The 57,671-nt window shown below is 53.5% G+C and carries 49 protein-coding genes and 1 tRNA gene (1 of these 50 running past the window's edge); 24 read left to right on the top strand and 26 right to left on the bottom strand.

Annotated features, from left to right (window positions below; all coding sequences use genetic code 11):
* Positions 1-221: 221 nt before the first annotated feature.
* From ACAW75_RS12545 to rpmG, 9 genes are all read right to left on the bottom strand, one after another.
* Entirely contained in the window at positions 222-419 is a 198-nt protein-coding gene (locus ACAW75_RS12545; RefSeq protein WP_370729071.1) for a type II toxin-antitoxin system HicA family toxin, read from the bottom strand.
* Positions 412-636, bottom strand: a complete 225-nt coding sequence (locus ACAW75_RS12540) for a type II toxin-antitoxin system HicB family antitoxin (protein ID WP_370729070.1) — start codon at positions 634-636, stop codon at positions 412-414. The genes ACAW75_RS12545 and ACAW75_RS12540 overlap by 8 nt, the downstream gene beginning before the upstream one ends.
* A 117-nt stretch (positions 637-753) precedes the next feature.
* Positions 754-2,094 carry a 30S ribosomal protein S12 methylthiotransferase RimO gene (rimO, locus tag ACAW75_RS12535; protein ID WP_370729069.1) on the bottom strand — a complete coding sequence of 447 codons (1,341 nt, stop codon included), beginning with the start codon at positions 2,092-2,094 and terminating at the stop codon, positions 754-756.
* A gap of 107 nt (positions 2,095-2,201) precedes the next feature.
* Positions 2,202-2,537 carry a hypothetical protein gene (locus ACAW75_RS12530; RefSeq protein ID WP_370729068.1) on the bottom strand — a complete coding sequence of 112 codons (336 nt, stop codon included), beginning with the start codon at positions 2,535-2,537 and terminating at the stop codon, positions 2,202-2,204.
* On the bottom strand, positions 2,513-2,830 hold the full coding sequence (locus ACAW75_RS12525; RefSeq protein ID WP_370729067.1) for a hypothetical protein: 318 nt from the start codon (positions 2,828-2,830) through the stop codon (positions 2,513-2,515). Before ACAW75_RS12525 ends, ACAW75_RS12530 begins: the two co-directional genes overlap by 25 nt.
* 2 nt (positions 2,831-2,832) lie before the next feature.
* Positions 2,833-3,303, bottom strand: a complete 471-nt coding sequence (locus ACAW75_RS12520) for a carboxypeptidase regulatory-like domain-containing protein (RefSeq protein ID WP_370729066.1) — start codon at positions 3,301-3,303, stop codon at positions 2,833-2,835.
* A 329-nt stretch (positions 3,304-3,632) separates the two neighbouring features.
* Positions 3,633-4,598 carry a signal recognition particle-docking protein FtsY gene (gene ftsY, locus ACAW75_RS12515; RefSeq protein WP_370729065.1) on the bottom strand — a complete coding sequence of 322 codons (966 nt, stop codon included), beginning with the start codon at positions 4,596-4,598 and terminating at the stop codon, positions 3,633-3,635.
* 194 nt (positions 4,599-4,792) lie between these two features.
* Positions 4,793-4,948 carry a DUF4295 domain-containing protein gene (locus ACAW75_RS12510; RefSeq protein ID WP_207330446.1) on the bottom strand — a complete coding sequence of 52 codons (156 nt, stop codon included), beginning with the start codon at positions 4,946-4,948 and terminating at the stop codon, positions 4,793-4,795.
* Between the two features lie 67 nt (positions 4,949-5,015).
* On the bottom strand, positions 5,016-5,198 hold the full coding sequence (rpmG, locus tag ACAW75_RS12505) for a 50S ribosomal protein L33 (protein WP_085411320.1): 183 nt from the start codon (positions 5,196-5,198) through the stop codon (positions 5,016-5,018).
* Between the two features lie 232 nt (positions 5,199-5,430).
* Here rpmG and ACAW75_RS12500 point away from each other — a divergent pair, with 232 nt between their 5' ends.
* The 3 genes from ACAW75_RS12500 to ACAW75_RS12490 all read left to right on the top strand — a co-directional run bounded on the left by ACAW75_RS12500 (position 5,431) and on the right by ACAW75_RS12490 (position 7,862).
* A complete protein-coding gene (locus tag ACAW75_RS12500) occupies positions 5,431-6,393 on the top strand; it encodes a polysaccharide deacetylase family protein (RefSeq protein ID WP_370729064.1) in 963 nt (320 codons plus the stop codon).
* Between the two features lie 127 nt (positions 6,394-6,520).
* The gene (locus tag ACAW75_RS12495) at positions 6,521-7,549 is read left to right on the top strand and encodes an LLM class flavin-dependent oxidoreductase (protein ID WP_370729063.1); all 1,029 of its coding nucleotides are present in this window, start codon (positions 6,521-6,523) and stop codon (positions 7,547-7,549) included.
* Between the two features lie 79 nt (positions 7,550-7,628).
* A complete protein-coding gene (locus ACAW75_RS12490; RefSeq protein ID WP_370729062.1) occupies positions 7,629-7,862 on the top strand; it encodes a hypothetical protein in 234 nt (77 codons plus the stop codon).
* 144 nt (positions 7,863-8,006) lie between these two features.
* Here ACAW75_RS12490 and ACAW75_RS12485 read toward each other — a convergent pair whose 3' ends face one another.
* Positions 8,007-9,167: an energy transducer TonB gene (locus tag ACAW75_RS12485; RefSeq protein WP_370729061.1), complete on the bottom strand. Its 1,161-nt coding sequence runs from the start codon at positions 9,165-9,167 to the stop codon at positions 8,007-8,009.
* Between the two features lie 157 nt (positions 9,168-9,324).
* A tRNA-Met gene (locus tag ACAW75_RS12480) sits at positions 9,325-9,397 on the bottom strand.
* 132 nt (positions 9,398-9,529) lie between these two features.
* Here ACAW75_RS12480 and ACAW75_RS12475 point away from each other — a divergent pair.
* The 4 genes from ACAW75_RS12475 (at position 9,530) to ACAW75_RS12460 (ending at position 13,571) form a co-directional block, all read left to right on the top strand.
* Complete coding sequence (locus ACAW75_RS12475) at positions 9,530-10,612, top strand: GTPase Era (RefSeq protein ID WP_370729060.1); 1,083 nt, start codon at positions 9,530-9,532, stop codon at positions 10,610-10,612.
* 118 nt (positions 10,613-10,730) lie between these two features.
* A complete protein-coding gene (gene der / locus ACAW75_RS12470) occupies positions 10,731-12,038 on the top strand; it encodes a ribosome biogenesis GTPase Der (protein ID WP_370729059.1) in 1,308 nt (435 codons plus the stop codon).
* A 103-nt stretch (positions 12,039-12,141) separates the two neighbouring features.
* The gene (locus ACAW75_RS12465; RefSeq protein ID WP_370729058.1) at positions 12,142-13,095 is read left to right on the top strand and encodes a DMT family transporter; all 954 of its coding nucleotides are present in this window, start codon (positions 12,142-12,144) and stop codon (positions 13,093-13,095) included.
* Positions 13,096-13,280: 185 nt separating this feature from the next.
* On the top strand, positions 13,281-13,571 hold the full coding sequence (locus ACAW75_RS12460) for an ArsR/SmtB family transcription factor (protein WP_370729057.1): 291 nt from the start codon (positions 13,281-13,283) through the stop codon (positions 13,569-13,571).
* A gap of 39 nt (positions 13,572-13,610) precedes the next feature.
* Here ACAW75_RS12460 and ruvB read toward each other — a convergent pair whose 3' ends face one another.
* Both ruvB and ACAW75_RS12450 read right to left on the bottom strand, forming a co-directional pair.
* The gene (gene ruvB / locus ACAW75_RS12455) at positions 13,611-14,639 is read right to left on the bottom strand and encodes a Holliday junction branch migration DNA helicase RuvB (protein WP_370729056.1); all 1,029 of its coding nucleotides are present in this window, start codon (positions 14,637-14,639) and stop codon (positions 13,611-13,613) included.
* A gap of 200 nt (positions 14,640-14,839) precedes the next feature.
* Positions 14,840-15,739, bottom strand: coding sequence for a nucleotidyltransferase family protein (locus ACAW75_RS12450; protein WP_370729055.1), 900 nt, complete (start codon positions 15,737-15,739; stop codon positions 14,840-14,842).
* Between the two features lie 376 nt (positions 15,740-16,115).
* Between ACAW75_RS12450 and hppD the strand changes: the two genes are divergently transcribed.
* From hppD to ACAW75_RS12435, 3 genes are all read left to right on the top strand, one after another.
* Entirely contained in the window at positions 16,116-17,255 is a 1,140-nt protein-coding gene (gene hppD, locus ACAW75_RS12445) for a 4-hydroxyphenylpyruvate dioxygenase (protein ID WP_370729293.1), read from the top strand.
* A gap of 59 nt (positions 17,256-17,314) precedes the next feature.
* On the top strand, positions 17,315-18,085 hold the full coding sequence (gene phhA / locus ACAW75_RS12440; RefSeq protein ID WP_370729292.1) for a phenylalanine 4-monooxygenase: 771 nt from the start codon (positions 17,315-17,317) through the stop codon (positions 18,083-18,085).
* A gap of 135 nt (positions 18,086-18,220) precedes the next feature.
* Positions 18,221-18,658, top strand: a complete 438-nt coding sequence (locus ACAW75_RS12435) for a MarR family winged helix-turn-helix transcriptional regulator (protein ID WP_370729054.1) — start codon at positions 18,221-18,223, stop codon at positions 18,656-18,658.
* Positions 18,659-18,743: 85 nt separating this feature from the next.
* Here ACAW75_RS12435 and ACAW75_RS12430 read toward each other — a convergent pair whose 3' ends face one another.
* Positions 18,744-19,907: a hypothetical protein gene (locus ACAW75_RS12430; RefSeq protein ID WP_370729053.1), complete on the bottom strand. Its 1,164-nt coding sequence runs from the start codon at positions 19,905-19,907 to the stop codon at positions 18,744-18,746.
* A gap of 62 nt (positions 19,908-19,969) precedes the next feature.
* Complete coding sequence (locus tag ACAW75_RS12425) at positions 19,970-20,857, bottom strand: carboxylesterase family protein (protein WP_370729052.1); 888 nt, start codon at positions 20,855-20,857, stop codon at positions 19,970-19,972.
* A gap of 104 nt (positions 20,858-20,961) precedes the next feature.
* Between ACAW75_RS12425 and ACAW75_RS12420 the strand changes: the two genes are divergently transcribed.
* Complete coding sequence (locus ACAW75_RS12420; protein WP_370729051.1) at positions 20,962-21,639, top strand: TVP38/TMEM64 family protein; 678 nt, start codon at positions 20,962-20,964, stop codon at positions 21,637-21,639.
* Positions 21,640-21,736: 97 nt separating this feature from the next.
* Here the strand turns inward: ACAW75_RS12420 and ACAW75_RS12415 are convergent, their stop codons facing one another.
* Positions 21,737-22,708: a zinc-dependent alcohol dehydrogenase family protein gene (locus ACAW75_RS12415; RefSeq protein WP_370729050.1), complete on the bottom strand. Its 972-nt coding sequence runs from the start codon at positions 22,706-22,708 to the stop codon at positions 21,737-21,739.
* A 170-nt stretch (positions 22,709-22,878) separates the two neighbouring features.
* Between ACAW75_RS12415 and ACAW75_RS12410 the strand changes: the two genes are divergently transcribed.
* The 7 genes from ACAW75_RS12410 to ACAW75_RS12380 all read left to right on the top strand — a co-directional run bounded on the left by ACAW75_RS12410 (position 22,879) and on the right by ACAW75_RS12380 (position 31,725).
* Positions 22,879-23,604 (top strand): MIP/aquaporin family protein, encoded by a 726-nt coding sequence (locus ACAW75_RS12410; RefSeq protein ID WP_370729049.1) that lies wholly within the window; start codon positions 22,879-22,881, stop codon positions 23,602-23,604.
* Between the two features lie 40 nt (positions 23,605-23,644).
* Positions 23,645-24,388 (top strand): acyl-[acyl-carrier-protein] thioesterase, encoded by a 744-nt coding sequence (locus tag ACAW75_RS12405; RefSeq protein WP_370729048.1) that lies wholly within the window; start codon positions 23,645-23,647, stop codon positions 24,386-24,388.
* A 266-nt stretch (positions 24,389-24,654) separates the two neighbouring features.
* The gene (locus tag ACAW75_RS12400; protein WP_370729047.1) at positions 24,655-24,831 is read left to right on the top strand and encodes a hypothetical protein; all 177 of its coding nucleotides are present in this window, start codon (positions 24,655-24,657) and stop codon (positions 24,829-24,831) included.
* 106 nt (positions 24,832-24,937) lie between these two features.
* The gene (locus ACAW75_RS12395) at positions 24,938-27,187 is read left to right on the top strand and encodes a DUF7133 domain-containing protein (protein ID WP_370729046.1); all 2,250 of its coding nucleotides are present in this window, start codon (positions 24,938-24,940) and stop codon (positions 27,185-27,187) included.
* A gap of 57 nt (positions 27,188-27,244) precedes the next feature.
* A complete protein-coding gene (locus ACAW75_RS12390) occupies positions 27,245-28,066 on the top strand; it encodes a ceramidase domain-containing protein (RefSeq protein ID WP_370729045.1) in 822 nt (273 codons plus the stop codon).
* Positions 28,067-28,082: 16 nt separating this feature from the next.
* On the top strand, positions 28,083-30,374 hold the full coding sequence (locus tag ACAW75_RS12385; RefSeq protein ID WP_370729044.1) for a DUF7133 domain-containing protein: 2,292 nt from the start codon (positions 28,083-28,085) through the stop codon (positions 30,372-30,374).
* Positions 30,375-30,405: 31 nt separating this feature from the next.
* Positions 30,406-31,725: a Gfo/Idh/MocA family protein gene (locus tag ACAW75_RS12380; protein ID WP_370729043.1), complete on the top strand. Its 1,320-nt coding sequence runs from the start codon at positions 30,406-30,408 to the stop codon at positions 31,723-31,725.
* A gap of 119 nt (positions 31,726-31,844) precedes the next feature.
* On the opposite strand, the gene ACAW75_RS12375 is transcribed toward ACAW75_RS12380, so the two are convergent.
* Positions 31,845-33,989, bottom strand: a complete 2,145-nt coding sequence (locus ACAW75_RS12375; RefSeq protein WP_370729042.1) for a ComEA family DNA-binding protein — start codon at positions 33,987-33,989, stop codon at positions 31,845-31,847.
* Positions 33,990-34,060: 71 nt separating this feature from the next.
* Positions 34,061-34,534 (bottom strand): kinetochore Spc7 family protein, encoded by a 474-nt coding sequence (locus ACAW75_RS12370; protein WP_370729041.1) that lies wholly within the window; start codon positions 34,532-34,534, stop codon positions 34,061-34,063.
* A 174-nt stretch (positions 34,535-34,708) separates the two neighbouring features.
* Between ACAW75_RS12370 and ACAW75_RS12365 the strand changes: the two genes are divergently transcribed.
* Together ACAW75_RS12365 and ACAW75_RS12360 are read left to right on the top strand one after the other, a co-directional pair.
* Positions 34,709-35,917, top strand: coding sequence for an acetyl-CoA C-acetyltransferase (locus ACAW75_RS12365; RefSeq protein ID WP_370729040.1), 1,209 nt, complete (start codon positions 34,709-34,711; stop codon positions 35,915-35,917).
* A gap of 72 nt (positions 35,918-35,989) precedes the next feature.
* Positions 35,990-38,137, top strand: a complete 2,148-nt coding sequence (locus tag ACAW75_RS12360; protein WP_370729039.1) for a 3-hydroxyacyl-CoA dehydrogenase NAD-binding domain-containing protein — start codon at positions 35,990-35,992, stop codon at positions 38,135-38,137.
* 81 nt (positions 38,138-38,218) lie between these two features.
* Here ACAW75_RS12360 and ACAW75_RS12355 read toward each other — a convergent pair whose 3' ends face one another.
* The 3 genes from ACAW75_RS12355 to ACAW75_RS12345 form a co-directional block, all read right to left on the bottom strand.
* Entirely contained in the window at positions 38,219-40,687 is a 2,469-nt protein-coding gene (locus ACAW75_RS12355; protein WP_370729038.1) for a M12 family metallo-peptidase, read from the bottom strand.
* A gap of 207 nt (positions 40,688-40,894) precedes the next feature.
* Entirely contained in the window at positions 40,895-42,307 is a 1,413-nt protein-coding gene (locus ACAW75_RS12350) for a tetratricopeptide repeat protein (RefSeq protein ID WP_370729037.1), read from the bottom strand.
* 60 nt (positions 42,308-42,367) lie between these two features.
* A complete protein-coding gene (locus ACAW75_RS12345; RefSeq protein ID WP_370729036.1) occupies positions 42,368-43,909 on the bottom strand; it encodes a S41 family peptidase in 1,542 nt (513 codons plus the stop codon).
* 316 nt (positions 43,910-44,225) lie between these two features.
* On the opposite strand from ACAW75_RS12345, the gene msrC reads away from it, so the two are divergent.
* Complete coding sequence (msrC, locus tag ACAW75_RS12340) at positions 44,226-44,711, top strand: free L-methionine (R)-S-oxide reductase MsrC (protein WP_370729035.1); 486 nt, start codon at positions 44,226-44,228, stop codon at positions 44,709-44,711.
* 138 nt (positions 44,712-44,849) lie between these two features.
* Here msrC and mnmC2 read toward each other — a convergent pair whose 3' ends face one another.
* On the bottom strand, positions 44,850-45,509 hold the full coding sequence (gene mnmC2 / locus ACAW75_RS12335) for a tRNA (5-methylaminomethyl-2-thiouridine)(34)-methyltransferase MnmC2 (RefSeq protein ID WP_370729034.1): 660 nt from the start codon (positions 45,507-45,509) through the stop codon (positions 44,850-44,852).
* A gap of 136 nt (positions 45,510-45,645) precedes the next feature.
* Between mnmC2 and ACAW75_RS12330 the strand changes: the two genes are divergently transcribed.
* Positions 45,646-46,119 (top strand): DUF4293 domain-containing protein, encoded by a 474-nt coding sequence (locus ACAW75_RS12330; RefSeq protein WP_370729033.1) that lies wholly within the window; start codon positions 45,646-45,648, stop codon positions 46,117-46,119.
* A gap of 174 nt (positions 46,120-46,293) precedes the next feature.
* Here the strand turns inward: ACAW75_RS12330 and ACAW75_RS12325 are convergent, their stop codons facing one another.
* Together ACAW75_RS12325 and ACAW75_RS12320 are read right to left on the bottom strand one after the other, a co-directional pair.
* Complete coding sequence (locus tag ACAW75_RS12325; RefSeq protein WP_370729032.1) at positions 46,294-46,488, bottom strand: hypothetical protein; 195 nt, start codon at positions 46,486-46,488, stop codon at positions 46,294-46,296.
* A gap of 190 nt (positions 46,489-46,678) precedes the next feature.
* Positions 46,679-46,957, bottom strand: coding sequence for a hypothetical protein (locus ACAW75_RS12320; protein WP_370729031.1), 279 nt, complete (start codon positions 46,955-46,957; stop codon positions 46,679-46,681).
* A 256-nt stretch (positions 46,958-47,213) separates the two neighbouring features.
* Here ACAW75_RS12320 and ACAW75_RS12315 point away from each other — a divergent pair, with 256 nt between their 5' ends.
* The gene (locus tag ACAW75_RS12315) at positions 47,214-53,792 is read left to right on the top strand and encodes an alpha-2-macroglobulin family protein (RefSeq protein ID WP_370729030.1); all 6,579 of its coding nucleotides are present in this window, start codon (positions 47,214-47,216) and stop codon (positions 53,790-53,792) included.
* A 117-nt stretch (positions 53,793-53,909) separates the two neighbouring features.
* Entirely contained in the window at positions 53,910-55,121 is a 1,212-nt protein-coding gene (locus ACAW75_RS12310) for an alpha/beta hydrolase family protein (RefSeq protein WP_370729029.1), read from the top strand.
* 234 nt (positions 55,122-55,355) lie between these two features.
* On the opposite strand, the gene ACAW75_RS12305 is transcribed toward ACAW75_RS12310, so the two are convergent.
* Positions 55,356-56,186, bottom strand: a complete 831-nt coding sequence (locus tag ACAW75_RS12305) for a DUF6671 family protein (RefSeq protein ID WP_370729028.1) — start codon at positions 56,184-56,186, stop codon at positions 55,356-55,358.
* A 29-nt stretch (positions 56,187-56,215) separates the two neighbouring features.
* Positions 56,216-57,671 carry the 3' portion of a DUF2309 domain-containing protein gene (locus tag ACAW75_RS12300; protein WP_370729027.1) on the bottom strand. The gene runs 809 nt beyond the window's last position, so 1,456 of the gene's 2,265 nt are visible here — the last part of the coding sequence; the start codon falls outside the window, past its right edge; it ends in the stop codon at positions 56,216-56,218.

The raw sequence follows: 57,671 nt of genomic DNA, 5'->3' as shown, positions 1-57,671 counted from the left end.
TGGGCTATGCGTCAGCAACAGACCAGCGCGAGAATCAAATTAGCGCAGCCGATTCCAGCACAGAATTCATCTACCTGTAGCAAACCACCGCTGATTTGAAGCCGGGAACGTCCTGGAACCTGTACGTACAACGGCTTGCCATTGCTATCCGTAATAGATTGAACGTTTGGCGTACATTTTGCTATTTGTGTGAAGCTAACAAAAATTGTTCTTTGGAAAGATCACAAATGCCCAACTGCTTCCAGTACTTCTTTGACAATTTTAGGGTGTAGGCTTTTACCGGCGTGAAAAGGAATGACCACCCGCGTCTTTTCCTGCTGGTAAATACGGTGGCTTCCTTTTGTGCGAAGAAGCTCAAAGCCATGCTGGAGCAGAAGCCGCTCGGCTTCTTTGGCATCCATAACGGGCAGCTTAGGCAAGGGCTATTTCAATAGTTGAAGTAATTACCTCGTGATTCAGTAGCTGGCTGGCTTCCTCTGGCGACACGGTCTCCAAATAAAGCTCAATAGCTTCCTGAATATTGTCACGCGCCGCCTCGAAGGTCTCTCCTTGGGATTGACAACCTTTTAATTGCGGGCAATACACGTAATAACCGTCTTCGTCCTTTTCATAAATGACATTAACATTATATTTCATACGGCTGATTCGTTATGCTTTTTACTGTTCACACGAAACTAACGAAAAGAAACTTGAAAATGCAGGCAACCCCGCCCCGGTGAGGCAAGCTGTATTTGGCCAATCCCCTATGCTGCCCTACGCCAGTGCGCTAACGGGAACCGTACTCACAACCTCACCATAGAGATCAAACGGTTGGGCGTCGGTGATACGTACCTGGGCAAAGTCGCCGAGGCGGACGTAGGTGTTTCTGGTGGCCGGCACCAGCACTTCGTTGTCTACTTCCGGCGAGTCGAATTCGGTGCGGCCGATGAAATAACCGCCCTCTTTCCGATCAAACAGCACCTTGTAGGTCTGTCCCACTTTCGCCAGGTTGTTCTCGTGCGAAATGCCTTCCTGAATCTCCATGATTGCGTCGGCGCGTTGCTGCTTTACGTCGTCAGGTACGTTGTCGGGCATCGAATAGGAGTGCGTCTGATCTTCGTGCGAGTAGGTGAACGTACCCAGCCGGTCGAAGCGCATCCGGTCAACGAAGTCGAGGGTTTCTTCGAACAAGGCGTCGGTTTCGCCGGGGTGACCCACAATCAGCGTGGTGCGGAGGTGAATGCCCGGCACTTTCTCGCGAATGGTGTGCACCAACTCCTCGGTTTTCTCGCGGGTAATGCCCCGGCGCATTAGCTTCAGCAGTTCCGTTGAACCGGTTTGCAGGGGCATATCGAGGTAATTACACACGTTTGGCCGTTCGCGCATCACATCGAGCACATCCAGCGGGAAACCAGAGGGATAGGCATATTGCAACCGAATCCAGTCGATGCCTTCCACATCGGCGAGGCGATCAACAAGTTCGGCGAGGTTGCGTTTTTTGGCCAGATCGAGGCCGTAATAGGTCAGGTCCTGCGCAATCAGGATCAGCTCTTTTGTACCGCGCCGGGCCAGTGATCTGGCCTCCGTCACCAGTTCGTCCATCGGGCGTGACACGTGATGACCGCGCATGATCGGAATGGCGCAGAAGGAGCAGGGACGGTCGCAGCCTTCGGCGATTTTCAGGTAAGCGTAATGCGCGGGCGTTGTCAGCAGCCGTTCGCCAACGAGTTCGTGCTTGTAATCGGCACGCAATGTTTTCAGCAGCCGGGGCAGTTCATTGGTACCAAACCATGCATCGACGGTGGGCATTTCCACTTCCAGCTCGTCTTTGTAGCGATGTGACAAACAGCCTGTTACGTACACTTTGTCTACAACGCCTGCCTCTTTAGCGTCGACGTAGCGAAGAATGGTGTTGATGCTCTCTTCCTTGGCATTGTCGATGAAGCCGCAGGTGTTGATCACCACAATATTGGCATCATCTTTTTTCGACTCGTGCGTCACGGCCATGCCGTTGCCCCGCAGTTGGGTGTACAGCGTCTCTGAATCGACCAGGTTTTTCGAGCAACCCAGCGTGACGATGTTGATTTTATTGGTAAGTAAGCCTTTGGTTTTCAAAACAAAATTGGATTGACCCTATCGTGGTAGACTAACGCCTGAATAGAGTTTCAAGTTTCAGGGTCCAGGTCCCAAGTTCCAGACGCCTTGGGCGTGCTTGCTTCTGATCAGACAACCTGTACGGAATCAAACGGAAATTTGTGCTCAACCCACTGTATCGGAACACCTTTGAAATAGGTTTCGATGGCAAACCCCAGCCCTTTACCATAGTCGAAGAAGAACGTAGAGTAGCCATCATGGTCGACAAAGCGAAAATGATGGTACGTGAATTTCCCCTGCGCCGTACTGTGTGATTCGATCAGCGCAACATTGTTAATGGTTAATAAGGTAGACGTACCTGTCCGAGTCACCTTGATCGACTTCATAGCAGGATCGAGCGTCAGTTCTGTATCGGCAATAAGCGTCCAGAACTTCCTTTCTAGTTGGAGTAGCGTATAGAGCAAATAGAAGGAACCTGCGCATACAGCGAGAACGAAGAGAGGGCATACGGCCAGGAGCTGGTTGCTGTGTTTAAGGCTGTAATGAGTATCCAGCAGGGCCAGACAAGAACCAGCGCGATGAACAGGATGAATGGCGTTTGCCGCCACTTCAGGCAATCCCGCTCGCTATACCGGTAAACAACAAGCTTAATCAGCGGCGATCTCGCCCCAACGGAGTCATTCGTGTAGCGAATCATTCGGTACGTCAGCCAGCCAAAGACCAGAAAGACGCCAGCAAAGCTTAGAAAGGCAGTCACGCTCAGAAAGCAGCTTGATAGGTGATTTGAATCGTGTGTTGCGTCACGGTATTCGTCTTCACCGTCACGGTGTTCAGTCGGCCTTCCATGTCGAACAGGCTGGCGTACAGGCCTTTTGGTTCGCGAACGAGTACCGAATACGTACCTGCGGGAATACCGTAGAGGCAGAATGTACCGTCTTTCCCCGACATCACCGTCTTAATTGGCTTCACGCCTTTGGTCGACGTAATAAACCCATCCTCCATGCCCTCAACGCCGTCCATCGTCAGAGCGGGGTAGATCAACACTTCCCGGCTAACAGGCGTGCCTTTGGCGGGTACTTTACCTGGGCCAGGCATCTGATTACCCGTCAGTTCATACACTGTTCCGCAAAGACCGGTCTTAGTTGTGGCTTTCTTACGGGACGGTTTGCGTTGGGCCATAACCGTGGTGGTTAAGGTGAACAGGCACAGCAGAAGCAGAGCGTAGCGCATGGCAGGAGGTCGTTTTGTCTATGACAGCCACACGCCCAAAAAGGTTTAGCATCCCGTGGGTACATCACTGGCTACCCACGAAAAGGGCATTTTAGAAGCTGTTTGCGTTTCCGTCGCCTAGCGAAGGGGCGAACCCGGACCTAATGGCTGTAGAAAATTGATTCGCTATAGACATTAGGTCGCGACGCGACGGAAATACGTAGCGCGAAGCCGTTTACCTACAGCCATTAAGTCCGGTTCGCGGGTGCAGCGACGCGACGGAACAAACGCAAACCAAGCCGAACAGCTTCTTAAACTTTTCAGCGCTCTATCAGAAAAGGCGACTCCCGCTACACTTTCCGGAAGAACGAGTCGACGAACTCCATCTTATCGAACGTCTGCAGGTCGTCGATCTTTTCGCCCACGCCGATGTACTTCACCGGAATCTGGAACTGGTCAGAAATGCCGATCACAACACCACCTTTGGCCGTTCCATCCAGTTTGGTGATTGCCAGGGCCGTTACCTCGGTGACCCGGGTGAATTCGGTAGCCTGAATGAACGCGTTCTGCCCCGTCGAGCCGTCGAGAACGAGCAGTACTTCATGGGGCGCATCGGGAATAAACTTCTGCATCACCCGCTTGATCTTGGAGAGCTCATTCATCAGGTTCACCTTCGTGTGTAACCGGCCGGCGGTATCGATAATGACTACATCGGCGCCCATATCCTGGCCCTTCTTCACCGCGTCGTAGGCTACGGCCGAGGGGTCGGTGTTCATGCCGTGCGAAATAACGGGTACGCCCACGCGGTCACCCCAAAGTTTAAGCTGGTCAACGGCGGCGGCCCGAAACGTGTCACCAGCCCCCAGCACTACTACTTTGCCTCGTTTGTGAAACTGCGACGCCAGCTTGCCGATGGTCGTGGTCTTACCCACCCCATTCACGCCCACGACCATAATCACATAAGGTTTCTTACCGGCAGGCAGGTCAAAGTCGTCGCTACCGGTAGCACTGGCACTTTTGTTGTCAGAGAGCAGGGCGGCAATTTCTTCGCGTAGAATGGTGTCCAGCTCGCCCGTACCCATGTATTTGTCGCGGGCTACCCGGGCTTCGATCCGGTCGATGATTTTGACGGTTGTTTCAACACCGACGTCAGAAGAGATCAGCACGTTTTCCAGCTCATCAAGCACCTCTTCGTCGACGGTTGCTTTACCAACAACAGCCCGGCCTAGTTTAGAGAAAAAGCTGTCTTTACTTTTCTCCAAACCTTTGTCGAGCGATTCTTTTTTCTCTTTTCCGAATAAACCGAAGAAAGCCATAGGTATATAGTAGTCTTGAAGGTCGATAGTGGGCAGTGGATGGTCAATAGTCGCGTTGCCAAGTCAGCCGCGTGTTAAGCCGTAACGCGGCTATTGACCATCCACTACGCTCTATCGGCTCCTCTCTTACAAATCTAACAACAAAAAAAGTCCCTCATCGGGACTTCCTTGTACGCGGTTCATGATGACAGCAATTACGCTTTCAGTGCGTTCTGCACGTCGTCGATCAGGACCATTTCTTCTTTGAAGGTATAAGCCCCCGTTTTGGGTGACTTCACGGCGCGGATCACTTTCGCGTAGGCCTTACCGTTATCCTTCGTTTTCAGGGTTGCAACTACCTTCTTTGCCATTGTTCTGAGCTTGTTTTGACGTGTGCCTCAATAGCTGTTACGCATCGGGTTCCGCCGGGATGATTAGTTACTTAATCTCTTTATGAAGCGTTACCCGCTTCAAATTCGGATTATACTTCTTACGCTCGATACGAGCTGGCGTGTTCTTACGGTTCTTAGTCGTAATGTACCGCGATGTGCCTGGAACGTTGGTTTCCTTCTGTTCCGTGCACTCCAAAATTACCTGAACTCTATTACCTTTCTTAGCCATGGCTATGTGATTTTTCTCAACGGGAGCGCAAAGATAGGAAATGGAATTGTTATGCGCAACGGTCTTTTCGGTATGGCTGTCAGTTTCTTACAGCAACAGGAGCCAGCTTTACTCAACTGGATGGGATCTGGTTATTTTGCCTGTCACGGATTGGATTACTGACGAATATACGTTGTCTTTTCATAAGTAGCTGTGCCAACTGACTGCGGTGCGCTAACTAACCCTGATTGACATGAGCACTACACATCGTATGAACCTACCTGCCCGATTGTTACTGCTGGCCACTATGATGGCTTTTTGGGACTCAGCCCAGGCCCAGAAAAAATTGTGTATCACCATTGATGATCTGCCCACCGTTTCCCGGGTGGCCCGCACAACAGCCGGGCAAGACACGCTGACCAGGCGATTGCTGACTCACCTGAAACACTATAACGTACCTGCGATCGGTTTCGTCGTTGGGGAAAAGTTGTTGAACCAGGCCAGACTCGATAAACGGCAGATGCGGCTTTTGACCTACTGGCTGGAAGCGGGAATGGAGTTGGGCAATCACACCTTTGCGCACCTGGGCTACAACACGATCTCGGCAGCCGCTTACCAGCAAGACATTATGGGCGTTGATACACTGTTACGGCCGTTACTCCAGACGGCCCATCAACGCCTCCGCTATTTTCGCCATCCGTACCTGCAACGAGGCAACACCGTCAGCAAACGGGATTCGCTGGTGCGTTATCTGGCCAGCCAGCAGTATAAAGAAGCGCCGGTTTCTATCGATAATGCCGATTACCTGTTCTCGGCGGCCTACGACGCAGCGCTGCTTCGTAAAGATAGCACCCTGGCATCGACTGTGGGCAGGCAATACGTCGACTACATGATGGACTGTGTGCATTATTACGAAGCCCAGGCCGATTCGTTATTTAAGCGTCCTATAGCCCATATTCTGTTAACCCACGCCAATACGATCAATTCGTTTTATATCGGAAGCCTGCTGGCCCGCCTACAGGCAGAGGGGTATACCTTTGTCTCGCTGGATCAGGCAGTGCGGGACCCGGCTTACCAGTCGAAAGACGATTACGTAAATAAAGGCGGCATTTCCTGGCTACACCGCTGGGCGTTGACGCAAGGTAAGCGTGGGGCGTTTTTCAAGGGCGAGCCTGAGGTGCCAGCCGAAATAACTCAGCTGGCGGACGGAAAATGACCGCATCGATGCTGGTTATGGACCCGTTTAGCAACCCGGTGCTTCGTAATTATTTCGGAATTGCCTGTGTTATGCTGAAAGACCTCCGGCACTAAAAGGCCTGGGGAATTAATCGGTTGTCAACGCAATGAATAGCATTCCATTTTCAATACTTGATCTGGTTCCTGTTACCGCTGGAAGTACAGTCAATCAGGCGCTGCAACATGCGCGGGATCTGGCTCAACATGCCGAAAAATGGGGGTACAACCGCTACTGGTTGGCCGAACATCATAACATGACCGGTGTAGCCAGCGCCGCCACATCGGTTGTGATTGGCTATATAGCCGGTGGTACACAAACGATCCGCGTTGGGTCGGGTGGTATCATGCTGCCCAACCACTCGCCACTGGTCATTGCGGAGCAGTTTGGTACGCTGGCAGCGCTCTACCCGGGGCGGATCGATCTGGGACTGGGGCGTGCGCCAGGCTCCGATCAGGTGACTGCCCGTGCCTTACGCCGGCAGTTGACCGGTCCCGATACGTTTCCACAGGATGTGGTTGAACTACGCCGGTACTTCCAGCCAGCCGAGCCAGGACAGGCCGTTCAGGCCGTGCCGGGGGCGGGTTTGAACGTACCTGTCTGGATATTAGGGTCCAGCCTTTTCGGGGCTCAGCTGGCCGCTATGCTAGGATTGCCGTTTGCCTTCGCCTCGCATTTTGCGCCCGATGCCCTCATGCAGGCATTACAGGTATACCGTACGCAGTTTAAGCCGTCTGACACGCTGGATAAACCCTATGTGATGCTGGGCGTAAACATGGTGGTGGCTGATACCGACGAAGAGGCCCGTCGTTTGTTTACCTCGGTACAACAGCAGTTTATCAACCTGCGCCGGGGCACCCCAGGTATGTTACCCCCACCCGTTGATCGCCCTGACTTGTTGAACTTCGCCGCTGAACAGGCTGGTGCCAATCACGCCCTGCGCTACGCCATGGTGGGAACGCCCGAAACCGTTCGACGCGGACTGATGAGCTTCGTTGAGCAAACGCAGGCTGATGAATTGATGGTAACCGCCCAGATTTTTGACCATGCCGCCCGACTTCGCTCGTTTGAACTGGCTGCTCAGGTACGTGACGCGTTGCCTGCAAAACCGGCTGATATATTGGTTTCCGCAAACTAACTTTTTTGGGGTGAGCGAGTTAGGTATGTTAACAGGCTGATCCGTTCATCGGAAATTGCCGATCACATACCCTTTGCACATGGAAATAGTCGTTCTTGTTCTGCTGGTGTTGGCGGCCCTTGCCGGGTTGTTGTATGCTGGGAATCTGTGGGCTAGTCAGCGCACGGCAGTACGTTCGGACTTAGTTGAACTTGACCGCCAGGAAGATCTGTACCGGTTCGGGATGCTGGGCCGGGTAGGGCGCCGGGTGAAAGCGATAAAAGCAAAATGGCTCAATCGGGGAAGGTCGCAGCACAAGCCAAGCAATAGCTAGCTGGACTTTACGGTAGATAGCGCAGCGAAGCCCCTGAAAAACAGGGGCTTCGCTGTGAACAGACTAGTTGGGTACGCGTTTGCTCATGGCGCTATTTCTGGAAGAGCCACCGAGCGTATCCCCTGAACAGAAACCTTCCGCCGCTTATTTGTAGTAGCCCCATACCTCTCTGATTTGGGGGCCAGGCTTCGCTACCCGGATAGGAACGACATGTTCGGTAAGCAACACCCGGTCGACATATCGATCCGGCGACAGGACATTTACTGGTATATAAGCACCACGATCATCCTGGGTGTGATCAAAAGTGAAGCTCACCGGTAAGACATACGTACCCTGATAAGCGGGTTTCAATAGAACCGACTGACGCAAGGCCTGCTTGACAGCCCCATCTAAACCGTACCCGACATTGGCCGGGCTAAGCGTAACCAGGTCGCTCAACTGCCCCTGCGCATCGACGGTAAATCCCACGTAGACCCGCCCATACACACCCGCTAACCATGCCTGGTTTGGATAACTCAATTCCTTCCGCAGTAGCTGATTGAAAACAGCATCTGTGCTGAGGGGTGGTTTATCCCGATTAGACAGGGCCATTACCGAATCGTAGGCCATCAGCAGCCTGATAGCTGCCTGGGCGGCTAACTGTTTAGTAGGTGAGTTGACAGCAATTGGTGATGCCGGTCTAGGAAGTAAACTCAACAACGAGGCCTGGTCTAACTGTGTCACTTCGGGCAGCGCTTCCCCCTGTTGAAGATAGTAGGTCTCCTGGCTTTGGTAATACCCGTAGAAGTAACTGCTTTTGTCGTACCCGTTGGTCGTTAGGGTGGGTACTAGTCGGCGGGAAATGCTTTTAGTTAGTCGGGTAGGCCCTTCGTAGAGGACTGTCGTGTAGCGTTTGGAGAATAGCCCCGGTAGCTTGCTCAACTGCCGGGTATACTCCAGCCCATCGAGGGTGAAACTGTAAGGAGCCAGCCGAACAATAGCTGGTTTATCGTCGAAACGGCACAGAACCTCGTTGGCCACCACATCGTAGGCTAGCTCACAGGCAATTTCTTTGCCACCTGCTTCAATCCGGACTTTTCCTTTTTGCCAGGCTGGATACGTTAAATAAGGGCTACCCAGGTAAGCTTCCTGCTTGTGACTCGGCTCCGTGTTGGAGGCGGATTTGTATACCTCGCAGGTAGTGACAACCTGGCCATACTGGTCTTTACTAACGACACATTGGCAATTGGCCTCCAGTGAAAAGCTGAGCAGCAGCACCAGTAAGGGTAAGTAGCTCGTCATATTGAAGAAATAATAACCGGTCATATGACAAAAGATTATTTCTTCGGATAATACTGACCGGCAACGTAGAGCAGCTCACTATTTATCGTGTCCAAGAAAGCAACTTTGCTCTGTTTCGCACGCGGCATAAACGAAGAAACCCCTACGAATCTGTTTGACAGACTAGTAGGGGTTTTCTTAGTAGCGGGAGCTGGACTCGAACCAGCGACCTTTGGGTTATGAGCCCAACGAGCTACCAACTGCTCCATCCCGCGATGTTGGGAGTGCAAAGGTAAGAGGCTTTCCAATAAAATCAACTACCTTTGTAAAAATATTTTTCTGGCCACCTTCTGTTGGGAAACAAAAGGCACGGCTTTCACCTCAAAGCCATTGGTTACCAAACCAACATGGGATCACCTGACATACAACCACCCGGAGATCAACTCCCGGTGCCTGAAGCCGTAGAGGGCTTCAAATCGGGCTTTGTGAGCATTGTCGGTAAGCCGAACGTCGGCAAATCGACACTCATGAACCAGCTGATTGGCGAACGCCTCTCAATTATTACGTCGAAAGCCCAGACCACTCGCCACCGGATCATGGGTATCCTGAACGGCAATCACAACGGACAGCCGTTCCAGCTCGTTTACTCCGACACGCCGGGCATCATTCAGCCGAAATACAAACTGCACGAATCGATGATGAGCTTCGTCCGGGGATCGCTCGAAGACGCAGACGTTATTCTATTTGTGACCGATATCTTTGAACGACACGATGAAGACGACGTCATTAAACGGCTAAAATACGCCAACGTACCGATCATCCTGCTGATCAACAAGATCGACCAGGCAACGCCTGAAGAGGTGGAGGCGAAGATCAACTATTGGGAAGAACACTTTGAAGTGGGTGGCTACGCTGTCATCGACGATAAAGTGGCTGATCCCGATCTGGCCGAATTAGCCGAAGAGCATGAACTCGATGAAGAGCCGGACGCCGCTAACGTACCTGACGAAGCCGCTCCAGGCGGCCCGCGCAAGGCTACGGAGATCATTCCAATTTCGGCGCTGAATGGCTTCAACCTGGATCGCCTCTTCGATGATATCGTGCGGCATTTGCCCGTTCACCCGCCTTATTTCCCGGAAGATGAACTGACCGACAAGCCCGAACGGTTTTTTGCGTCGGAAATCGTGCGGGAGAAAATCTTCCTGAACTATAAGAAAGAGGTTCCCTACAGCTCGGAAGTGATCATTACGGGTTTCAAAGACCGGGAAGACATGATTGTGATCTCGGCCGAAATTCTGGTTGAACGACCGACCCAGCGGGCGATTCTGCTGGGCGAAAAAGGAAGCATGATCAAGAAAACAGGCATTATGGCCCGTGAAGAATTGGAACGCTTCTTCGGTAAAAAAGTCTTTTTAGAAACACACGTCAAAGTAGAACCCGACTGGCGCCAGAAAGAGCGTATGCTCCGGCGGTTGGGGTATGATGAATAAAAAAACAGTTACTGTTTACTGTCTGCTGTTTTCTGTTGCGCTGCTTGTTCACCAAGGTGACTGTATGGCGGAGCAACTGAAAACAGTGAACGGTAAACTGCAAACTGCCTTCAAGCAAATGGCAAATATTATAGCAATTGTAGGCCGCCCCAACGTGGGTAAATCAACCCTGTTCAATCGACTGATTGAACAACGGGTGGCCATTATGGATAACCAGTCGGGCGTAACGCGCGACCGGCATTATGGGCGGGCCGAGTGGACCGACCATTTCTTTACCGTAATCGATACGGGTGGGTACGTTGTGGGGTCGGAAGACGTGTTTGAAGAGGCAATCCGCGAACAGGTTCAAATTGCCCTCGACGAGGCCACAGTGGTCCTGTTCGTGGTAGACACGATGAGCGGCATGAGTCCGCTCGACGAGGAGTTTGCCAATGTGCTGCGCCGCTCGAAGAAGCCCGTCTTTCTGGTGGCTAACAAGGCCGAAACGACCGAACGCAACCAGGCCGCGTCTGAATTCTACGCTCTGGGTATGGGCGATCCGTATCCCGTTTCTGCGCAGACCGGCACAGGTACCGGCGATTTGCTCGATGAGGTGGTGAAACACTTCCCGCAGGGTGAAGCGGAAAACCCCGACGCCGGTATTCCCCGTATCGCCATTATTGGGAGGCCCAACGTGGGAAAATCGTCGTTTGTCAATACACTGCTGGGCAAAGAGCGGAATATCGTTACGGATATCGCCGGTACTACCCGTGATGCGATCAATAGCCGATATAAGGCTTTTGGCAAAGATTTCATCCTGACTGATACGGCCGGTCTGCGCCGGAAAGCCCGCGTCAGTGACAACATCGAATTCTATTCAACGCTGCGGACAATCAAGGCGATGGAAGAATCAGATGTATGTATCGTAATGCTCGATGCGACGCGCGGCCTCGAAAGTCAGGATATGACCATTATCGGGCAGGCTGTTAAAGCCAAGAAAGGCGTGGTCATTATGGTGAATAAATGGGATGCCATCGAGAAAGACCATAAAACGGCGGATGTCTGGAAAAAGGAGATCAACCAGCGTATGGCCCCGATCGATTACCTGCCCATTATTTTCACGTCGGTGCATGAAAAACAGCGCATTTTTCAGGTGATGGAAAAGGCGATGGCCGTGTATGAAAATAAGACCAAGCGGATTCCTACGTCGAAGATCAATGAGCTGATGCAGCCTGAGATCGAAGCTTATCCGCCACCTGCGCTGAAAGGTAAGTATGTGAAGATCAAGTATATGCTTCAGGTGCCCACCCCCTCACCTACATTTATTTTCTTCTGTAATCTGCCGCAATACATTAAAGAATCGTACGAGCGTTTTCTGGAAAACAAGCTCCGCCAACACTTCGACTTCGAAGGCGTGCCGCTAACCTTATTTTTCCGGCAGAAGTAGCGCCGGGAATGAATATAGCGTGATGCGCGTCACCAAGATGGCTCTGCGAAGGCACCGAATGGTGAGTTAGCAGAGCCATCTTGATTTTATACGGTCTATTATCGTGCCTACCTCAGAAACTAACGCCGCAAAAGCCCCACCAGCTTCGCAACGGATGCGCTACTGGATTGGCGCTGTTTGTGTATTTCTGGCGGCCTTTTGTTTTGCGATGAAAGGCATAATGATCAAACTGGCTTACCAGGATGGTGTCGATGCGCTGTCGTTACTGACCTTACGGATGCTGTTTTCGCTGCCCTTCTACGTAGGTACGTTACTGTGGCTGGCGCGTCGGGTGCCACATGTCCAGATGGCGCCGAAGCAGTGGGGCCTGGTGGCTCTCTTTGGTATAATGGGCTATTACGTAGCGAGTTATCTGAATTTTGTGGGGCTGGCTTACATCGACGCCAGCCTGGAGCGCGTCTTACTCTTCACGTACCCAACTTTTGTGCTGCTCTTAAACGCCTTTTTGGTGAAACGGCCTGTGGCGAGCTTGCAGTGGGTGGCATTGGCCCTTACTTATTCGGGGATCATGATCGCTTTTCTGCCCCATCTGGCCGGTAGTAATTCAGCCAAAACGATCTGGCTGGGTGCGGGCTGGGTCATACTGAGCGGCTTGGTATATGCTCTGTATTTGGTGGGCAGCGATTCGATGATTGCCCGGTTGGGCGCCCAGCGGTACACATGCTACGCCATGTTGGCAGCTACCGTACCAACTGTACTTCATAAGGCATTGGCCACAGGATTAGACTTAAGTAATTTCCCGGTTTCTGTATACATTATTGGGCTATCCATGGCCTTGGTTAATACAGTACTGCCAACTTTTTTGATCGCAGAGGGTATAAAGCGTGTAGGATCGGCAAACACCGCCCTGATCGGTAGCATCGGGCCCATATTCACAGTAATGCTGGCTTCCAGCGTTTTAGGTGAACATATCTCGGAAGGGCAAGTTATCGGGACTGTATTTGTGCTGACGGGTGTCCTCTTGATCGGCCTGAAGGGCGAAAAAAGTAAGCGTTAATATACCCTGAGTAGAAAGCTCATTTTATATCGCTCCTTTTTGCCTATACTTAGGATCAAAAGATCATTCGTTACCAAAAAGACGTCATACGACTATATTTCACGTTTACTTTTAGGTGCGTAAACAATGAATTACTACTTTCATTATCTGTTAAGATACCCAGCCTATAAACCACCGGAAGAATCATGGAAGAAGACAAGAAAATTGAGAAAGCAGCTTATGTGCTGAAAGCGGTAGCCCACCCACTCCGAATCAAGATTATTCTTATGCTTCAAGAAAATAATGAGATGAATGTATCAACGATTTATAAGAACCTAAACGCTGAACAGTCATTGATCTCCCATCATCTGATCAACATGCGTGATAAGGGAATTCTTGAGATCAGGCGTAGCGGTAAGAACATTTACTACTACCTGGTCGATAATGCGGTGGCTACTATTATCGATTGTATTTACCAGAGCAAGATCCTGGCATAAATCAAAAAGTCCCGCCAATCAGCGGGACTTTTTGTGTAGTTAGCCAAATAGCTCCCCATTCCGGGTCTGGGGGACCACACCGAGGTGAAAATAAGCTTTCTCAGTTGCTTCGCGACCACGCGACGTCCGTTTCAAAAATCCTTCCTGGATGAGGAAAGGCTCATAAACCTCCTCGATCGTTTCCGATTCCTCGCCACAAGCCGTGGCAATGGTCGATAACCCGACCGGACCTCCTTTGAACTTCTCGATGATCGTCGACAGAATGCGGTTGTCCATCTCGTCAAGGCCATGTTGATCCACTTCCAGGGCATTCAACGCGATCTCGGCAATGTCTACGTTGATAACGCCGTTGCCACGTACCTGGGCGAAATCGCGGGTACGGCGGAGCAGGTTATTGGCAATACGTGGTGTGCCGCGGCTCCGACGGGCAATCTCATAAGCCCCTTTCTCGTCGATGGGCGTAGCAAGAATGTGCGACGACCGCTGAACGATGCTGGTCAACAGCTTGGCATCGTAGTATTCGAGGCGGCTACTGATACCGAAACGAGCCCGTAAGGGTGCGGTGAGCATGCCGGCGCGCGTAGTGGCCCCAATCAGCGTGAACGGATTCAGCTTGATTTGTACCGATCGCGCGTTTGGGCCTGAATCGAGCATGATGTCGATCTTGTAGTCTTCCATGGCCGAGTACAGGTACTCTTCCACGATGGGATTGAGCCGGTGAATCTCGTCGATGAACAAAACGTCGTTTTGCTGAAGGTTCGTCAGCAGACCGGCCAGATCGCTGGGCTTGTCGAGTACGGGGCCAGAGGTCATTTTGATGTTGGCCCCCAGCTCATTGGCAATGATGTGTGAGAGGGTTGTTTTACCCAGACCGGGTGGGCCGTGTAGCAGCACATGGTCGAGGGCATCGCCGCGCATCATGGCTGCTTTTACAAATACTTCGAGGTTTTCGAGCACCTTGGCCTGGCCCGTAAAATCCTCAAACGACAACGGTCGAAGCGCGCGCTCGATTTCCTTTTCGGTCGCCGACATGCCCTCCGCTGTGCCGCTGATAATGTCCTTACGCATAGTTCATTAGCAGGTTGTTTGCTGCTGTTGTGATTCTACCAAATTTACTAAAATCGACCGAAAAGAGCAAGCCGTAAGGGTACGCGGATTTCGCGGATTGAAAGGGATGGACACGGATTTTCAGCTTTATACTGGATTGGCTCCGCACCACCCCAACAATCCGTGTCCATCCCTTTCAATCCGCGAAATCCGCGTACCAGTCAAGACCAAAGCTGATCGGGGTATGCGCCGGCATCGTGCAGGCGCTTGAACGACTTTTTCACCGTTGGTTTATCTTCCGGGTACGTTACGCCAAACCACTCTGACTGACTGCGGAATACCCGGCAGCCGCCCTCACCGGTCTGGATGAGCTGCATCATCACCGTTGGAATGTAAAACTCGGCTTTAGGGACGTCGAAATTAGCGCGGGCATAGGCGTCAAACTGGCGTTGTGTCTGCGCAAAGACACTGGGTTTAAAGCCCCAGAAATTCATCGATACCGGCGTTTGCGGGTCGAGCGGCGTAAGCCCATCTGGTTCTTCATACACGATAAGGTCATCTTTGCGGTAGATTTTGGTCCGCTCAATAACCGATGTCAGGTTATCCTGCTCATCGGTAGCACACACTCCGCGCGACACCGACCCGAACTCCGACAGGGTATTCTGTACTTCATAACCAACCATGGCGTGCAGGCTATCGTCGGTATCTGTTTCCAGAAACTGGCCCATTACCTGAAAGGCCTCTCGTCCGTAAAAATCATCGGCGTTGATGACGGCAAAAGGAGTCTGGGTGTGTTCCTTAGCACACAACATGGCGTGGCCTGTGCCCCAGGGTTTGGTACGCTGAACGGGCCCGAGGTCTTCAGGCACATACGAATACAGGGCCTGAATGGCAAAATCCACCTCTATTTTGCCGGCTAGCTTGGGCAGAAAAATAGCCTCAAAATCTGCGCGAAGCTCCTGGCGAATAATGAATACAACCTTGCCAAAACCCGCCCGAATAGCGTCGTAAAGCGAATAGTCGATAATGGTTTCGCCATTGGGGCCAAACTGATCGAGTTGTTTGATGCCTCCGTAGCGGCTACCCATGCCTGCAGCAAGGATCAGAAGAGTAGGTTTCATAAAAGGTAAAAAGGTGAAACGGCAAAAGCGTATTAATGCCATACACTTTCTACTGACAAATGTACAGACAAGCCTGTATTGGGTCTTGCAGGCGAAAATAAATTAGACCAACCTACTTACCCCAAAGCGTTGCGGGCCTGGGCTCCGGGATCGACAGGGATAGCTTCGACGCCGTACGGTTGCATTACGCCCCAGTTATTCGCCGTTAAAAAACATTTTATCCAGGCTATGTACAAAAATAGGCCGGGCGATGTTATAATTGTACGTTAAGCAATAATTGTTAAGCTAAATAAATTCATCAATAAACAGGCGAGTGGTGAGTTATGACCATAAGGCGGTTCAACGGCACCCATCGCCTACGTGCAGTATGGAAAATATGCTTGTACTGGAGCCTGCCACGGAAGCTATCGCGGATGCGCAGCCCGTTGCTGATTTTTTGCCCCTCAATGGTACCGATTATGTTGAGCTGTATGTGGGTAATGCCCGGCAGGCAGCCCATTATTTTCAGACGGCGTTCGGTTTTCAGCCATTGGCACATGCGGGCCTTTCAACGGGCCTTCGCGACCGGGAATCGTACGTGTTGGAACAAGGGAAAATTCGGCTGGTGCTAACGTCACCCCTGCATGGAGATACCGAAATCGGGCGGCATATCGATCGTCATGGGGATGGGGTCCGGGTGGTCGCTTTCTGGGTAGACGATGCCTCGCAGGCATTTCTGGAAACGACCAAACGGGGCGCAAAGCCCTTTCTACAGCCCATTCGTGAAGAAGATGGGCAGGGATTCGTGGTCAGGTCGGGTATTCACACCTATGGCGATACGGTTCATCTGTTCATTGAACGTACCCAGTATGCAGGTACGTTCCTGCCGGGTTATGAGGCCTGGCAACCGGCCTACCAGCCTGCTTCGGTGGGACTTCAGTATGTAGACCATATGGTCGGCAATGTGGGCTGGCACGAAATGAACCAGTGGGTCGATTTTTATGCCAATGTGCTTGGTTTCAGTCAGTTGGTTTCGTTTGATGATAAAGATATTTCTACGGAGTATACCGCGCTGATGAGTAAGGTGATGAGCAACGGTAATGGTCGCGTGAAGTTTCCGATCAACGAACCCGCCGAGGGCAAGAAGAAATCGCAGATCGAAGAGTATATCGACTTCTACGATGGGGCAGGTATTCAGCATATGGCTGTGGCAACAGACAATATTGTGGAAACGGTTATGGCCCTTCTCGACCGGGGCGTAGAGTTTCTGCGGGTACCCGAAACCTATTACGACGACTTGGCAGACCGCATTGGGGAAATCGATGAAGCGATCGAGACATTACGCCCGCTGGGTATTCTGGTGGACCGTGATGAAGAAGGCTACCTGCTTCAGATTTTTACGAAGCCGATTTGCCCCCGGCCAACGCTTTTTTTCGAGATCATCCAACGAAAAGGAGCCCGCTCATTCGGAAAAGGCAATTTCAAAGCCCTTTTCGAAGCCATCGAACGCGAACAGGAAGTTAGAGGAACGTTATAAAATAAAGGAGGAAAGGGTTGAAAGAGGAAAGGGTTGATAGCCAGCAGGCATAGCATTTAATTCCTCCGTTCTCCCTTTCCTCCGTTCCTCCCCCTTGCACTATGACTCAAGATTATTCTGCCTATACCCTCGACGATCAGGCCGTTTGGGGGATGCTGTTCCGGCGGCAGATGCACCGGCTGCCTGGGCGGGCGTCGCAGGCTTACATGAACGGTATTGTGGCAACGGGTTTTCCGAATGAAGCGATTCCTGATTTTGACAGAGATCTGAATCCACGGCTACTCCCGCTGACGGGCTGGCGGGTAGTGGCCGTACCGGGCCTAATTGGTAACCGCGAATTTTTTGAGTTGATGGCCAACCGCCAGTTTCCGGCTACTACCTGGCTACGTACCCGCGACCAGCTCGATTACTTACCCGAGCCTGACATGTTTCACGACACGTTTGGGCACGTACCTGTGCTGACAAATCAGCCCTTCTGCGATTTTCTGGCGGCACTAAGCCGTATCGCCCTGACCCATGTTGACCATGAAGAGGCCATTGAGATGATTGCCCGGCTGTATTGGTACACCGTTGAATTTGGCCTGATTCGCGAAAATGGGGCATTACGAATTTACGGCGGCGGCATTCTGTCATCGCCCGGCGAAACGATCTATGCCCTCGAAAGCAACGTACCCACACGAACAACTTACGACGTAGCCACGCTGTTGCAGACTCCTTACGTCATTGACCGATTTCAGGAGAAATACTTTATCATCGATTCGTATGAACAGCTCTACGAATCGGTGCCAGTCATTGATCGGGAGTTAGACCGACTGCTGATTAGCGCCTGATAGCTACGCTGTTTAGCGGCGTACCGCAGCTGGCTGGCGCCTATGGTGTATCCGTTGCTCGATTTTTGTTTGTAGAACAGAATAATAGTTCGTTTTTTTGTAGATAAACGGAATAGTATTTCGTCGATACAACCTATGACTCATCCATCCGATCAGCGTGCTTATTTTTTCAAAATCGATACAACTATCAAACGTATCCGGTATGCGCTTCAAAAACGATTTACGGATGCTGGTTATGACCTTACTGTTGACCAGTGGGTATTGATTGATCACCTGCATCGGAACCCAGGTATCAGTCAGAATCAACTGGGTGAGCTGACGACCAAAGACGCACCAACCGTAACCCGTATCATCGATCTGCTGACCAAGAAAAGCCTCGCTGAACGCCGCCTGGCCGACGTTGACCGACGCAAATTTCTGATCTACCTGACGCCTACCGGCGAACAGCTATACGAAAAACTGTTGCCGCTGGTAGTCGAGATTCGCAGGCAGGGCTGGGGACAGCTCAGCGACGAAGATTACCAGCATTTCACCCGAATCATGGACTCGATCTATCAGAATTTCAGCGGATAACATTATCACCTACTACCAACGAAAAAAGGCTTCTCCGGGTAGGAGAAGCCTTTTGTGCGAATCAGCGGGTAACGTACCTGCACTATCAATAGGCTGTTCTGTCACGCACCGACTGTGGGTCATTATAAGGAAGATCGAGCCCCTCGGTCGATTTAACCTCGCTCCGGTCGGCGTCTTCACCGATCATCTCCTGAACTTTGGTCAAGGATTCGTCTGCCGCCTGACGCGGATTCGTCATCATTTCTTCCAGCTCCTCAGGCCGTTCACCAGGCTTATAAGCGGTCGGTTCGTTCCCGTCTGCTTTATAAGGGTAGTCGGCCTCGCCGGTATCAGGTGTGCTTTCCATGCCTTCAGCCTCATCAATGCCCGTCGACATGTTGACATATTGGGTTCCGGGCACTGCTTCGCCCGGCTCAACCTGATCGGGCGTTGGTTCAACATGGTTCTGATCAACCGAGACGGTAGAGGTGCGCGTAGCAAAACCACCGAAGTTGGAGTGGCCTGGCCCAAGTGGCGCGCCCGATGAATAGTGGAACGTACCTGTCCGGGCGCCTGTTGAACCGCCACCATTGATTTCATGCGAGCGCCCTGGCTCTGAGGGCTCCGTAATCTCAGGGCGATCGGGCGATGGCGAGCCGGGCAGGTCTGGGATTTCAGGGCCGGGCGAAGGGGGTGTTGGCGGCGTTGGTGTTTCGGGCGCGGCAGGCACCGGGTTGGTCGGGTCGGGCGTACTTGGCGTCATTGGAACCATGTCGCTGGTGATCGAAAGCGAAAACGTGTTCGTCTGGTCGGCACCACTCGACTGGATACGGCTGGTTGGCGTACCGTCGTTGGCAGCAGCCGTAGTGGCGGGTTCGTTTGGCTCACTTCCCTCTTCGAGGGTGTACGTCATTTCGTCGTTCTCCGAAGCGGGTCCGTTATCTTCAACCACATACGTACCTGTCGTTTCCTGGGCGTCGTTGCTGGCGTCGGGCTTTACATCTTCGGCGCCCCGCAGCGACGCATCTGAGTTTTCGTACGTTTTTTCGGTATAGCCCTGGAGGCTCCGCTCTTCATCACTGCTATAGCGATTGCGGAGTTGTTCGTCCATCACATCATCGTCGGTATCGCCCATAGGCGTCAGCTTACCGTCGACGAGTTTGACCATATTTGTTTCGGCCTGATCGGCGCCGAACATGGTTTCGGCATTTTCATTGGAGACCAGGTTGGCTTGTTGTGAGCCATCGGAAGATGCTGAAGAGGCAGCCATAGCGTAGTTTTGTTGAGTTTATACCTGACAAAACCCCGCCTATACCGAAAGGTTTAGTCCGGTTATTCTAGGGGGCGCAACGTCAGTGGGGCCGGTATGTCCGGTGCATCTGATTTCCGGCCGTCGGTTGCCTGTTTCCGGTTTTGGTCGAATAGCCAGGGCAATAAGCGGCTGTCGGCAAAGGCTTCACGCCAGGAAAAGCGGCCTGCCCGCTCATACTCGGTAAATTGGGGAACTGCTTTCAACGTTGTCAGCCGGTTGGCAATGGCGTGCGAGAGGCCGACCGGGATGATGGGGTCGTCCTGGCTGTGAAATAACCAGACGGGCACTTTCCGGGCATATTTGTCGCAGGCAGTGCTATCGCCACCGCCACAGATTGGAACGGCTGCTGCAAACAGGCTGGGTCGCGTGGCCAGGGCTTCGAGCGCCCCGAAGCCACCCATTGAGAGCCCCACGATATACACCCGGTTTTTATCTATGTTGCCATCGGCAATCAGGCGGTCGATCAGGGCAAGCGTGGCGCGTAAGGGGGCGCTGGCCTGTTTGTCGTATTTCCCCATCTGGATTTCCTCGCCGGGATTCTTCAGAAAGCCGAAGGTCGTCCAGTTGTCGGGTTTAGGGCATTGCGGAAAGATAACATACGACTGGAAACGAATCCGATTGTCGAGGTTAGCGAACACGGCCCCGCCAGTGAGCAATTGCCGCTCGTTATCTGTTCCTTTTTCGCCCGCACCGTGTAGCACTACAATCAGTGGATATTTCACTTTTGTATCTTTTTCGAGGGGCTCCAGTATGCGGTAAGGTAAGGTATAGTCGCGCCGAAAAACGAAATTTTTCTTGAGGTAAATTGTACTGTCGGCCACAGAAAAACCAGTTATTGACTGACCTGAGGCCGATAGGGCAACCATGTGGAGCAGAAAGAACAGGCAGGTAACTAATCGTTTCATCATACTAAGCTAGACAACGAGGGATCTAAAATGTTTATGCTTTTACAGACTCTGATTTTATCGCTCTGGTGAACAGTTCAACGAGCGTAAGGGTTGCCCGTATGTTCATGACCACCAAACTACGCCAAGTTGTTACTGGCCCGGCTCTGCTGGGAATCCTGCTATCGGCTCTTCCCGTGCTGATGAGTTCGTACATCACATATTATGCCGTAATGCACGAATCCCAGATTGCCGCCTTCACTTCTGCTGAATGGGGCCTGGCAACGGTTGTGTGCAGTCTGGGCTGTGCTTTTGCGCTCATGCTACCCACACCGCTGGCCCTTATCTTCGGCTACTTCCTGAGTTGGAACGCTGTATTACCCCTGTTGATCATCAACATGGCGGCCATACTGCTGGTCAATCTGGTGGTACGGCAACTCGATCACGATCGTGTACGCCGAATGATCGAGCAAAATCCAAAGGCCGCCCATGTGCTGGAGCGTATTCGTGATCGGGAATTACTTTTTATCTTTTTTGCTAAACTGTCGCCTGCGCTCCCCTTTTCACTCACGAATATGGTCTTTTCGCTATCTGGAGCCAGCCTGCGCAATATTCTGCTGGGCGGATTTCTGGGTATGGTGCCGCGAACGTTACTAGCTATCTGGACGGGCGCACAGGCCCATCATATACGGACCCTGCTTGATAACCCCAATGAGGGCAGCCAAACGCAGATTATCGTGATTGGCCTGCTCATCGTGTCCATGGGCGGATTGATCTCCGTGCTCAGCAAAGCAATGGCGAAATGAAAAGAGTTTACTGTAAACTGTAAACAGCAAACGGTAAACTCTTTAACGCTCCTAAGCAGCGCAACTGTAAACAGCAAACAGTAAACGGTAAACTCTTTTATGGCTTCACCAGAATTTTACCCCAGCGGCCGTGCGCGTCGGCGTGTTCAACGGCTTTGGTAATCTCATCGAGCGGGTAGGTTGCTTCGACGGGCATTTTTATCTGGCCTGAAGCCAGCATGCCAATCACCTCGCCGGCCACCCGCTGCCGGGTTTTTGCGTCAACGCGACGCATCCAGTCGGTGAGCCAGAATCCTTTGACGGTTAACTCCCGGAAGATCATCAGGCCCGCGTTGAATGTCGGGTCCTGTAAGCTTAATAAGCCGTAAATCAGCATGGTGCCTCCTTTGGCCAGGCATTTCAGGGCTTCGGACGCTGTATGGCCGCCCACCGCATCGAGCACACAGGCAACACCCTGACCGCCGGTGATCTGCTTTACCCGGGCCGCCATATTATCAGTTTCCGTATTGATGATCTCGGTCAGGCCAAGGGCGGTCAGTTCGTCGTTCAGGTCATTGCGGCGAACCGTGCCGATTGTTTTGATACCGCGCTGCTGACAGAGTTGAATCGCCATTTTGCCAAAAGCCGACGCGCAGGCCGTGATCATGAGCCAGCCACCTGCCGGCACGGCCGATTCGTCTACCATGGCGAAAGCCGTGAACGGATTCACGAACAGTTGGGCCGCCACGTCGTCGGTCATTTCGTCGGGAACGGGAATCAGGGCTTTGTGGTGCGCAATCACGAAGTCGGCCCAGGCACCTACGCCCGTGAAACTCACCCGCTGGCCGGTTTGTAGCTGCACCCCTTCGCCCACGGCGTCAATCACGCCCATCCCTTCAAAACCAGCCCCTGATGGCAGCTGCGGCCGAATGCCATACAGATTCTGCACAAACATGATATCCGACGGATTGATCGGGCTGACGCCAACGCGAATCCGTACCTCACCCGGGCCTGGCTCAGGTACGTTCTGTTCAATGACCTTTAATATATCGGCAGGTTTACCGGTTTGCTCAAACTGGATGGCTTTCATGTGGTACCCGCGTGTCAGGCGGCGAAGGAGCTTAAGATTAACAGAAGAACTAGTAGTCGGGGAGTACAGTTTTCCTTTGTTCTGCAAAGGGATTGACGCGTATATTGGCCCAAAATTGCCCTAATTTATCTTAAATAGAGACTATTCCTGATTCTGACCTCACCTTTCCTATGCAAACATCTCCCTTTCTCGGCGAACTCATTGGCACGATGGTACTCATCTTATTGGGTAATGGCGTAGTGGCCAATGTGGTCCTTAAACAAACTAAAGGCGCCAACGGAGGCTGGATTGTGATCACAACGGGCTGGGCCTTCGCCGTCACGATGGGTGTTTTTGTGGCTAAGTCGTTTGGGAGCCTTGACGCCCATCTCAACCCCGCTGTGACGGTAGCTTTTGCCGTAGCGACCAATGATTATAGCCACCTTGTTCCGTTCATTTCGGCGCAGATGCTCGGGGCTTTCCTGGGGGCTGTGCTGGTCTGGCTGTTTTACCTGCCGCATTGGCGTGTTACAGAAGATCCGTTCGACAAACTAGCCGTTTTCAGCACCGGTCCGGCCATTCGACAAAAAGGCTCAAACCTGTTGAGCGAACTGATCTGTACGCTGGTTTTGATTCTGGGGTTAGCCGGTATTTCGTCGAAAGCATTGGGTGTGCTGGCCATCGGTGTCGGGCCGTATTTGGTTGGGGTGCTGGTATGGAGCATCGGCCTGTCGCTGGGCGGCACAACGGGTTATGCCATGAGTCCCGCGCGCGATTTGAGTCCGCGCATCGCCCACGCGCTGCTGCCGATTCCCGGTAAAGGCGCATCTGATTGGGGCTACGCCTGGGTCCCGGTAGTTGGTCCGTTGCTTGGTGCTGCTATCGGCGGGTTCCTCATTCGGCTGTTTGCGTTGTAGAAGCAGGTATTCGGTACAGCAAAGCCGTACCTTTACACTCATGGCTTTTATCCAGACAGACACCTACACATTACATAGCTACGAGTGCGACGCCACCGGCCGGATAAGCATTCCCGCGCTGATGAACCTGATGCAGGAGTCGGCCAATCGAAATGCCGACGACTATGGGATTGGTAGCGCTACGCTTCAGGCGCAGGGCCTTGGCTGGATGCTCATGCGCTTTGGCCTGACTATGCACGTATACCCGCGCACGGGGCAGGTAATCAACGTAGTAACGTACCCAACTTTCGTTGAGAAGTTTTTTGTCTACCGCGATTTCCGGGTGATGGCCGAAGAGGGTACGTTGCTTGCCGAAGCCAGTAGCACCTGGTTGGTATTCGATACGGCTAAGCGCGGCATTATTCCCGTGCCCGGCTTTATTCGGGCGCTGTCTCCGCCCGATATGGCCGATGTCTCGCCCAAACTGCCCTTAAAGCCAGCTTATCAGACACTTGATTTTACAGACATACCCACCGATCAGGTCACGGTTGGCTGGTTCGATATCGACGCCAATCAGCACGTAAACAACGTTGTCTACATTCGCTGGCTCCTCGAACAACTGACCGACACGATTCTGCAAACGCAGGAAATGGCCGAATTAGACGTGGTCTATAAAACCGAGACCCATTGGCGCGAGCAAATTGACGTGCAACACCTAGCAACGGAGCCAGGTACGTTCGTTCACCGCCTGACTCATGCCGAAACGGGCAAAGAGGTACTGCTCGCACAGACTATATGGCGATAGATCGATGATCAGCTCTGCGTTAAGGCTGGGTACGTTGCCCGTACTGGTCGGTGCATACCGTCAACAGTTTATCGGGCACTTGCCCTGCCCTTCACATTGACGGGGAAGAGGTCGACGATGGCCCACAGGACCGATCGCAAGTGTAAAAGCTAAAAGAGTTGCTGCAACCACCACGGGCCAACGCCTGTGAGACGTGTCGGCAGCCATACACGGATCAATAGCATTGGATATGGGTAAACACAAGCTGGCTTTCACCTTTCACATCGATGCCATACATAGCCTGGTGGCTGATCGACGCGCCGTTCGTGCAGCACCTGAACGCGTTTTCAAACCTGAATCTACGCTTCCAATGGGGCAATGAAGAAGCAAAATTAGTCACGTTCGCCTTTGCCAGCGTGCGTTTAGCCAGGCAATACAGGCCCCGGAATGTGTGGCGTCAGTAGAATTTAGGCAACTTTACAGGTTTATTTCACAACAGACATTCGGCATCACGGCGTTGTGATGTTACGGGTATTCTCGGTCAATTAAACGGACGAATTCTCAACAGATATGGCTAAGTCAAAACGCTTTACGTTAGCAGTTGCCTCATTCGTAGTGCTGTCAGTGATGATGGTAAGCTTTCAAAAGATCTCCGGTGCCAAGCCCGTTTTTTCGCTGGACGATTACAAAGTAGAAGACGGGTTTACGCTGACATTGATTGCTTCCGAGTCGTTGCTGAAAGCCCCCGTCAGTATGGACTTTGACAACAAAGGCCGGATGTGGGTAGTGGAAATGATCGGCTATATGCCCAATCTGGAAGGCATCGGCGAGGAGGAACCTACTGGCCGGATTTCCATTCTGGAAGACCTGAACAAAGACGGTGTGGCCGATCGGGCCAAGGTATTCCTGGACAAACTCGTGTTGCCGAGGGCGCTGGCGCATGTGTATGGCGGACTGCTGTATGTGGATGGCCCCAAACTCTGGTTTGTCGAGATCGATAACGACAAGCCCGGCAAAAAAACACTGGTTGACCCGGTCTATGCCGAAGGCGGCAACGTGGAACACACGTCGAACGGGTTGATGATGAACATTGATAACTGGATTTACAATGCCAATTATAATTTCAGGTATCAGCTAAAAAATGGCAAATGGCTGAAAGAGGTTACGTCAGACCGGGGCCAGTGGGGCATCACAAAGGATAATTTTGGCCGCCTTTATTATAACAACAACTCCACCACGTTGCAGGGCGACTTTGTGCTGCCCAACAAAGTGATTCGGAACAAATACTTTAAACCGGTTAACGCAGAGCAGAAACGGCTGGCCAGCAACCGGGTTTATCCCCTCCATCAAACGTCTGTCAATCGCGGGTATCAGACGGGTGTGCTGGATGAAAAAGGGTTACTGAAAGAAGTGACGGCGGCCTGCGGACCGCTGGTATATCGGGGTGGTGCTTTTCCGGAAGGCTACGATCAGAACGTGTTTGTTTGCGTTCCCGAAGCCAATCTGATCAAGCGTACTATTCTGAGCGTCAAGGGAATTCAAACAACGGCCAGTCAGGCAACGGAAGGCAGGGAGTTTATTGCGTCGACCGATGAGGGTTTCCGGCCGGTAAACCTGTTCAACGGGCCAGATGGGGCCATGTATGTGGTTGATATGCACCGGGGTATCATTCAGCACAAAGCCTATATTTCGCAATACCTGACCGAGCAGTTGGCCAGTAAACAACTGGATACGCTTCAAAATGCGGGCCGTATCCTGAAAATTACGAGCAACGCAACGAAGCTCAATCCAGTACCCGATTTGTCGAAGGCGACGACTGCTCAACTGGTGGCGCTGCTCAGCAGTCCCAATGGCTGGTTGAGAGACCGGGCGCAACAGGTATTGATCCAAAAGAAAGACCGTACGGTTGTCAGTCAACTGGTTACGCTGGCTAAATCGGGCAACGAGTTGTCCACGGCGATTCACGCGCTGTATGTGCTCGACGGACTGAACGCGCTTACGTTTGACAACCTAAGTGCCCTGATCAGGCAGTCGAAACAGCCCGAAACCATTGCGCATGCCCTGGGTCTTCTGGAGCGATTTGCCGCCCCGCAACGGGTGGCCAGCATGAAGGCCATCAGCACGGAATTGCTGGCTCGAAACGACGAAACGATTGACCTCTATTTGTCAATGGCGTTGAACCCGTGGCTTAAGGTATCAGACGCCACGTTCCTGCCTATGCTATCGGAAATAGACAAAAAATATGCGACGGAGCAGGTCGTGCAGGAGGCGCTGACCAGCGGCCTCGATGGGAAAGAAGCCGTGTATCTGGCGTCGATGCATCCGAGCGATCTGCTGAAAAGTAACCTCACGCTGACCATCAACAACCGGCAGAAAAAGCAGTTGAACTCCATTTATGTGGCCGAAGTGAATGAGGTCGATAATCGGACAAAAGGCCTGAAACTGTTCCGAAGCATATGCGCGACCTGCCACGGTGCCGATGGCAAAGGCATTCAGGACCTGGCCCCACCGCTGAAAGGCTCCGAATACATCGACGGATCGATGAAGCGGCTGGCATCCATCATTCTGCACGGCGTCAGCGGGCCAATTCATGTGAACGGAAAATTGTATCAGTTGACTAACGAAATGCCAGCCCTCCTCAACAATAAAGACATTAGCGATCAGGACATTGCGGACATTATTCAATACACCCAAAATGCCCTTGCCAAAGAAGGGAAGCGGATTTCGGCCGCCGACGTCAAAAAGATGAGAGAGCGGAAACCGGCCGGCAGTGGTGTGTTGACCGAAAAGCAATTGCTCGACGATGATTTTGAAAAATGAGTAGATAGCGGCGTTCGGAAGCATCACTCCTGAGAAGACATATGTTTCCCCAGTTGTATGCAATCCCACCCGCTCTACCGGTTCCTGATTCGTTCATTCCTGCTGACGCTGGGCATGCTGGCCATCTGGTGGGGGCTCGATTCGTTTTTTAACGGGTCGGTTTGGGAAGGCATGGTCATCAGCAAATCGGCGCTGGTGGTTGAATACTGCGAATTCAACAATGTAGCCCAGTTCTTCCACCAGCGAATGAATACGTATTCCAACCTGGCGTATTTCTTCTTCGGCGTGCTGATCCTGCAAATTGCCTACGACGATTACAAAAACGAAGGCATCAGGCGCCAGAACCGGCTTGAATCGTTCCCGATGCTCTCGGCCCTGATGGGTATCTGCTTTGTCTATCTAGGTTTCGGCAGTGCCTTTTTCCACGCCTCACTGACGTGGGTGGGCCAGCGGGTCGACATGAACGGGACGTACGGCATCACGCTGGTGCTGGTCAGCATTGGCCTGTATCACGTCCTGCACAAGATCCGGTTTATGCCCCTTGCCAAAGCCATCTGGGCGGGGTTGCTGGTGGTGCTGATTGTCCTGTTTCTGGAAATCGCCCTGCTGATTCCAAGCTCCCGGTTGCTCCCCGGCCTGATTCTGGCGTTGCTGGTTTCCATTGCCATCAACTACATCCAGTTCAGAAAGAAACGGTCTGGTTTACTGGCCATTGCCAGTTTGCTCTTGCTGGTTGTTGCCGTTCGGTTCCGTACGCTGGATGTGCAGAAAATTGGCTGCGATCCGCATTCACTCATTCAGGGCCATTCCATCTGGCATTTACTAACCGCGCTGAGTAGTGTTTGTAGTTATTCGTTCTTTCGGTTTGCAAAACAGTAGCCTAAATCCTGTTCTCATGAAACGTTTACGATTGATCGGTTTTTCACTGGCCCTGTCGGCATTCATTTACGCCTGTAAAGTGCAGATGGCAACAAACACACCTGCCAATACCAGCCCGGCGACGGTAGCGGCGGCTACTGTTGTTGATAAGGATACCGCACTGCCCCTTGCTCCATTTTCCATCACGCCCTTAACGCCGGAGCAGAGCCAGCGAGCCTTTGTGCTGCCAGCGGGCTACCATATGGAGCTGGTCGCCAGCGAACCGATGATCACCGAACCGGTAGCTATTGCCTGGGACGGTAACGCCCGTATGTATGTAGCCCAGATGGAAACCTACACGCAGGACGCCGACGGCACCGGAACCAAGGACAAAAAAAGCCGGGTGATGCTGCTGGAAGACACCAACAACGACGGAAAAATGGACAAAAGTAGCGTCTTCATCAAAGACCTGATGCTGCCGCGCATGATCCTGTGTGTCAACCACGAACTACTTGTCAACGAGACCGATACGTACGATATTTTCAGCTACAAAGACACCAACGGTGATGGCGTTGCCGATGAAAAGAAGGCGGTCTACGTGTTGGGGAAAGTAGCACCCGGCAACCTCGAACACCAGCGTAGCGGCCTGGACTGGAACCTCGATAACTACATCTACCAGACGGTTGACCCCATCCGGTTCAGGTACGTTGGCGGCGTGCTCAAACCCGATTCGCTGCACAGCGGCTCGAACGGGCAGTGGGGCCTGACACACGATAATTACGGTCGGTTGTATTTCAGCCGGGGCGGGGGCGAGAATGCGGGTTCCGGCTTTCAGATCAACCCGAAGTACGGGGCGCTGGAGTTTGCCGATGCGTATAGCGAAGAGAAGTTCAGCCCCGTCTGGTCGCGCATTTCCAACCCTGAGGTGCAGGGCGGCGCCCCCCGGCTACGGCCCGACAGCACGCTGAATCACTTCACGTCGGGCAATGGTCAGTCTATTTTCCGGGGCGACCGCCTGCCCGCCGATCTGGTGGGCGATTACCTGATCAACGAACCCGTCGCGCGCATTATCCGCCGGGCCAAGGTGATCAATCGGGAGGGGAAGACGTACCTGGAAAACGTGTACAATCACAGGGAATTCATTGCCAGCACCGACTTCTTCTTCCGGCCCGTCAACACGTACACCGGGCCCGATGGCCTGCTGTATGTCATCGACATGAACCGGGGGGTCATTCAGGAGTCGAACTGGACGAAGAAAGGGACATTCCTGCGGGGTAAAATTGACCAGTACGGCCTTGACAAAATCAACCAGCGCGGCCGTATCTGGCGACTGGTACACGACAGCTACAAACCCGGCCCTAAACCCAACATGCTCGACGTGCCCGCAGGTACGTTGGTCGGCTACCTGGATCATCCGAACGGCTGGTGGCGCGACAACGCGCAGAAGCAACTCGTTATTCTGGGCGATAAATCGGTCGTACCCGCCCTGAAGCAGATGGCAACCGGCCAGAAAGGCGCTTCGGCCTTGGGTCGACTACACGCGTTATGGACGCTCGAAGGGCTTGATGAAATCAACAAAGATATCGTGTATGCCGCGATGAGCGATACCGATCCGCAAGTGAGACGGGCAGGTATCTGGATCAGCGAGCGCTACGTGAAACAGGATGATAGCGAGGTGATTGCCCGTTTAGGCAAGCTGGCCGATGACCCAAATTTCGACGTAAAAACGCAACTTCTCTTGTCACTAGGGTCGAGCAAACACGTGCTGGCCAAACAGATCACGCAGGACTTGCTGACCAAAAATGCGACAAATCAGATGCTGGCGCGGGTCAAAACCAGTATTGATAAAAACGAAGACGCGAAAGTGTACGGCATGAAATTGGGCGGTTTCACGCCAGCCGAACGAAAGCTGATCGTCAGTGGCGGTGAGATTTACAAGGGCATGTGCTCACCCTGTCATGGTGGGGATGGCAACGGATTGCCCACCAATGCGGCCCCGGCCCTGCGCGGTGCCAAACACGTCAATAACGACAAGGAATACGCCATCAGAATCCTGCTGCATGGCCTGAAAGGACCAATTGACGGGAAAACGTACCCCAGCGAAATGGCGTCGATGAAAGAAAACTCCGACGAATGGATTGCCTCGGTATTGAGCTACGTCCGTTACGAATTTGTAGGTACGTCGCTACGGGCCGGAAAAGGCCGACAGTCGGCGGTGATTCTGCCACAGGATATCAAAGCCGTCAGAGAATCGTACGCCGCCGCACGGGACCCCTGGACGATCGACGAGCTGGAAAAGCAGTTGATGCCAGCCACCACCATGAAATAACCTCAGAAGCCGCTAGTAAAGCCTTATAACCATGAATAAAGAGCAAGCTATTAGTCGTCGTGATTTCGTCGAAAAAACAGCCGCTGCTGTGGCTGGCTTCATGATTGTTCCCCGTTTCGTGCTGGGTGGTAAACGCCCTGATGGTACAAAATACCTGGCCCCTAGTGATATCATTTCGCTGGGGTTCATCGGCACGGGTAAACAGGCGAAAAGCCTAAGCACATCTTTCCTCGGTACCAATGAAGCGCGCATCATGGCCATCAGTGAGGTCTACAAAGCCAAAGCGGGCGCCTTTCTGGATCGGGTCAAAGCGCATTACGAGAAGAACACGCAACTTGGAGCCTATGCCGACATTCCGGTTTATACGGACTTCCGGCAATTACTGGCTCGCAAAGATATCGACGCGGTAGTCATTGCCGCCCCCGACCATTGGCATGCGGCTATGGCAGTCCGGGCGGCGCAGGCGGGAAAAGATATTTACTGCGAAAAGCCGCTGTCGTTGACCGTGAAAGAAGGTCGGGCCATGGTTGAGGCGACCCGCAAGCATGATCGCGTGTTTCAGACGGGCAGCATGCAGCGTTCGTGGCCCGAGTTCCGGCAAACGGCTGAGCTGGTTCGGAATGGCTACATCGGTCAAATCAAGCACATCAAGGTCAACGTGGGACCGCCGCCAGTAGCGTATAACCTGCCCGGCGAGGTTGTTCCCGAAGGGCTGGACTGGGATACCTGGCTTGGTCCGAATACACCTGTCGTGTTCAATTCAGAATTGGCCCCACCGCTCTCGAAAGACGTATTCCCGAACTGGCGCAATTACCGGGAGTTTGGCGGCGGCATGGTGACCGACTGGGGCGCGCACATGTTCGACATCGTGCAGTGGGCGCTGGATATGGACAATAGCGGCCCCGTTGAAGTGATCGCTCCCGACGGGAAAGAGCACCCGTTCCTGACGTACAAATATGACAACGGTATCACGATGACCCACGAAAAATGGGACTGGAGCAACGCAATCCACTTTATCGGATCGGAAGGCGAAATCAGGGTGCAGCGCCGGAAGCTGGAAACTACGCCCGCTTCATTGGCTACGAAGGTGATTGGTGAAACCCAGAAGCATGTCTATAAAAGCGATAACCATTACAAAGACTTTCTGGACGCCATGCGAACCCGCAACAAACCCATTTGCGACGTTGAAGTGGGCCACCGCACGGCTTCGGTCTGTAATATCGGCAATATCGCGTACCGGCTGAATCGCTCGCTGCACTGGAATCCAAAGAAGGAGCAGTTTAAGAATGATGCCGATGCCAACGCACTCCTTGGCCGCCCCATGAACAACGAGTGGGGGATCAAAATATAAACATGCGTGAATGGATTGGGTCGATGAGCAAGTTGCTTCGCGAGTGGTGTTGCTGACGCCTAGTCGAAGGGCCACGCGTCAGCAACACCACTCGCGAAGCAACCTCGATTCCCCACTTTTCAAAACCGCCAACGTACCTGGAGTTTCATCTCCGTTTTATGCGGCACGGCAATCAGGTCCAGGTCGGAACCGATGTCGGGCTGATTGGTGATGTCGGTACGGGCGTAGCGGAACCACAGGTCAAGGTGCTTGTTGACTTGATAACGGGCCAGCAGGTAATGCCGAACGCCCCGGTCGAAATAGGCGGGAAAAGAAAATGCGTAGAGCACATCCCGTTCGTAAGCGTATTGGCGGCTGTCGTAGTTATCAGTGCCAAACAGGGCTATCCGGCCACTGAGGCTTAGCCGTCCCCGCTCGTAGGTGGCATCCTGCATGATGGCGAACCCCACTGAACTCGTTGTAGAGGAGGCGTACCCAAACGTACCTGCCTGTAGTCGAGAGCGCATGGTGAGGCCGGGAACAACGGTGTAGTCGGCGGTAAGGGCCAGGCTGCGGCGTGTGGTGCCAACTACTTCTTTCGGTGTAGTCTTACTACCCGGCTGGTTCTTCTCTTTGTGTTCGTCATGAAAAATCAGCGAGAAGCGCGTTTGACGGTCGGGTAGGTACGTGGCCGTCAGTAAATAATCGAACACACCCGACGGCGCATCGACCAGGTATTTCCACCACGGAAACCGGAACCAGTCGATGAATCCGCTAAGCGTCAGTTTTCTGTAAACGCTGTATTTCACGCCAGTATAAACACCCGTTTCGTTGATCGTCCGGCTGCCTTCGCTGAAGGCGTTGGCGTAGAAACTGTGAAAGTTTCGGTCGTAATGCCGCGCCAGAAAGGCAATATCCAGTTTGCGACTCAGGCTGGTCAAGATACCCGCTATCGCGCCAATGCCGCCGCTGTTTTCAAGCGATCCACTACTACGGGCTACTTCGCCAAACAGGTTCATGTTTCGCCAGACGTACCCAGCGTGCAAACCCACCACCAAGTTCTGCTTGCCCACAAATTCGTAGTCGTTGTAGGTCAGGTCACGCTTTTGGAGTTTCGTATCGAAGCTGGTTTGCAGGACCGTCAGGCCCAGTTGGAATTGCTGCGCGTGGTAATGTAGATGCGCACCAAGATTCGTTTCGACAACCGATCGCAAATCCAGCAAATCGCTGCTCGTCTGGTGTAATCCCGACGTGAGGAACGAGCTCACCACGCTTTCATCGAGCGGCGTTTTGCCAGCGACTATGTTGGCGTCGCGGCGATTTCTGGCGGCCAGAAGCGTTAGATCCAGATTTGGTGCCAAACTGTATGTCGCCGAGATGCCGCGCAAATAACCGTATTCAGTCAAGGATGTATAAGGCCGCGCCCCCAGTGTAGGTCGCCGGACGGTTAGGATCGTTTCGGCGTTTTTACCCAGCGAAAAGCCGGCGGAAAAAATGAGTCCCTGCCCGATTTGCTGCTGGAAATCACCAATGATGACATTACGCCACCGACCCCGGTTTTGAATTTGGGCGTGGAAGGAGATATAATCGACACCATATTGCCGGGTGGCCGGATTCCAGCGAAAGGCCTCACCAGGATCTTGTTCCAGCGTAACCCCCACGCTGTATACGCCCGGTCGACTGGTCCGATACCGAAGATACCATTGGCCGGGGCTCCCCTGGTATCGGAGCGGCAACCGGTCTGCCGGTGCGGTACCTGATTTGTTGGGAATGGCTTCCGTAAAGCCCTTTTGTGTTTCCAGCGTTCGCTCATAACGCGCAATAAGATAATTATCGGTTGGGGCTGGTAGTTCAGCCGTAAGCGCCGATGAGCGGATCGTTACGAAAGGCCGTAAGCGTTGAATTGTAGGTACGTCGAAATCGGGAACGGCTTGTAATTCGACCACGGCCAATAGATCGCCGTTGGTTTCGCGGTACATCAGCAGGTTGGTAATCTGCCGTTCGGTAAGCAGCAGCATTGCCGACAGATCATCGCGACTGGCTCGGTTCAAATCAAGGGGATAGCTATACAGTTGCGCCAGGTTTTCAAATACGGCCTGGTAATCGGTACCCTCGGTTTGTACTGGGAACAGGTCCTGGAACAACCGGTTCAGCGCCTCGTCGGAGCGGACAATGGGTATAGCACCCGGCGACTTTTGTATGACTGGCAGTTGACCTGTTTGCGAAAAGGCCGGTGAAAATCCTAACCAGGCCAGCAGGATAGGCAGGTAAATACGAAAGATCAAACCAAGTTGCGTTCGGTGAATAGGTGAAAGCTAATTGCCTGATTGCCAGTAGGAACGTGTAAAAAAAGCTTTTACAGTTTTTCAGTCAAAATCTTAAGGACAAGAGACATACTGGTCTTCATATCTTTCATATCTGATTTCAGCCCGGCTACATCTGATTTCAGTTCAGCTACATCTGTTTTCAGCCCAGCTACGTCCGACTTTAGCCCGGCCACATCTGTTTTCAGCTCAGCTACATCTGTTTTCAGCATGGCTACGTCTGTTTTCAGCATGGCTACGTCTGATTTCAGCCCGGCTACGTCTGTTTTTAGCTCGGCTACATCTGATTTCAGCTCAGCTACATCTGATTTCAGTTCCTGAACATCAGCGTGCAGTAGGTCAATTCGCTTGTTGGTGTACTCGTGATTCTGCTGCGCCTGTTCATGATTTTTCTGAACCTGTATAGTTAAAGTCGCTAAGCCTTTAGCTACAGTCTCCAGGAGTTTACCATCCTCGACTGCATGAGCCTCTAACTGATCAATTCGCTGTTCGATATACAATGCCATGAATCAAATATAACAAAAGGATAGATGCCAGCACACACCTTTTTGTTACCTGCCCTTGATGTGTGTAAGCCTGCGCCAGCTTTTTTCATGGTATCACACAATTTATAGTCGACAGCACTACATTTGTGTAACCGTATGCATGCATACTACTTTTTGGTTTAAACCCATTGTCTAATGGCTAATGCCTTCATCTACGATGCCGTCAGAACCCCACGTGGGCGCGGTAAAAGCGACGGATCGCTTCACGATATTCAGCCGATCTCGTTATTGACCAGCGTATTGCGACACATTCGTGACCGGAACGGCCTGGACACCCGACTGGTCGACGACGTAATCATGGGCTGTGTAACGCCGATGGGCGAGCAGGGGGCCGACATCGCCCGGACCGCCGTGCTCGAAGCGGGTTATGCCGAATCAGTGGCGGGGGTACAACTTAATCGGTTCTGCTCGTCGGGGCTGGAAGCGATCAATCAGGCGGCGGCTTACGTGATGTCGGGGCAGGTCGACGCGGTCATTGCAGGTGGTGTTGAGTCGATGTCGCGGGTACCGATGGGGTCTGATGGAGGCGCTATCTTCATGAATCCGCAGATTGTGGCGCAACACCACATTGTGCCGCAAGGGATCTCGGCCGACCTGATCGCCACGCGTCAGGGGTATTCACGGAGCGACGTAGACACGTTTGCCGCCGAATCGTACCGACGGGCTGAAGTGGCGCAGCGTGAAAATCGCTTTCATAAAACGCTGGTGCCCTACAAAGATGAGATCGGCATAACGGTACTCGACCGCGATGAAGGGGTACGTCCCGGCACGACTGCTGAGAGCCTGAGCAAACTGAAACCTGCCTTCGAGATGATGGGGCAAATGGGATTGGATGCGCTGGCTCTGCTGAAATATGCGGACCTCACTCAGATTAATCACGTTCACCACGCGGGTAACTCGTCGCAGATCGTCGACGGTGCGGCGGGTGTGTTGGTGGGCAGTGAGGCGTTCGGGCAGGCGGCCGGTCTGAAACCCCGTGCCCGTATTGTGGCCTTCGCCATTGTCGGTTCTGAACCCACGATCATGCTCACCGGTCCAGTGCCAGCCACGTACAAGGTGCTGAAAAAGGCAGGGATGAGCATTAAGGATATCGACCTGTTTGAGGTCAATGAAGCGTTTGCCGCCGTGCCCATGTTGTTTATGGATGAGTTTGGCGTCGATCATAGCCAGGTCAATATCAGCGGCGGTGCCATCGCGCTGGGACATCCGCTCGGGGCTACCGGCGCTATTATTTCGGCCACCCTGCTCGATGAACTGGAACGTACTGGCAAACAAGTCGGCCTCTCAACCCTCTGCATTGGCGGTGGCATGGGCATCGCCACCATCTTCGAACGGATTAATTAAAATGTCATTTGCCTTCGGCCACTCCGGCGTATCGGTCGAAGGCAAATGACTACAAATGACTACTAAAAAGCCATGATTAACTACACCGTAGAGCAGAACGTTGCCGTCATTCGCTGGAACATGACCAGCAGTCCGATGAACGTGCTCAACGACGAATCGATCCCTCAGTTCGAGGAAGCACTCAATAACGCCTATGCTGATGAAGCGGTAAAGGGCATCATCATCACCTCCGATAAACCTGAATTTATAGCCGGTGCCGACCTGAAAATGATTCTTCGGAATAACGATCAGCCACCCGCCGAGATGCTGAAGATATCGGCCGAGTTGAACCGGATTTTCAGGCGGATGGAAACCAACGGAAAGCCTATCGTGGCGGCCATCAACGGCACGGCGCTGGGCGGTGGCTACGAAGTATGCCTGGCCTGTCACCATCGCATTGCCCTTCAAAACCCGAAAACCCTGATTGGCCTGGTCGAAGTAACCATCGGCCTGTTGCCGGGCGGCGGCGGTACACAGCGCCTGCCGCGCATGATCGGCATGCAGGCAGCGTTGCCTTTGCTGGTTGAAGGCAAGAAGATGAACGTACCCGATGCGCTGAAAAACGGCCTGATCGACGACGTAGCCGAAACGCCCACCACCATGATGGACAAAGCACGTACCTGGATTCTGGCCAATCCACAGCCGATCAAACCGTGGGACCAGATCGATAAGAAGACGGGCAAAATCGTAGCACGTGATGCCTTCAAGGTGCCGGGCGGTAATGTGCAAAGTCCTGTTGGTGCGCAGACGTTTGCGGCGGGAACGGCCATGCTGATGGATAAAACCAAGGGTAATTACCCCGCGCCGCTGGCCATTATGTCGTGCGTATACGAGGGCTTACAGGTGAATATCGACCGGGCGCTGACAATCGAAGGGCGGTATTTTGTGAAGGTAGCTACCTCGAAAGTGGCTAAAAACCTGATCGGAACGATGTTCCTGGGTATGAACGAAGCTAACAAAGGGGCTAGTCGCCCGAAGGACGTACCCAAGACCGACGTGAAGAAAGTCGGTATTCTGGGCGCGGGAATGATGGGAGCGGGCATTGCCTACGTGTCGGCCGTGGCGGGCATTGAGGTCGTGCTGAAAGATGTGTCGGGCGAAGCGGCCGAGAAAGGAAAAGACTATACGCGTAATCTGCTCAGAAAAGGCGTTGAACGGGGTAAAGTGGACCCCACAACGGTCGATACAACGCTGGGTCGGATAAAAGCAACGGCCGACATAGCCGACTTGCAAGGCTGCGACCTGATCATTGAAGCTGTTTTTGAAAACCGTGAACTGAAAGCTACCGTTACGAAAGAAGCAGAATCGATGCTGGCAGCAAACGGCATTTTCGGCTCGAACACATCGACCTTACCCATTACGGGCCTGGCCGAAGCCTCGGCTAATCCAGCAAATTTCATTGGTATTCACTTCTTCTCGCCCGTCGACAAAATGATGCTGGTCGAGATCATCGTGGGCCAGCAAACAGCCAACTACGCGTTGGCCGTAGCGATGGACTACACCCGCAAGATTCGGAAAACGCCCATCGTCGTTAATGACAGTCGGGGCTTTTACACGTCGCGCTGCTTTGGCACCTACACGGCCGAAGGCATGGAACTTCTGCGCGACGGCGTAAACCCGATCCTGATCGAAAACGCGGGGAAAGATGCTGGCCTGCCCGTTGGTCCGTTGGCGGTGACGGATGAGGTAGCTCTCGATCTGGTCTATAAAATTTCTGGTCAGAGTATTAACGATGGCGTGCTGAACGAATCGGACACTAGTTACCAGGTAGCAAAACAGTTTGTCGACCTGGGCCGGACGGGCAAAAAAGCCAGGGCTGGTTTTTACGACTATCCGGAAGACGCCCCCAAGCACCTATGGTCTGGCCTGTCCGAGCTGTTCCCCGTAGCCGATCAGCAACCGAGTCTGGATGAAGTGAAAACACGGCTACTCTACCGGCAGGCTATTGAAGCCGTTCGTTGCGTCGAAGAGAACGTCGTTCGGACCAAACTCGACGGTGATCTGGGCTCTATTCTGGCCTGGGGCTTTCCCGCCTATACCGGCGGTGCTCTCTCGTTCGTCGATTTCGTCGGTGTAAATACGTTTGTGGCCACCTGCGACCGATTAGCCGATCAATACGGGGAGCGCTTCCGCCCAACGGAGAAGCTCCGCGAACGCGCTGGCGTAACGGCAACGGTATAAGCGGCCCGCCGTTTGCTTCGCGCTGCTGGCCTAGTCGAAGGGCCTAGAGCGCGGAGCCGCGCTGTCCAGGACGCATACTAGTTACTTAACCAGCACAACGTTCGCGATCGGCGTACCTAGCTTTAAGCGACTGTTTATCTGGTAGTTGAGTCGACCAGTCAGAATTAGTGATCCTGCATTGCCTGTGTAATTGGCCGGCATAATCACCGTATGACCGGCAGAAATTAGCAGGGGCGTAACGGCCGTGGGAACTCGTTGACACGACCAAACGCCGGGGTCGTCCCAGTTACCACTGTGTAGCGAAACCATATCGGGCGCTACTGTAACGGTTGCCTGTTGGCTCACACTGCAACCCGGCAGGTTACAGGTGGCTGTATAGCTGGTGGTTTGCGTTGGATTGACCATTATCGACGCGCCTGATCCATTGCCCGGTAGCCAACTTACTGTACCCGAGCAGTTCGTCACGGTTAGTGTAGCGCTCTGCTGACAGGTAATGGCCGAGGCTGACAAAGTAATGGCAGGCGTAGGGGGGCATCCTGAGTCTATAAATACCAGATAATCTTCTGCTTCACCGTAGCTTAATTCATTGCATGCGTCTGTAACGCTGGAAGAAAACTGATTGCGAATGCGCATCCGGTACGTCACGCCTGCCTGCACAGTTGCCGGAATGGTCAGCGAGCCCGAAACGGGCGCTTTGACACCCGCTGTTGTACCAAATACCCGTTCGGACGTGTCGAACTCATAATTCTGGTCGAAATCAATCCAGACGGCTACCTGCTGTGCGTTGTAATAGCCGAGGAATTCAATGGAAAATGGGTTCGCAACAATTTTGGAAAGGGTAGCCACGGGCGTTGGATAATACGTGTAATGGGACGCCGCACAGCCCGAACTGGTAGTCAATACGGTTCCGTTGAACACAATTCGTTTCAGACCAATCCCATATTCACAACCGTTGTTTGAATAAAGTGGCGTACAGTAGACCGGATCGCCGGTGGTAAAAGTCGATTCGGTTGAGTAGCTGCTCGAGCACTCACCCGTAACGCGCCAGTTGTAGGTCGTGTTTGGTTGCAGGCCGGTCAGGGTATAGCGCGAACCAGTAAACGGACCGACCGTGCGCCAGCTAGCGTCTCCGACGGGTCGGTACTGAATTGTAAACTGCGTACTGCCTGAATTGGATAACCAGTAGGTTGTAGCGGTTGTCGCCTGAACACGTCTGGTCGCTAAACTAGTAGGTACGTCGGTTGCTGTTGGTAGGCAGCTACTGGTGGTCACCCGGCTACGGATCAGGTTGCCAGGTAACGTGCCAAACCCATTCGACAGATTAATGCCCGTTGTTGTCAGGTGGCAATAGCTCATGATGGTACCACCATTAACGGGAGCCGGGCCGGGAGCGCATCCGCCTTCTGTTGTGTAGCAGTTATCGAGCGCTCCGCCTGGCCATGAGCAGCTTTGCGTATGGGGCGAACCAAAGTTGTGCCCCAGTTCATGGGTAACGACGGTAACTTCCCAGGAATAAGTAGGAAACTCTGGATAAGTCGCTGACAGACTGCCGCTAACGCCATATTTGTAGGTAGAAGCACACAGCACGTCCAGATAGGCGACGCCACCGCCCAACGAGCGACCTGAGAGAAAATGGGAAAGCTGGCTATTGACTCCGGGCGGTGGATTGGCATTCTGATTGGCCCGAAAAGCGCTTAATATATCGCCGGTTGATGTCAGGCTTACATATGGGTCGGCCTCGGTCCATAGCTTAATCCCCGCAATACGAATAGCGATGTTTTCCCGATTATAGATCAACGCCACCTGGTTGAATAGGTTAGCTACGTAGCTGGTCGTTTGCGCTACATCTGACTTGTTCTGGGTGTACAGATCAAAGTCTACTTCGAGATAGATGCCCACCACTTTGCAATCGATCGACTGCGGGGCCATCGCTGTTTTTCGGCCTCCCGTATTGACCGGAATAGCCTCGCAGGTGAAGGCTTTTCGGGGCGTCAATACTGTATTGTCGCTGTAGAACAGGTAGCTATTCTGTGTATTACGCAGGTGACTTAGGGCGCGATTGCCCGTTTTGTCAGATACGATACCAGACAATTCGCCGTTGGTAATACTGATCGCCACCAACGATTGATCATCTCCTTTAATAAACCCCTGGTAGAAAACACCTTTGCTGAGCGGGGCAGTAACCGTACCGGCCGCCGAGCCAAGCAAGAGCTTGCTATCTGGAGAAAACAGCTCTACCGCAACCAGGTCAAGATCGATAGAACCAGATTCGGTGGGTATCGAAAAGGCAAGTAAGTCGGGACGTTCATCGAGAATCCGGCTGAGTTGCCCGGCATCGAGAAGCAGCGACGTCGGTGTTTCACTGGGTAAAAAAGCAGTACCCTGGTAGGCGGGTGAATCGGCTAATTTGAATAGCGGGAAGGTAGTTGCTGCTGATGTCCGCCTGGCCTTATTGATACGCTGTTGAAGCTGACTGGCCGGTACTACCTGACCAACTACCGTTGCACGGATGGTAAGTACAAGCAGGATAAGTAAACCATATCTTCCCATAGACTTGATCCTGTAAACGATCGAATAAGTAGCGAGGACGTAGGATACAAACCTAGGAATAATACTTAGAAAATGGGCGACTGTGGGTATTTGTTGTCGTTAAAAGGGTACTAAAAAGTACGTCATGTGGCTATTCTGAAAAATTGATAACTCAGAACATATCCATGATCCAGGTACGTTAGACCGGAACCCATAGATGAACCGTGCTCACTTTGCTTCGCTGGCGAGTGGCCGCTCATAATTACGGTTAATATCTTCCAGAAACTTACCTGTCACCCAGCCAATATCGGAGTCGCGGATAAAGACCAGCCGTTTGGGCGTGTCGGTATGGTCGTAGGCCCGCATAACGGTTTCCAGCCAAAGCGCCCCTGCAATAATTTGTTTCTCATTAAATTGACTCTGCGCATTGGCAATGTCTTTTTCGGCCTTACGCCGCGTGGCCGCATCCGTAATATCGGTCATGTCGGGATGGAGCAACGCCTGGTAGTTTGTCAGGGCCAGCCGCTTGAATTTTTCTACATCCGAAGCCGTCAGCGGAATGGCCGTCAGGCCTGCTTTCTCCGGGTGCAGGTACGTTACAAGGGCCCAGGCAATGCCGCCCCCGAAGCCAACCGTCCGGCGCTGCTGCAGGCTTGCCAGACCAGGTTTGTTACTGACCGCCAGGGCCGTGTCGGCAATGGCTTTTATGACGCGCTGGGCTTCCTGCCGGTATTGTTCGATCGGCATCGACCGATCTTTGTCAATCAGCGTTGGCAATGATTTGGTACCAAACGGAAAGCTGACGGCATGGAAAACCCGGTTGTCGTCATAATACCCCCCTTTTGTGTTACCACTGCCAATATCCATGCAGGATGTTGATGGCCACATCTTACGCGGAATGGCCCCAATCGTATAAAGTTCGGCCTCGCGGGAGGCGGTCAGTGTCGTGTCGCAGGAAACACCTTTAGGTAATTCGGCGGCCAGCAGCTCGTAAAGCTTTCGGCGCAGACCCGGTTGCTTACCCAGCCCATCATTGATACCACTACTGAAGGCTACATAGATGCGCTCACCCGGAATATTATGGCGCCGAATCGAGTCTACGTAGGCGCGTAATACAGCTTGCCCGGCTTCAAATGATTGGGGCGTACCCGAAATCAGGGTGACGCTGGGCGAGTCTGGCTTCGATCGGATCGATTTGGTGTAAAAGCCATCTTCGAGCTTGGTGCTGAAAATAGCCAGCTTGATCCCCGACGAACCAATGTCGATACCTGCATACTCTTTCCTGCCCGTTACGCCGTCGATAAGCTCATTCATCGCGGTTTCACTGGCTGTGTATTTCAGTGCTTTATAGATCAGCTGCGCCTTCTGGAAGTACTGAATCGCCTCCATGCTTCTCTCCTGATCGGCATAGGCCAGCCCCAGGTTCTCGTAGGCAACCGCTTCCCAGTATAAATCTTTCCCCTTGATGGCGGGAAGCGCCCGCAGCAACAGGTCAATCGACTGCTGCGGCTTATCGACTTCACGGAGCGTGTTGCCCAGCTTTATAAACTGAATGGCTGATGCCGCATTTGGCGCCGGTTGCGCCCAGGCGGTTGCCCATACTGTGACGCCCAGCAGCAACAGGCAGAACTGTTTTTTCATAACGTTGCGTTAAACCCGCTGCAATATACACTGACAGACTATTTCTATAGGGCTGCCTGCCTATTTCAGCGCTTCCAGTTTGCCATCACCCGTAACCTGGCGAACAGCCGTGATCTGCTGGCGAATCAGCGTCATGGTTTCGCGAAGGGCCACGTTTCTGTTCATCATCAGGTCATCGTGGGTACGTTGCGCTGTGAAGTCGGGTTCAATGGTGAATCCGTTGGCGTGCCCCTGAGCCACCGCATGCGTCAGTTTTTTCAGGGGAATACGTACCTGAATCCGCGAATGAGGCAGCGTAACGTATTTAAACTGACCGGCAAAATCGCCCCAGTAAGCGCCGCCACTGGCTTCGCCAACAAATGTACCCTGGCCTGCGTCGAGCGTTTTGGCCAGCACCGACGTTGCCGCCGAAAACGATGAACCGTTCATGAGCAGGTACAAATTTCCCTGAAAAGCGAGCCGCTTATAAGGCCGGTAATGTCTGCTCACGGCCGCCCGGCTGGCAAATCCGCCCTGCCCATCGCGGCGATAACGGAGGTTAAAATCCAGCACCGATAGCGGATTCCAGCGGTTCACAAGCTCGGCACGGGCCGCCGGCTTGATGTGCTCACTTTGCATGATGGTAAATGGCCTGCGCAGCCAGAATTGCAACAGACGGGCCGAGTTAAGCACAGCCCCGCCTCCATTGTCCTGCAAATCGACTACCAGGTTCTCTACGCCTGTAGTTTTTATCTGTTTGAACGCTTTTTTCAGCCGCTTCTTGAATGCCCATTGAAACGGATCGAATGTTTTTGGGTTCATAAAGGATGATACCCGCAATACGGACGTTTTCGAGAGCGAGTCGACAAGGCGCAGGCTCAGATTAGGCTGCCGGAACTCAGACCCACGGCCAAAATCAGCTCTGTACCGGTCTATCAGTACCTGACGGAAATGGGCCGACATCACGCCCGCTACCCGCGTTTGCCGAATGGTTGAGTCGAGCGACCCGTCGGGCTGTGTTAACTGATACCGAATCGTTACTGAATCGACCGAGCCAAACCAAGCAGCGTAGTAGTCGGCAAACTGCATCAGGCTCCAGTTATGGCGCCCCGTGGCATTATCGCCATCCGACCCCGACCGATCCCCATCCATCAGTTCACGGTGAACCTCGGCAATGGGTTGCCCCTGAATAGACAGCAACCGTGTTCCCCTCCGCAGCGTTGTGTCGGCTGAGGCATTGTGGCTAATGAAATAGTCATGATCTACCTGCCTGATGTAGAATGGAATGAAGCGGGTGTCGCGGTCAATGAACCCGCGTCGGTGATTCAGGTTGGTGTGTCCATCTTTCAGGCCGTTTAGGTAGGGCGATAAATGATGGAAAAAAGAAAGATAATCGATCGGACTGGTCACCCGGTTATAGAGCGAATCGAAGAGCTGCTCCATTTTCGAGTCTGGCGTGTAATGCCCTAGACCGGGATGATAAGCGCGGAGTTGCCGGCGTAAAAAAAGGAGATCGTCGTGGGCCTCATCGGGTGTGAGTGTGATTGATTGAGCGACCAGCGGACTTGTCAGTAGAAACAGCCAGGCAACAGCCAGCCCGGCTATACGGAGAAGTACAGACATGATTAGTTAAGTACAAGAGTTGGCCTATAGGCTTTATTGTGTTACGAGCTGTTAATCTATCAACTTTGCATAGAAAAAGCAACTCATCGCTAAACAATCCGTATCAAATTTGGTTAACGGTGGTTTTGGCGGTAGAAAAGGGGGGGAAGTGTCAAGTTTCAGGTTTCAGGTTTCAAGTGTCAGGTTTCAAGTGTCAGGTTTCAAGTGCGCTGCTTGTTTACGTCACTGAAACAAGCAACGCACCTGAAACTTGAAACCTGAAACCTGAAACTTGCCACTTGCCACCTGCACACTCCGTCCATTGTATCTTTGCACCATGGCAGAAACACTTCATATTCCGCAAACCAGCAACCGGCAGGCTATATACGACAGCCTGATTCCGCAGATCGAAGCGCTCATTTCGGACGAACCGGATCTGGTGGCTAACCTGGCCAACGTAGCGGCGGCCCTTCGGGAAGCATTCGGATTTTTCTGGGTCGGCTTCTATCTGACGAAAGAAGACCAGTTGGTGTTGGGCCCATTCCAGGGTCCTATTGCCTGCACACGCATTGCGTTCGACAAGGGCGTTTGCGGAGCCGCCTACACCCGTCGCGAGGCCATACTGGTGCCCGACGTTGAGGCTTTCCCCGGACATATTGCCTGTAGTTCGGCATCCAAATCAGAGGTGGTTGTCCCCATCTTCACCCAAATGGGCGAGGTTGCTATGGTGCTCGACGTTGATAGCGACCAGCTTGATGATTTCAGTGAAACAGACGTACAGGGTCTGGAAGCTATAGGCAGGCTGATAGGGAAGGGTTTCTAGTTACAGGTTTCAAGTTACAGGTTTCAGGTTTCAAGTTTCAAGGGCGCTGCTTAATCACTATTTGATTGATAAGCAACGCCCTTGAAACTTGAAACCTGTAACTTGAAACTTGAAACCTGTAACTTGAAACTTAACGCTTTACATCTTTATCGCCCTGATCACCTCGCGTTTACGGGCTGGGCCTACATGTTTTTCAACCTCGAAACCAGCCTCGCGGAGGTTTCGCTGCACGGCTGATTTTGAACAGTATGTAGTTAGCGCACCCCCGGGCCGAAGCAACGTCGCTACTTTTTGGAAGATCTCCAGGGTCCAGAGCTCGGGTTGGCCTTCGGGGGCAAACGCGTCGTAATACACCAGGTCGAACGTACCGATGGGGGGCAGGTCCTGAACGCGGGTGTGGAACTTGGTTAACGTCAATTCGGGAACAATCGGCGTAGGTGTGCCCCAGGGGGCTTCGTGCAGGTCGGGCAACCAGAACGTGGTTAGTTCGTGGTCGTAATTTAGCTGACGGGCTTCCTCAACCGGAATCGGGAAAGCTTCGACCGTTACGTAATCAATTACCCGGTGGTGGCGCTTTGCCTCACGGATCGTCATCAGGGTATTAAGGCCAGTGCCAAACCCCATTTCAAACACACGGACAGGCCCCTTCACCCGGTCGAAGGTGTAGAGTAATCCCAATTCAATAAACACACGGTCTGACTCCTGAACGGCGCCATAGATTGAATGGTAGTGTTGCCCTACCTCCGCGTTGAATACCGAATGTGACCCATCGGCTGTTACCACCACTTGCGTATTCATCAAAACATTCAGGCTTTTCGGCTAATTTCGCCATTGGCTACCGACATCACTAACCTGTATAAGCAGTTAAAGGGCGGCGGTGTTTTCCACAGCCTGTTTGCTACTCGTTAAACAGACTACAATTTCTTATAAAAAAATGATTCAACGCATTCAAAGTGTTTTTCTATTCCTGATTTCAGCGTCGATGGGCGTAGCACTGGCTAACCCAATCTGGGAAAAACCCGGTATGAACCCTGGCGAAGAGGCCGAGCTGACACCCCTTCAATATACATACGAACAGGGAGTAACCACCTTTACCACGCCGCTCTGGTATCTGGGCGGCCTGTTGGCGATTGTCGCGATTGTGGCTCTTTTTGCCATTTTTCAGTATAAAAAACGATTACTACAGATGGGCCTTTGTGCTGCAAATGCCATTCTGTTGACTGCCTCGATGGGCGTTATCCTCTACAACGTACTGATCAACGGAAAATCATATGGCAACCCCGCCGATCAGGGATCGTTTCTGACGGGCTTCTGGGCAATTGTTGGTGCGCTCGTACTTAACGCACTCGCTAACCGATTTATCCGACGCGACGAAAAATTAGTCCGCGAATCGAATCGTATTCGCTGAATGGTGGGAACACGGATTGATACGGAGACGCGGATCGAAGGGATTTTAAAAGGATTCACACAGATCTTCTGAGTAAAAACAGGTTTAGTCCTGATCAGAGCTAATCCGAATTTCATTAAAAATCCGCGTCGATCCCTTTAATCTGCCTAATCCGCGTTCGTATACTAATCCGTATCAGAATTTCGGGCAGCCGCAGCCTTTTTTCTTGAAGAGGCCCCACATAAAGCCTTTTTTCCGCCGAAAGCCTTTCTTCTTACGCTTGATACTCGCCACCTCCGTCACCGTGGGGTGCGCAGACAGCGAAGATGCCGGGGCCTCGCCGATGAGCAGCGATGCCGAAAAGACGAGTAAAAAAGCCGTTGTTTTCATACTTCATTCAGTTGACTACGCTTCTATATAGTAACCATAGTAACGCAAAAAGCACTGCGATCGTTGTACCAGATCAAGTGTATAAACGTAGCGAACAAACAACGCGCCAGCAACTGATACACAGCAAAAAAAGTCCCGATCAGGTTTTTGATCGGGACTTTTTTATTTACAATTCTTTTGATAGGGTTACCTACCGCCTCCGGCCGCTATTGCCGTTATAGTAACGGGGGGCATTATAGCGGTAACTATAATTCGGGGCTCGGTAATAACGTGGGCGGCTGTAGTAGGCGCGGGGTGGAGCAACGTACCTGGGCCGGGGATAATTGTAATAAGGCCGGGGGGCATAGTAACCGTAGGAAGGGCCATAGCCGTAACCAGTGCCTACACCTACATAGGCAGGGCCGCAACTAGCCAGGGTAACGACGAGCAACAAGCCAATTAACGCATAACGCAAGGTGTTGTTTTTCATGGCGATAGCCACACTACCGGATTGGTGAGAAACACGTAGCAGGCCTATCCCTATAACGTTTATCGACGAAAAATGATTTTATAGCCCTGCATTCTAACACGTTTCTAATCAGTGGCGGCAGTTGGCCAAGGCACCAGTCAGTAACCGGTACTCACAACCCTTTGGTAAAATCCGTACTCTTGTTCATCAACTGGAACACGTACCCGGCTAAACGGTCGGCGTCATTTGTTGTCCTAGTTGTATAAACTGATTTATTATGCGTATCCCCGCCTCGCTGATCTATACATTTCCGTTGGTGTTGTTGCCGTTTCTGACACTGCTCCAGACCGATAAACCAAGCGCCATGCTCCCTCCACCTGATTATGCCACTAGCTGGAAGTCAGCCGATTCGCTGATGGCGCGTGGCCTGCCTCAGTCGGCTCTGGCCATTGCCGATCGCATTTATGCCGAAGCCAAACAGACGGGCAATGAGCCACAATTGCTGAAAGCCGCCATGCGCCGCGTGGTGTACCGAACCAACGGCGCTAAAGATGAGGAGACGTACCTGACCATGATCGGGTCGTTGAAGGCCGACGTCGACGCGACCACCGGACCAACGCGGTCGGTGCTGCAATCGGTACTGGCCGAGGTATACTGGCAGTATTTCCAGCAGAATCGCTATAAATTTCTTGATCGCACCGCTACTGCCCCCGACGAGCCAACGTCGCAAAGCGCCACCTCCATTGATCCACGTACCTGGGATGCGCGACGCCTGCAAACGACGGTGACCGAACTATACGCGGCTTCGGTGCAGGAGGCGGCCCGGTTACAGCAGTTGAACATAGGGGTATATGATGCGGTGATCAGTAAAGGCAATGAAGCAGGCCGGGCGCTACGACCGACGCTGTTCGATGTACTGGCGCACCGGGCTATCGATTTTTTCGATGACGCTCAGTCTGACGTGATCAAGCCGATTCAGGCGTTCAGCGTCAACAAGCCGGCCTATCTGGCGGGGCCGGCAACGTTCGTGGCTACGGTGTTGCCTGCTACCGACCTACTGTCGGGCCCCTATCAGGCGCTGAAACTGTATCAGCAATTGCTGGCTTTCCACCGGAACGATGCCAATCCGCTCGCCTTTGCCGTGAATGACGTGGAACGGCTGGCGCTGGTGAAACGGCTGGGCACACTACCCAACGAAGAAGCGCTGTATCGCCAGACATTGACGCAGCAGATCGCCGCGTTTAAGAATAAACCGGCCGAAGCGGAATACGCGCTGGCGCTGGTGCAGGATCTTTCCAGTGAAGGTCAGGTACATCCCCTGCCTCGCGGTCGCTACGGCAGCACGGATCAGGCCGCCAACGTACCGGACCCTGCCGATACGACCCACCGCTGGGACCGCAAACGCGCCGCCGAACTGGCCCGCGATCTGATTGCCCGCTTTCCCAATACGATTCCCGCCCAAACGGCCCGCCCGCTACTCGATAGCCTGCTTCGTCCGGTACTGGGTGTAGAGGTAGAAGAAGCCAATGAGCCGGGTAAGCCATTCCGGGCGCGGGTGTTGTATCAGAATACGAAAACGCTGTTTTACAGGATACTGCGTCTGACGGCCGATGAAGCCCGTACACTGACTCAATTCGATGAGTATCAGACCGATCCGAAGCGAGATAGCTGGTTTGCCGCCATTCAGAACCATTCGGTAGTGGCCGAGGAAAAATTAACCCTGCCCGACGATGGCGATCTGCGCAGCCACAGCGTGGAGATTCCCGTGAAAGGCCTGCCGCTGGGCTACTACGTACTGCTGGTGTCGAACGAAGGGACATGGGCTAAACCCAGCGCCGAAACGGCCGAAGTGGTTAGCATCGGCACGTTTGCCGTGTCGAATTTGAGTTATGTACTGGTTGGCGGTAACTACCAGTACGATAATGACCTTAAAACCATCTACGTCACCGACCGCACAACGGGACAGCCGGTGGCCAATGCAACGGTTCAGATACTAACCCTGAACGGTCAGGGTAAAAAAGCCAGCGTATCGGGCTCGGTTCAGACGAACGTTCAGGGGAAGCTGGTACTCGACGCATCGCAGCTGCCGGGGCGGGAATCTTATTTTTTACGCCTGATCCGAAACGACGATGTACTGGACACCGACGTATTCTATAATTATCGGTACGGCCGAAACCCTCCTGAACAACCAGACATGGAACGTGCGGCCATTTTTACCGACCGGGCTATTTACCGCCCCGGCCAAACGGTGTATTGGAAAGTGCTGCTGTACAACGGAAAAGCCAACCAGTTTGCGGTGGTGCCAAACCGATCAACCACTATTCGGCTGACGGATGTGAACGGCGAAGAAGTGGCCAAAACGACGGTGCAAACCAATGAGTTTGGGTCAGCGTCAGGTACGTTTACGGCGCCCGTTGGCCGGCTAACAGGTATGATGAGCCTCGTAACGGACAATGGGCAGGCGCCTATCCGGGTTGAGGAATACAAACGGCCCACCTTCGCCGTAGTGGCCGATCCGCTGAAACAGGCCGTGGTACTGGGGCAGAACGTACCTGTACGCGCTACGGCCAAAACGCTGGCCGGGGCCGTTGTCGACGGGGCGAAGGTGAGCTACCGGGTTACCCGCACGTATTACCAGCCTTATTGGGGCTGGAACTGGTGGCGGCCCGCCCGCCCGTCTAACGAGCAGGAAATTGCCAACGGAACCACTACTTCAACCGCTGACGGCGTCATTGACTTCTCGTTCCTGGCCCAGGCCGACCTGAGCATCGCCGCCGCTGACAAGCCGCAATTTACTTTCACGGTCACTATCGACGTGACCGATCAGTCGGGCGAAACGCGGTCGGCTACGCAGAGTTTACGCATCGGCTACACCGCTCTGACGGCAGAGCTTGCCCTGCCCAGCCCTGTGCTGACGACCGAGCAGAAACCATATGGGGTGCGGCTGACGAATGCCAGCGGTAACGAGGTGAGTATCCAGTCCGGCACCGTAACCATCGCCCGGCTTACGCCCTCGCGAACGGGCCTGCGCAGTCGGCTCTGGGCCCGCGCCGACCGCACTGTGCTGACCCGCGCCGAGTATGTGGCGCTGTTTCCGCACGATCTGTATGCTAATGAAGATGACCCGGCTACCTGGGCCAAAACGCAGGTACGTTCCGCCACGCCCAAAGCCATAAACCTCGCCGGTCTGCCATCAGGCATGTACGCGGCCGATATTAGTGCGACGGATTCGACGGGCCAAACGGCGCAGCAAACGGTGTTTTTCCAGGTCATCGACCCGCAGCAACCTACGGCATCGATCCGGTCAGGTACGTTCGTGCAGGTGCAGAAAGCGACGGCCCAGCCCGGCGAAGAAGCCATTTTCTGGGTAGGTACGTCGACCGCCAGCACCAACCGGCCCGACAAGATTCTGATGGCAGTGGAAGAGAAGGGCAGGATTGTGCGGGAAGAGTGGCTGACGGTGACGGGGCAGCCGCTGCGTGTGGCCTTGCCCGTTCAGGAAAAGCACCGGGGCAACTTCGCCGTGCATTTCGCGATGGTGCAAAACGGACGGTTGCTGAGCCAGACCGAGACCGTGACGGTGCCTTACACCAATAAGGAACTGACCATCGAGACCGAGACGTTCCGCGATAAATTGAAGCCCGGCCAGGCCGAGCAATGGACCCTGCGCATCAGCGGCCCGAAGCAGGATAAGGTCATGGCCGAACTGGCCGCTACGCTCTACGACGCTTCACTCGATGCGTTTGCCCGGCTCGAATGGCCTACGTCGTTCTATGGTATCAACGATACCGGGTTGACTTACTGGCAAAGTCCGGCATTCGGTACAACAACGACGCGGCAATACTGGTCAACGCCACAGCCAACGTACCCGGTTTCTGCGCGCGTTGAACCGCAACTCGGCTGGGGAATTTACCAGTACAATGTTTATTCGGGTAAGTTTACACTGGACCTGTCGGAAATAGCCATTCGTGTTGACCGGAACGGAGGCAAGATTACAGGCCGGGCGTTTTTCGACGAGATTGACTTGCCTGCGCCGGGCGTGAACGTGGTAGTTCAGGGAACAAAGCAGGGGACTATCACCGATAAAGATGGCAATTTCACGCTGACATTGCTGAAGCAGACACAAAAAACGACGCTCCTTTTTTCATGGATTGGCTATAGCCAGGCAAGCGTAAACGTATCGGATAAACAGCGGGCAACCACTGTGATGCATCAGTCTAATCAGATGCTAAACGAAGTGGTAACCGTTGGGTATGGTAGAGGCCGGGCGGCTGGCGCACCAGCCCCAATGGCGATGGCGAAAATGGCCGCTCCGGAGGCAAGGGCTGATGCTGAGGTAGATCTGGTTAGATTGTCCGAAGTGAAGCCGGATGAAGAGGCACCTGAAGCGAAAAAACCCGTAGCCGACCCGCCCTTAATTCGGAAAAACTTCAACGAAACGGCCTTCTTCTTCCCGCACTTGCAGACCGACAAACAGGGGCGCGTGGTGCTCAATTTTACCATGCCCGAGGCCCTTACGCGCTGGCGGCTGGTGACGTTCGCCCACACGAAAACCATGCAGACGGGCACGATGGAGCGCGAAATCGTGACGCAGAAAGAGCTGATGGTGACGACCAACGTACCCCGGTTCCTTCGCGAAAACGACACGCTCAACCTCACCGCCCGCATCGATAACCTGAGCGGCAAACCCCTCACCGGCACCGCTACACTCCAACTGACCGACGCCCTCACCGGCGATCTGCTGAACGGAAAGATGCTGCCCAAAACCAGCGGAGCCGCTCTTGCGCTCAGTCGCTCTTTCACCATGGAGAAAACGAGCACCGTCGTTGCCTGGACGCTGGTTGTTCCGCAGGATCTCCCGCCGGTTGCCATCCGAGTTACGGCCACGGCCGGCTCATTTACCGACGGCGAAGAGCGCGTAGTGCCTGTGTTGCCCAACCGCACGCTCGTGACCGACGTGCAGCCATTCTGGATCAATGGGGGTGATAAGGACCGCACCTTCCGGCTGGCGCCGCTGGCCGACCGCAACCCGGAGCTGCCCCTGAACACCGAACGCCTCACGGTGGAGGTGACGAGCAACCCCGCCTGGTATGCGCTGCAAAGCCTGCCCTACCTGATGGAATACAGCTACGACTGTGCCGAGCAACTGTTCAGCAAGATGTACGCCAACAGCCTGGGTGCGCATATTCTGAACAGCCGTCCGCAGTTTCGGCAGGTGGTAGACCTATGGAGACAGTCGCCACCGAAGAGCCCGCTGGCGAGTAACGAGGAACTGAAAGCCGTTACGCTGGAGAACACCCCCTGGCTGAGTGACGCCCAATCAGAAGCCGACCGGACGGCCAAACTCGGCCAGTTCTTCGACCAGAACCGACTGGCCAGCGAGCAACGCCGGGCTATTGGGAAACTGCGTCAGTTGCAGGATGGCAGTGGCGGGCTTGTCTGGTTTTCGGGTATGCGCCCGAGTCTGAACATGACCCTGCACGTGCTGGCGGGGCTGGGCCACCTCCGTAAGCTTGGCGTTACGTTCGACCCCAGCGTGCAGGGGGAAGCGACCCTGTTGCAGGCTGGTTTACTCCGGTATGCCGATGCGGAAATTACTCACCAGATCGCCGAAGAAAAAGCACGGGCTGCTGCGCAAAAAAGAGCACCGGGTACGCCTTACTGGGCAGCACAGTACCTCTACGCCCGTAGTTTTTTCCTCGATATAAACCCCGTTGAAAAAGCCACGCAGACGTACCTGTTGCCGGTATTGACCATGGGCTGGCAACAGAGTTCGTTGCAAAGTCAGGCGCTGGCGGCCACTACGCTGTATCGGTTCAAACAAGTCGATGCGGCCCGTGCTATTCTGCAATCGCTGACTGAGCGCAGTAAGGTATCGGACGAACTGGGCATGTACTGGCCCGAAAACGCGGGCGGCACGTATTGGTACCAGGCCCCGATTGAAACGCAGGCGTACATCATCGAAGCCTACGATGAAGCCTGCCGCGACGAGGCTACCAAACCCGCCAGGCCTACGCTCGATTGCTTTGCCTGGCTTCGTAAACAGCCTGCATACAGCAGTCTGGTTGGGGCCGAGCCGTTTATCGACAAAATGAGACAGTGGCTGGTGCAGCAGAAACGTACCCAGTCGTGGCCATCGACCAAGGCAACTACCGAAGCGGTTTATGCGCTGTTGTTACGCGGCGCTGACTCGGGCAATACCTGGCTGGATACCAAAGCGACCATGAAAGTGATAGTGGGCGGAAAAGACATAGCCAGCCGGGTTACGAAAACGGAAGCCCTCACCGGCTACCAGAAAGTGACGTTTGCTCCGGCCGAAGTCACGGCGTCGATGGGTGTGATCACAGTCAGTAAGCCAGCCCAAACAGGACCGGGCTGGGGGGCGGCCTACTGGCAACATTTCGAGCCACTGGATGCGATTGCAGGCAACGGCAATAACCTTACGCTGACGAAAACGATCTACCGCCAGCGTAACACCGATGCAGGACCAGTACTGGAAGCCATTACACCGAAGACCGCACTGAAACCCGGCGACCTGCTGAAAGTTCGCGTGGTGTTGACCGCCGACCGTAACATGGAATATGTGCACCTGAAAGACGGCCGTGCATCCGGTTTTGAGCCAGTGGCGGCGCTGTCGGGTACCAAATACCAGAACGGCCTGTCGTACTACGAAGCGCCCCGCGATGCCAGCACTGATTTCTTTATCGAGTATCTTCCTACGGGCACGCACGTATTCGAGTATGCCCTGCGCGTGGTGCATACCGGTGATTTCGGCTCAGGTGTGGCTACCGTACAATGTTTCTACGCGCCCGAGTTCGCAGCCCATTCAACCGGTGGCCGGGTGCAGGTAAAATAGTTACCCTCACCGATACGTCGTACCACCCAAACAATTCTTGCTCCGAAAGCCCGGTTATATGCACAAACCGGGCTTTCTTACGTTTACAAACGACGATATGTTCTCCCGATGCTCACTATGAAACGTCTACGCACCACCACAAGCTGGTTCATGCTGCTATTCGTTGGGTTATACCTGACGAATTGTAAGCCAACCGACCCGATCGAAACCCAGCCGCAGACGCTGGTGAGTAGCACACAGCTTACCACGCTGACCAAAGCGCAGCTCGTTCAGCGCATTGCGGCTTCCGGGCTGGTCGATGCCCAGACGAGTGGCTTTCTGAACATCCTGTTGCAACGTGATATTCAGGCATACCGGCTCGTTTACAAGACCAAAAATGCCGACAACACGGATATTAATGCGTCGGGCGTGTTGATTGTGCCCGTGCCGATTGGTTCCGAAACGTTTCCAATGGTAAGCGAGCAGCACGGCACCCTATTCAACGAAGGCGATGCGCCCTCGTATTTCACGGCAGCCAGTGAGGCAGGCACTATTGGCGCGTTGTTCACGTCGAACGGCTTCATTTTGTCGTGCCCTGATTATGTGGGCTATGGCGAGTCGAAGAATGTGCCGCACCCGTATCTGCACCGGCAAACCGAAGCCCTGGCTAGCCTGGATATGTTGCGGGCAGCGCGTGAGTTTCTGAAAACAAGCGCCGCCAAATGGGACAACCGCGTGTTTCTGGCGGGCTACTCGCAGGGTGGACACGCCACGATGTCGCTGCTGAAACTGATGGAAGAACAGTTTCCGAACGAGTTCACCATCACGGCCGCTTCCTGCGGGGCGGGGCCCTACAACGTAGAAGGGTTTATGCAGGATCTGGTTACCAAGACCACCCACGGCATTGCCGGCTACAACAACCTGTATGTATGGGTGTTGCAAACCTATAACCGTGTCTATGGCCTGAACCGACCCATGAGCTATTATTTCCGCGATCCCTATGCCGCGGATGTGCAGGCCAACGGTACCCGGTCGACGATCAACGTCAGCATCAACACCGCTTTCTCCGACGGATTCAAGAACGGCATTACCTCTGGCTCAGACATTGCTTTTCTGACGGGCGTTCGCGACAATAACGTGTACGACTGGAAACCCAAAACGCCCCTGCAACTCTACCACGGCACCGCCGATCAGCAGGTGTTCTACCGCAATTCGACCGATGCGCTGGCCGCTATGAAAGCCCGTGGCGCAACCAGCGTCGAGCTGATCACCATTCCCAACAAAGATCACGGCCCGGCTATTCAGGATTTCCTGACAGGTACGTTCACCTTTTTCAATAGCAAACGGTGATGTTGATCTCAACGGATTGATGCGCGATGTAAAGGGATTTTCGCCGATTACTGACCGCGTGGTGCCCAGGTCAGCCCTGACAGGAGCACCACGCGGGGTCAAACGCCCATCTTGCCGGAACAGGTGCGAGAGGCGGGGCTAGTGGGTTTTTCCAAAGCAGGGCATCGGGGTTTGCCTGGTCGAAGCGATGAAGTCAACCGATAGAATACGGGCTTGTCCAGACCACCACCGTGACTATGGGTTACAAACAGGACAATAGCCGGGGGGAGCCTGCTTAAGCCCGTCGAAACGATCTGTTATCTGTTCATAGTCACATGTCACGCAACCCTTGATTTCCATCTTTGTCAGCTTCGTTTCAGTGCCACACGCCTGGCAGGGTAACCCCTTCTCCACACGAACGTTCCCCCAGCCTGGGTTGTGGCAGTTGGGGCATACACACAAAAGACGTGCTGCCAGCGTGGTGGCCAGTTCACCAATGACCTGCATGCGAGTGGGATTAAACTGAGCGCGCATATCCGTTTCTGCCCAAACGGTAGCCCGCAGCGAATGGCGCGTTACTTCCCGGAAAGCCGCTTCCAGATCACACTCCGTTTGAATCCCCTTGAAAGTCGGCCCGATTGATCGGCGCTCTGCCGACCGCACAATGAGTGCATGGGATGGAAATTCAGCCGCCTGAGCAAAGGCCAGTACTGCTTCCCAGCCTTCTAAACGAGCCATACGGTAATTCGTTTTTTCACTGAGTTGCGATACATGCAGATGGAACCCTCGTTTTCGGTCAATGAAATACAAAACCTCTTCATTGCCGGGCTGAGAGGGAAGAAAAGGATGTGGGCCAAAGCAGCCCTCACTAGCCAACGCGTAGTCGACCCTGTTGCCAAGTTTATCCAGGGCCCGCTCGCATTTGCGCCGGGCGCAATCCAGGGCGCTGCCAATCCGTTCTGCCTCACCGGAACACGGATCCAGTTGATCCGTGTTCACGACATACTCCAGAATGCTGGCTCCTAACTGGTTCCAAAAGGGGGGAGCCAGGGCAATCGATTTGGCCTGCCTGGTGGTGAGGATCATACAAGTGCCGGCATAAACGGATGGGTATTCTAGTTCGCTTTCTGCCACGTCAGTGCCCGGGTTAACTGATACGTTTGGCGATCTTTCGGCTCTATGCAGGCCAGTTGCACCCATCCGTTCCCAAATAGTTTTTGCAGGACCGGTTGCGCCTGAATAACGATATCCAGCAGTGGTCGGGGGGCATAGACAACCGTCAGTAGGCGTTGGGGCTGATGATAGGCAAGCTCGTCACTGGCATTGACTGATTGCAAAGGCAGGCCAGTCATCAGGTCACTGGCATTCCCCTGCATGATGCCCACCTTGCCGGTGATGTTCTGCGTTAGTTTACTGCCCCCGCCAAAGGCCACATTATCGAGCGTCGAAAACAGGTATTGCGTATTGATCCATTCGGCAACAACCATCGGGGCCGTCAATATCGTGGTGAGCGATGAACCCGATAGGTCCTGTGTAGGGTCGTAGGAGTGCAGAAAGGAGCGCCCGTGCAGGTTGAGGCCCGCCGTCAGCTGACGCGGGCCGATAATAAAGGCGGCATTACGCGCCAGCCCCCACTCAGGACGTACCTGAGCCCAGTCCTGCGACCGTAGCCAGGTTTGCTGTGCCCCACCGTTATGGTCCACGGATGGCTGCATTTGTTTGAGTCGCTCGGAACTAGTGGTCTCCCGGGCTTTGGCCAGATCCTGCGTCAACTTTATACATGGTTCGGATGCCGCATCGCCGAAGAGCATGACTTCATCCGTGGTCGTATTATGCTCGGCCGCCATAAAACGAGTGGTGTCTGGTATCGAAATTCCTTGCTGATCAAGATAGGTTCTGACCTCCCTACTATTGAGCAGGCCTGCCAGAATACGGGCGTTCGGGGCGCCGTGTCGTCCGCCACAGGCTCCACAGTCAAGGGCTGTTGCGTAGGCATTGTTCCGGGTCGTGCTGCCATGGCCGCAGAAAACGACCAATGGCGCAAAATGGTGGGTTAGCCCCATCAACCGCAATGCCCCTTCCGCATACGCACATTGGTCGGCCAGCGGAAGTGTAGCCAGCGATGAGGTGACCGCCACCGGTTTTCGAATCGACTGGCTCAGACCATGCTTAAGCCGGGATGACAGGCCGGGGGCCAGGCTGCGTAATCCCATCCAGATGCCGCTAGCCAGTCCCATACTCTCGACCAGCCCAAAGGGCGTTGTGAAGCTATATTTCAGGGATTGATAGAGCTGCCTGAGCCTGAGCTGACGCCCATATGCCCTGCTATCCTGCTCTTTTTCAGCCGGACTACAACAAGGTGATTCGTAAACTGTATGTTTAGGCGTGAGGAGTACCGGACAGGAGGCATGCGTTTGGCCCGTGACCGTATCGGTGATCTGAACCGGGATACCAAAGAAACCGGCAAACCCCAGCGTCTGATAGTTGCCCGTGGCCTCCAGTGCCCGGCGAAACGGCTCCGACCGAACATCAATACAGAAAACAAGCTGAGCGTCGGGGGGGTGTGTGTCG

This window comes from Fibrella arboris (assembly GCF_041321095.1).
GTDB classification, from domain to species: Bacteria; Bacteroidota; Bacteroidia; order Cytophagales; family Spirosomataceae; genus Fibrella; species Fibrella arboris.
This window is presented reverse-complemented; position numbering and strand designations above follow the sequence as displayed.

Coding starts and splice junctions, on each gene's coding strand:
- ACAW75_RS12490 (WP_370729062.1), top strand. CDS start 7,629: ATGGAAATAGTCGTTCTTGTTCTGCTGGTGTTGGCGGCCCTTGCCGGG.
- ACAW75_RS12485 (WP_370729061.1), bottom strand. CDS start 9,167: ATGACCGGTTATTATTTCTTCAATATGACGAGCTACTTACCCTTACTG.
- ACAW75_RS12405 (WP_370729048.1), top strand. CDS start 23,645: ATGGCTTTTATCCAGACAGACACCTACACATTACATAGCTACGAGTGC.
- ACAW75_RS12460 (WP_370729057.1), top strand. CDS start 13,281: ATGGAAGAAGACAAGAAAATTGAGAAAGCAGCTTATGTGCTGAAAGCG.
- hppD (WP_370729293.1), top strand. CDS start 16,116: ATGCTTGTACTGGAGCCTGCCACGGAAGCTATCGCGGATGCGCAGCCC.
- ACAW75_RS12355 (WP_370729038.1), bottom strand. CDS start 40,687: ATGGGAAGATATGGTTTACTTATCCTGCTTGTACTTACCATCCGTGCA.
- ACAW75_RS12415 (WP_370729050.1), bottom strand. CDS start 22,708: ATGAAAGCCATCCAGTTTGAGCAAACCGGTAAACCTGCCGATATATTA.
- ACAW75_RS12345 (WP_370729036.1), bottom strand. CDS start 43,909: ATGTCTGTACTTCTCCGTATAGCCGGGCTGGCTGTTGCCTGGCTGTTT.
- ACAW75_RS12510 (WP_207330446.1), bottom strand. CDS start 4,948: ATGGCAAAGAAGGTAGTTGCAACCCTGAAAACGAAGGATAACGGTAAG.
- ACAW75_RS12360 (WP_370729039.1), top strand. CDS start 35,990: ATGATTAACTACACCGTAGAGCAGAACGTTGCCGTCATTCGCTGGAAC.
- ACAW75_RS12425 (WP_370729052.1), bottom strand. CDS start 20,857: ATGATGAAACGATTAGTTACCTGCCTGTTCTTTCTGCTCCACATGGTT.
- ACAW75_RS12520 (WP_370729066.1), bottom strand. CDS start 3,303: ATGCGCTACGCTCTGCTTCTGCTGTGCCTGTTCACCTTAACCACCACG.
- ACAW75_RS12475 (WP_370729060.1), top strand. CDS start 9,530: ATGGGATCACCTGACATACAACCACCCGGAGATCAACTCCCGGTGCCT.
- ACAW75_RS12390 (WP_370729045.1), top strand. CDS start 27,245: ATGCAATCCCACCCGCTCTACCGGTTCCTGATTCGTTCATTCCTGCTG.
- ACAW75_RS12435 (WP_370729054.1), top strand. CDS start 18,221: ATGACTCATCCATCCGATCAGCGTGCTTATTTTTTCAAAATCGATACA.
- ACAW75_RS12400 (WP_370729047.1), top strand. CDS start 24,655: ATGCCATACATAGCCTGGTGGCTGATCGACGCGCCGTTCGTGCAGCAC.
- der (WP_370729059.1), top strand. CDS start 10,731: ATGGCAAATATTATAGCAATTGTAGGCCGCCCCAACGTGGGTAAATCA.
- ACAW75_RS12430 (WP_370729053.1), bottom strand. CDS start 19,907: ATGGCTGCCTCTTCAGCATCTTCCGATGGCTCACAACAAGCCAACCTG.
- ACAW75_RS12410 (WP_370729049.1), top strand. CDS start 22,879: ATGCAAACATCTCCCTTTCTCGGCGAACTCATTGGCACGATGGTACTC.
- ACAW75_RS12500 (WP_370729064.1), top strand. CDS start 5,431: ATGAGCACTACACATCGTATGAACCTACCTGCCCGATTGTTACTGCTG.
- ACAW75_RS12495 (WP_370729063.1), top strand. CDS start 6,521: ATGAATAGCATTCCATTTTCAATACTTGATCTGGTTCCTGTTACCGCT.
- mnmC2 (WP_370729034.1), bottom strand. CDS start 45,509: ATGAATACGCAAGTGGTGGTAACAGCCGATGGGTCACATTCGGTATTC.
- ACAW75_RS12450 (WP_370729055.1), bottom strand. CDS start 15,739: ATGAAACCTACTCTTCTGATCCTTGCTGCAGGCATGGGTAGCCGCTAC.
- ACAW75_RS12395 (WP_370729046.1), top strand. CDS start 24,938: ATGGCTAAGTCAAAACGCTTTACGTTAGCAGTTGCCTCATTCGTAGTG.
- rpmG (WP_085411320.1), bottom strand. CDS start 5,198: ATGGCTAAGAAAGGTAATAGAGTTCAGGTAATTTTGGAGTGCACGGAA.
- ACAW75_RS12325 (WP_370729032.1), bottom strand. CDS start 46,488: ATGAAAACAACGGCTTTTTTACTCGTCTTTTCGGCATCGCTGCTCATC.
- ACAW75_RS12350 (WP_370729037.1), bottom strand. CDS start 42,307: ATGAAAAAACAGTTCTGCCTGTTGCTGCTGGGCGTCACAGTATGGGCA.
- ACAW75_RS12315 (WP_370729030.1), top strand. CDS start 47,214: ATGCGTATCCCCGCCTCGCTGATCTATACATTTCCGTTGGTGTTGTTG.
- ACAW75_RS12540 (WP_370729070.1), bottom strand. CDS start 636: ATGAAATATAATGTTAATGTCATTTATGAAAAGGACGAAGACGGTTAT.
- ACAW75_RS12420 (WP_370729051.1), top strand. CDS start 20,962: ATGACCACCAAACTACGCCAAGTTGTTACTGGCCCGGCTCTGCTGGGA.
- ACAW75_RS12385 (WP_370729044.1), top strand. CDS start 28,083: ATGAAACGTTTACGATTGATCGGTTTTTCACTGGCCCTGTCGGCATTC.
- ftsY (WP_370729065.1), bottom strand. CDS start 4,598: ATGGCTTTCTTCGGTTTATTCGGAAAAGAGAAAAAAGAATCGCTCGAC.
- ruvB (WP_370729056.1), bottom strand. CDS start 14,639: ATGCGTAAGGACATTATCAGCGGCACAGCGGAGGGCATGTCGGCGACC.
- ACAW75_RS12380 (WP_370729043.1), top strand. CDS start 30,406: ATGAATAAAGAGCAAGCTATTAGTCGTCGTGATTTCGTCGAAAAAACA.
- ACAW75_RS12365 (WP_370729040.1), top strand. CDS start 34,709: ATGGCTAATGCCTTCATCTACGATGCCGTCAGAACCCCACGTGGGCGC.
- ACAW75_RS12310 (WP_370729029.1), top strand. CDS start 53,910: ATGAAACGTCTACGCACCACCACAAGCTGGTTCATGCTGCTATTCGTT.
- ACAW75_RS12370 (WP_370729041.1), bottom strand. CDS start 34,534: ATGGCATTGTATATCGAACAGCGAATTGATCAGTTAGAGGCTCATGCA.
- msrC (WP_370729035.1), top strand. CDS start 44,226: ATGGCAGAAACACTTCATATTCCGCAAACCAGCAACCGGCAGGCTATA.
- ACAW75_RS12330 (WP_370729033.1), top strand. CDS start 45,646: ATGATTCAACGCATTCAAAGTGTTTTTCTATTCCTGATTTCAGCGTCG.
- ACAW75_RS12305 (WP_370729028.1), bottom strand. CDS start 56,186: ATGATCCTCACCACCAGGCAGGCCAAATCGATTGCCCTGGCTCCCCCC.
- ACAW75_RS12320 (WP_370729031.1), bottom strand. CDS start 46,957: ATGAAAAACAACACCTTGCGTTATGCGTTAATTGGCTTGTTGCTCGTC.